Source organism: Ruegeria sp. BE10, from assembly GCF_056538905.1.
Window position 1 is genome coordinate 109,002 of record NZ_JBQFTX010000006.1, and the last position, 55,753, is coordinate 164,754.

Here is a 55,753-nt window from a genome sequence, read left to right on the forward strand (position 1 = left end):
ACGACCATCTTCTTGGGAATCTTGCCAAGTGACAGCGCACCAGTCGAGGTCACGACAACCTTTTCGTCAACGTCTACACCAGGCAGCGAGGACGGTTCAGACCCGGAGGCGATGATAATGTTCTTGGCCGAGTGAACCTCATCCCCCACCTTGACCTGACCAGCAGCAGGGATCGAGCCCCAACCTTTCAGCCAGTCGATCTTGTTCTTTTTGAACAGGAACTCGATGCCTTTGGTGTTGCCCTCGATGGTTTCTTCCTTGTAGGCCTGCATCTGTTTCCAGTCGACCGAGGGGCTTTTGCCCTTGAGGCCCATTTTGGCAAAGTTATGCTCGGCCTCATGCAATTGATGTGAAGCGTGCAGCAGCGCCTTGGACGGGATACAACCCACGTTCAGACAGGTGCCTCCCAGGGTTTCACGCCCTTCGACAACGGCGGTTTTCAGGCCCAGCTGGGCGCAGCGGATGGCGCAGACATAGCCGCCTGGGCCGGCGCCGATTACGATGACGTCATAGTTTGCCATTATACTCTCCTAAGTCGACCGGATGGGCCGGTGGCTGCATGATCCAGCGTAGCCGGATCCTGCTGTGCTTTCTTCAAACCGGTTCCAGCAGCTTGATCGTGATATGTGCAATGCCGCCCCGCTCGTGGTGCATCGCCAATTCCTCAGATCCGAAAAAGGCGCGGGCCTTGTCCAGGTTCGTAACCTCGAACATGGCAATGGCATGGTCGGCCTGATCCGGGTCACGCCAGACGTGCAGGTCGCGGATACCCGCAGCCTTGCGCATTGGCGTATCCTCACGAAACACTTTCAGCCAGGCATCGAAATCGGCCACATCGGCCTGCCACAATACATGCGTTGCCATAATTACAGATCCATCAGCAGGCGGCGCGGGTCTTCCAGCGCCTCTTTTACACGAACAAGGAAGGTCACGGCGCCTTTGCCGTCAACGATCCGGTGGTCATAGGACAGAGCAAGGTACATCATCGGACGGATCACAACCTGACCGTTGATCGCCATCGGACGGTCCTGAATCTTGTGCATGCCCAGGATACCCGATTGCGGCGGGTTCAGGATTGGCGAGGACATCAGCGAGCCATAGACACCGCCATTCGAGATGGTGAAGGTGCCGCCCTGCATCTCCTCCATTGACAGCTTGCCATCACGGGCGCGCTTGCCTTTTTCGGCGATGGCTTTTTCGATCTGGGCAAAGGACATCGAATCCGCGTCGCGGATAACCGGAACCACAAGACCGGTCGGTGTTCCGGCGGCAACGCCCATATGGACAAAGTTCTTGTAAACGATGTCGGTGCCGTCGATTTCCGCATTCACCTCGGGCACTTCTTTCAGCGCGTGGCAGCAGGCCTTGGTGAAGAAAGACATAAAGCCCAGACGCACGCCGTGCTTCTTTTCGAACTGGTCTTTGTACTGGTTACGCAGGGCCATCACCTCGGTCATGTCCACCTCGTTATAAGTGGTCAGCATGGCGGCGGTGTTCTGACTGTCTTTCAGACGCTTGGCGATGGTCTGGCGCAGGCGGGTCATCTTGACCCGTTCCTCGCGCGCGGCATCACCTGCTGCGACCGGTGCGCGCGGTGCAGGTGCAGGCGCAGGCGCTGGGGCCGGAGCAGGGGCTGCGGGGGCAGCTGCGGCGCGGGCCACGTCCTCTTTCATGATGCGGCCATCGCGGCCAGTGCCAGTGACCCGATCGGCAGACAGACCAGCCTCGGCCATTGCTTTCTCAGCCGAGGGTGCATTGGCCACGTCTTTACCAGCGGTGGCTGCTGCAGGCGCTGTTGCGGCGGAAGGAACTGCAGCCGGGGCGGCACCAGCTCCAGCGCCCGAGATCACGGCCAGCTTGGCCGAGGCGTCCACGGTGGTGCCTTCGGGCGCTACGATTTCCGCCAGAACACCAGCAGCCGGTGCCGGAACCTCAACCGAGACCTTATCGGTTTCCAATTCGCACAGCATTTCGTCTTGCGCCACGGCATCGCCAACCTGTTTGAACCAGGTCGAAACGGTAGCCTCGGTCACGGACTCACCCAAAGTGGGCACCATCACATCGACGCTGCCACCACCAGCGGCCGCTGCAGGCGCGGCAGCAGGGGCCGGGGCAGCGGCGGGTGCCGGCGCAGCACCTTCGCCTGCGGTGATGGTGGCCAGCAATGCGTCAACGCCTACGGTTTCACCTTCGGCAGCGACGATTTCGCCCATCACACCGGCAGCGGGGGCTGGAACCTCGACCGTTACCTTGTCGGTTTCAAGCTCACAGAGCATCTCATCCACGGCCACAGCGTCACCAGGTTTCTTGAACCAGGTGGCAACCGTAGCTTCGGTGACGGATTCGCCTAGCGTAGGTACACGAACTTCAATGGTCATCGTTTACTTTCCTTCGAGGCTCAGCGCTTCGTTCACAAGCGCCTCTTGTTGAGCTTTGTGTTGGCTGGCCAGACCCGTCGCGGGCGAAGCCGAGGTTGCGCGGCCGACATAAATCGGCCTTGTGTGTTTGGCGCCGATGCGGGTCAACACCCATTCGATATTGGGTTCGATAAAGGTCCAGGCGCCCTGGTTCTTGGGTTCTTCCTGACACCAGACCATCTCGGCCCCTTTGAAACGCTCAAGCTCATTGATCAGCGAGTGGGCGGGGAAGGGGTAGAACTGCTCGATCCGCATCAGATAGACGTCGTCGATCCCGCGGGCGTCGCGTTCTTCCAGCAGGTCATAGTAGACCTTGCCGGAACACATCACGACCCGCTTGATCTTGTCATCCTTGACCAGCTTGGTGTCCGAATTGCCGTGTTGTGCATCATCCCACAGCACCCGGTGGAAGCTTGAGCCTGTGGTGAATTCGTCGGCAGTGCTGACCGCCAGCTTGTGGCGCAGCAGCGATTTAGGCGTCACCAGGATCAGCGGTTTGCGGAAGGTGCGGTGCAGCTGACGGCGCAGGATGTGGAAGTAGTTCGCAGGCGTCGTACAATTCGCCACGATCCAGTTATCCTGGCCGCACATCTGCAGGAACCGCTCAAGCCGTGCGGATGAGTGTTCGGGCCCTTGCCCTTCAAACCCGTGCGGCAGCAGGCAGACCAGACCGGACATGCGCAGCCATTTGCTTTCGCCCGAGCTGATGAACTGATCGAACATGATCTGCGCACCGTTGGCAAAGTCTCCGAACTGCGCTTCCCACAGGGTTAGTGCGTTCGGTTCGGCCAATGAAAACCCGTATTCGAAACCCAGTACAGCGTATTCGCTGAGCATCGAGTCGATCACTTCGTATTTCGACTGGCCTGCACGGATGTTGTTCAGCGGGTAATACCGCTCTTCGCTTTCCTGATGCACAAAGCCCGAGTGACGTTGACTAAAGGTGCCGCGTGTCGCGTCCTGACCGGACAGGCGCACCGGGAACCCTTCGGTCAGCAACGAGCCAAAGGCCAGCGCCTCGCCCGTGGCCCAGTCAAAGCCCTTGCCGCTGTCGAACATGTTCTTCTTGTGATCCAGCAACCGCCCGACGGTCTTGTGCAGGGCAACGTCGGCGGGTGCATGCGTCAGGGCCTTGCCGATCTCGACCAGAGTGTCCGGCGTGATCGCGGTTTCGCCGCGGACATATTCTTCTTTGTTCTTGTCCAGATGCGACCAGCGCCCGTCCAGCCAGTCTGCCTTGTTCGGTTTATAGTCTTTGCCCGCGTCGAACTCATCGTTCAGATGGGCCTGAAAGGCGGCTTTCATATCCTCGATCTCACCCTCGGGGATCAGGCCGTCCTTGACCAAGCGCTCGGTATACAGAGACAGCGTGGTCTTATGGGTCTTGATCTTCTTGTACATGATCGGATTAGTGAACATGGGCTCGTCGCCCTCGTTGTGACCAAACCGGCGATAGCAGAAGATGTCGATCACGACGTCTTTGTGGAACTTCTGGCGGAACTCGGTTGCGACCTTGGCGGCGTGCACGACGGCCTCGGGGTCGTCACCGTTCACGTGGAAGATTGGTGCTTCGACCATCAGCGCGATATCCGTGGGATATGGGCTGGAGCGTGAGAAGTGCGGAGCGGTGGTGAAACCGATTTGGTTATTGACCACGATGTGCATGGTGCCGCCGGTCTTGTGCCCGCGCAGACCCGACAAGCCAAAGCCTTCGGCCACAACACCCTGACCGGCAAATGCCGCGTCGCCATGCAGCAGGATGCCCATCACTGTCGTGCGGTCATCGTCTTTCAACTGGTCTTGCTTGGCGCGGACCTTGCCCAGCACCACCGGGTTCACCGCCTCAAGGTGCGATGGGTTCGCGGTCAGTGACAGGTGGACCGAGTTGCCATCAAACTCACGGTCGCTGGAGGCGCCGAGGTGATATTTCACGTCGCCCGAACCATCCACGTCTTCGGGCTTGAAGCTGCCCCCCTGGAATTCGTTGAAGATCGCGCGATAGGGCTTGCGCATCACGTTGGCCAGAATGTTCAGGCGGCCCCGGTGCGGCATGCCGATCACGATGTCCCGAACGCCCAGGGCGCCACCGCGTTTGATGATCTGCTCCATCGCCGGGATCAGGGCCTCGCCGCCGTCCAGACCGAAGCGCTTGGTGCCCATGTATTTGACGTGCAAGAATTTCTCGAAACCTTCGGCCTCGACCATCTTGTTCAGGATCGCCTTGCGACCCTCCTTGGTGAAGGCGATTTCCTTGCCATAGCCTTCGATCCGTTCCTTCAGCCAAGCGGCCTGTTCGGGATCAGAGATATGCATGTATTGCAGCGCGAAGGTGCCGCAATAGGTGCGTTTCACGATCTCAACGATCTGGCGCATGCTTGCCATCTGCAGGCCAAGCACGTTGTCGATAAAGATCGGACGGTCCATGTCGGCCTCGGTGAAGCCATAGGTTTTGGGGTCCAGCTCGGGGTGTGTACTGGCCGTGCGCATGCCCAGCGGGTCCAGATTGGCGGCCAGATGGCCCCGGATACGGTAGGCCCGGATCAGCATCAGCGCCCGCAGGCTGTCGAGCACCGCGCGCTTGATCTGATCGTCGCTGACGGCAACGCCCTTGTCCGCAGCCTTTTCCTTGATCTTTTGGCCAGCTGCCTTGGCGTCGATCTCGGCCCATTCGCCGGTTAGCGCGCCGGTTAGGTCATCGGCTGGCATCGGCGGCCAGTCGGTGCGCGCCCATGACGGCCCCTCGGCCTCACGCTGCACGTCCGGCGTGGCGTCACCCATGGCCTTGAAGAACTCGGCCCAGGCGGCATCCACCGCGCCGGGATTCTTGGTGTACTGGGCATAAAGCTGTTCCAGATACTCGGCATTGTGCCCCTGCATAAAGCTTGAGGCGTGAAACGCGGAATTGGGCGTATGTTCGGTCATTGGGCTACCTCATATGGGTTGGGACCGTATTGGTTGGTGCCTGGTTGAGACGGGCGGGTCAGCCACCACAAAACCAGGAGGGGCGACACAAACAGAACGAAAAGTGTCGGAAGGACGACCAGCAAAGTGGCGCGAGTGAACAGGATGTCCAGATTTCCGCCATGCGGGAAATGAGAAGCGAGGCCGATGCCAAAGATCAGGACTCCGAAGGCCCCGAGGATCAGCAGGATTGGCAGTAGAGCATAAAGCCCGTTGCGCCCTGTATCATGCATCCGCCGCCAAGCGACCGCCAGATGGGGGATGAACACGATCAGGCTAACGATGCTTTGCACCGGTGCCGAAGACGTGGCGGTGACGGATTTGGATGTTTCAGTTTCAGTCACAGCAACCTGAGTGAAGAACTGTGCATCAATGATCCCGGCGATGATACTCCAGATCACGATGAACAGGAAAAAGAACCAATATTCAGACCGCGAGGCACGACCTGAAAAGGTTAAGAACTTGGTAAAGCAAGTGCGTATGGCGTCGGAGAAGGTCATATAAACTATTCCGAGGTCCTCAAATCTAACCGGTGCATCGCACAACCAGATGGCGCGCTCCCGGCAACTCTTCTGGATGGTGCAAGTCCGCGTCTTCTATCTCGTAGACCTTGGCACCTCTATCTGCGTATAGCCTCGCGGGGGCCGCATCCAATTGTTTTCGATCAATCTTATCTGGATAGTAAAACACACCAATTTGCGAACCAATTCCAATAACGGCGGCCAGGGCCTTTTTATCAATGCCTGAAATAGGCTCGATGCCCGCAGGCTGCTCGTTCCCGATTACGGCAGATTGATCTACCGTTGAACCGTGTTCAGACACACAACCTTGCAGCAACAATGTTGCTGCAAGGGACAGTATGAATGGTGTTAACCTCACCCAATCGCTTCCAGCACTGCCTCACCCAGTTGCGCCGGGCTTTCGGCCACGACGATACCGGCCGAGCGCATGGCTTCGATCTTGTCCTCAGCTCCACCTTTGCCGCCGGCGACGATTGCGCCCGCGTGGCCCATGCGGCGGCCCGGAGGGGCCGTACGGCCTGCGATGAAACCTGCGGTTGGCTTTTTGCGGCCCTTCTTGGCCTCATCCGCCAGGAACTGCGCGGCTTCTTCCTCGGCTGAGCCACCGATCTCACCGATCATAATGATCGACTCGGTTTCGTCATCGGCCAGGAACCATTCCAGCACGTCGATATGCTCGGTGCCTTTGATCGGGTCGCCGCCGATGCCCACGCAGGTGGACTGGCCCAGACCTACATCGGTGGTCTGCTTGACGGCCTCATAGGTCAGGGTGCCCGAACGGGACACAACGCCGACCGAACCGCGCTTGTGGATGTGACCGGGCATGATGCCGATCTTGCAGGCATCCGGCGTAATCACACCGGGGCAGTTCGGGCCGATCAGGCGCGAGCTTGAGCCTTCCAGCGCGCGCTTCACCTTCATCATGTCCAGAACCGGGATGCCTTCGGTGATGCAGACGATCACTTCCATCTCGGCATCAATCGCTTCGAGGATCGAGTCCGCCGCGAAGGGCGGCGGTACATAGATCACGCTGGCATTGGCTTCGGTCACATGCTTGGCCTCGTGGACCGAGTTGAAAACGGGCAGGTCAAGATGGGTCATCCCGCCTTTGCCGGGGGTCACGCCGCCGACCATCTTGGTGCCATAGGCGATGGCCTGTTCGCTGTGAAATGTGCCCTGCGAGCCGGTAAAGCCCTGACAGATCACTTTGGTATTTTCATCGATGAGGACTGCCATTTCGTGGCCTCCATAGTGATTAATGTTAGCGCGCTAGATGTTTTGATCACCAGCGCTGCGAGTCTCGTTTTGGTCGGGATCAGAACCGCGTCGTGCCACGGCGTCGATGACCTGGTCTCGGGACCAAATCCCCAAAGACCGTTGTTTCTGACCTTCTCGCGTCAGCATAAACTCGGGGTCCAAGTTGATTTCGCCCGTTTCACTGACGGTCTCGATCGGTTCTGAAAAGTTAAAGGGTACAACGCACGGGTTGAACCGTTTGAAACCTCCGTTTCTTGGCAGTCTGGGGTTTTGGGGGATGTAATGCCGCGTCGTCAGCAAATACGGGATTCCGCTGGCGACGAAGTTTTCAAAAAAGGCCCACCGCAACCACCATTTTAGATGAAAAAGACAGTCGCGGCACATCATCATATCCGCCTTTGGCAGAGTGTCTGATGTGATGTCGAGGTGCATGAACTCGCGTCCCGGAGCAGCATGCTGCTGTTTGACCTCTTCCAGAACCTCCAGCGAAATGTCCCCGCCGACATATTGAATGCCGGTCAGGTCCACATGTTGCATCCAGGTCCAATCACCACATGGCGCGTCAAGAAACGTTTTGACATTGTACTCGTCAAAAATACGTGGAAGCGCATCACGCAGCGGTCGGGTCGCCGCAAGGGTCGACCCATGCCCCGAGCGCGGTCCGTTGCGGCGTCCGGACCAGCTCAGCGTTTCAAAAGTGTCTCTCAAACCACTGCGCATAGCGGTTCTCCGTTTGGTTTAAGGTTCGATGAGCTGTGGCGATTACCCCTTAACCGCCTTCACGATCTTCTCGGCTCCGTCTTTCAGGTTGTCCGCCGCGATCACGTCCAGACCAGAGGTGTTGATGATCTCTTTGCCTTTCTCGACATTCGTGCCTTCCAGACGCACAACCAGCGGAACCTGCAGGCCGACCTCTTTCACCGCAGCGACAACGCCCTCGGCAATGACGTCGCAGCGCATGATGCCGCCGAAGATGTTGACTAGAATGCCTTTGACCTGTGGGTCTGAGGTGATGATCTTGAACGCTTCGGTTACTTTCTCTTTGGTCGCACCGCCGCCCACGTCGAGGAAGTTGGCAGGCTCGGCCCCGTACAGCTTGATGATGTCCATCGTCGCCATCGCCAAACCGGCGCCGTTGACCATGCAGCCAATCTCACCGTCCAACGCGATGTAGTTCAGGTCGTATTTCGAGGCTTCCAATTCCTTGGGGTCTTCCTCGGTCGTGTCGCGCAGTTCGGCGATGTCGGGGTGGCGGTAGACCGCGTTGCCGTCAAATCCGACCTTGGCGTCCAGCACCTTGAGGTCGCCGCTGTCGGACACGATCAGCGGGTTGATTTCCAGCATCTCCATATCCTTCTCGACGAAGGCGTTATAGAGCTGACCCATCAGCTTGACGCATTGCTTGACCTGCGCACCTTCCAAACCCAGCGAGAACGCGATCCGGCGGCCGTGATAGGGCTGATAGCCGGTTGCAGGGTCAACCGAGAAGGACAGGATTTTCTCGGGCGTGGCTGCGGCTACTTCTTCGATGTCCATGCCGCCTTCGGTCGAACAGACGAAGGAAATGCGGCTGGTCTGGCGATCCACCAGCAGGGCCAGGTACAGTTCACGCTCGATGCCGGAACCGGCTTCGATATAAATGCGGTTAACCTGTTTGCCCGCCGGGCCGGTCTGATGCGTAACCAGCGTGCGACCCAGCATCTTCTTGGCTTCTTCGGCGGCTTCTTCCACCGATTTGGTCAGACGCACGCCGCCTTTTTCACCGGCATCGGCCTCTTTAAAGCTACCTTTGCCGCGTCCACCTGCGTGGATTTGCGCTTTGACAACCCAAAGCGGGCCGTCCAGTTCACCGGCTGCGGTTTTGGCTTCCTCGGCGCGCAGAACCGCGCGACCTTCGGAGACCGGAGCGCCATAGCTGCGAAGAAGAGCTTTGGCCTGATATTCGTGAATGTTCATCAACACTGTCCCGTCTGACTACGATTACCCCGTTATAGAGGGCTGTAGAGCGCAAATATAAAGGCTTTTTTGACGGCGAAGAGCTTTTTAGCGTAGATTTTTGTTATTTGTGATCACAGTTTTTTGGGGTGTGATCACAATTCATTCTCGGGCAGTTACTTGATTCGAATCTGAAACCAAACCTGCCAAAAACACATTCAAAAACAAAATTAAAAACGTTTGCGCCAACATTTTCGGTAGCTCCATTCGGACTTGGGCAAACGGGCAATAGAAAAGCCGGACCTGAAAAGGACCGGCTTTCAGAATTCTCACAGAAGGGATCAGGCCAGCGAGCTGTCGATGCCTTTGCACGCCTCGATCAGGCCCTTCACCGCGTTGACCGAATTGTCGAAACCAGCCTGCTCTTCTTCGTTCAAGTTGATGTCGACGATCCTTTCAATACCGCCCGCGCCGATCACGGTGGGTACGCCCACGTACAGGCCGCTGACGCCCAGCTCACCATCGCAATAGGCGGCGCAGGGCAGGACGCGCTTTTGGTCTTTCAGATAGGCTTCGGCCATTTCGATTGCCGACGTGGCCGGTGCGTAAAAGGCCGAACCGGTTTTCAGCAGGCCAACAATTTCGGCACCGCCGTCACGGGTGCGCTGTACGATAGCGTCCAGCTTGTCTTGCGTGGTCCAGCCCATTTCGACCAGATCGGGCAGCGGGATACCAGCGACGGTCGAGTAACGGACCGACGGCACCATAGTGTCGCCATGGCCGCCCAGAACAAACGCGGTGACGTCTTTCATCGACACGTTGAACTCTTCCGACAGGAAGTGGGCGAAACGGCCCGAGTCCAGAACGCCTGCCATGCCGCAGACCTTGTTGTGGGGCAGGCCCGAGAATTCGCGCAGAGCCCAGACCATCGCGTCCAGCGGGTTGGTGATGCAGATGACGAACGCGTCGGGTGCGTTGGCCGCAATGCCTTCGCCGACAGATTTCATGACTTTCAGGTTGATGCCCAACAGGTCGTCGCGGCTCATGCCCGGCTTGCGAGGGACGCCAGCGGTCACGATGCAGACGTCGGCGCCAGCGATATCTTCGTAGGACTGAGTGCCTTTCAGCTTGGCGTCAAAGCCTTCGGACGGGCCGGATTCAGCTATGTCCAGCGCCTTGCCTTCGGGGGTGCCTTCGGCGATGTCGAACAGGACGACGTCACCCAGTTCTTTCATTGCTGCGAGGTGGGCGAGCGTGCCGCCGATCTGACCTGCGCCGATCAGCGCGATCTTGGGTCTGGCCATTTGGATTATCTCCGGTCGGTTTTGAAATCGCGGTTTTGCTAGTCGTTAAATGGGTTTCGCGCAAGTACCCTTGGGCGCGGCATGCAACCGCATACCATTTGCACCCGGCCGTGTGATTGCGCTAAACGGCCTTTTAGACAGGCCAATTTGCAGGACGCCACATGTTCGAATTGAACTTGATGTTTTTTGCCGTGGCGATCCCTGCGGTGGTCTTTGCCGGAATCTCGAAGGGCGGGTTCGGGTCGGGGGTGGCGTTTGCGTCCTCGTCGATTCTGGCCCTGATACTTGAACCCGGGCAGGCGCTTGCGCTGATGTTGCCGATCCTGATGGTGATCGATGTGGCCACCCTTGGCCCATACTGGAAACGGTGGAGCTGGCCGGATTCACGCCTGTTAATACTGGGCGCTGTGCCGGGGGTTGCGCTGGGGGCGTGGTTGTATCGCGCCACCAATGATGACCTGCTGCGATTGTTGATCGGCGGAATTTCTGTCGGATTTGTGATTTGGCATTTTTCGCAGACCAAAGGCTGGGTGCGCGGTTTTGCCAACCGCCTGCCACCGCCTGCCGGGCTGTTCGCGGGTCTGATCGCCGGGTTCACCAGTTTCGTCAGCCACGCCGGAGGGCCCCCGGCCGCGGTCTACCTGCTGTCGCAGCGCTTGACGAAGACTCAGTTTCAGGCGTCGACCGTGCTGGTTTTCTGGGTCATCAATATCGCGAAGTTTGTGCCTTATGCCTATCTGGGTCTGTTCACCTGGCACACCGCATGGGTTGACCTGCTGCTGACGCCCTTTGCTATTCTGGGTGCTTGGCTGGGCGTCCGGGCGCATTTCATGCTGTCCGAGCGCCTGTTCTTTGGCATCGCCTATGTGCTGCTGACATTGACCGGCAGCAAGCTGATCTGGGACGCTTTGACCTAGACGTTGGGCGGCAGCGCCTCGGCCATATCATCATAGGCCTGGCCCGAGGCGACCAGGCAAGTTATCCCGTCCGGCAATGTCACCGTGATCGTCCAGCTGCCGCTTTGATCCGAAGCGTAAACCTCCATCACGGTCCCTTGCCGCGCGACGCCGATACTGCGGCGTGTTTCGCCGTAGGTCTCGGTCAGGCGCCTCACTATGTCCTCGCGCGGGGCACAGGTGCGGGCCTGTACCTGTTGTGCGGCCAGAACCATGATCCCAAGGCCCATCGTCATCTTGAACAACGTCGTTTTCATCAGTCACCCCTTTCGATTCCAACGTAATCAGGGTGCGTCCGGCGGGCAGAAATCCGGTTAAAGCTCCGCACGTTGCGTCGTAAATGCTGCAGCGCGGCGATTTTGCCCTTGAACTTTCCGACAAAAAATGCCCCATTCCGCGCAACATTCTTTCAAAGGGAGAGGCCAATGGACCCCCGTCAGCGCCCCTATCGTTCCGTTCTCTATATCCCCGGCTCGCGCGATCGGGCGCTGGATAAGGCCCGCACCCTGCCAGTGGATGCGATCATCTTTGATCTTGAAGATGCCGTTGCCGCCGACGAAAAGGTCAATGCGCGCGAAACGCTCAGGGCGGCACTGGCTGCTGGCGGGTATGGTGACCGGGTCAGGATCGTGCGCATCAACGGGCTGGATACCGAATGGGGCCGTGCTGACGCCGAGGCCGTGCGCGAGATGGACGCGGATGCCGTGTTGTTGCCCAAGGTGGGTTCGGCCGCTGACGTGGACGCGCTGGCCGCGATCACCGGCGACATGCCGATCTGGGCGATGATGGAAACTCCGCAAGGGATGTTGAACGCGGCCGAGATTGCAGCGCATCCGTTGATGGCAGGCTTTGTCATGGGCACCAACGATCTGGCCAAAGATCTGCAAACCCGGTTCCGTCCGGACCGTCTGCCGTTGATGACATCGCTGGGCCTGTGCGTGTTGGCCGCCAAGGCCCATGGGCTGATCATCGTGGATGGTGTCTACAACGCATTCAAGGATGAGGCTGGTCTGGCCGCAGAATGCGAACAAGGCCGTGACATGGGTTTTGACGGCAAGACGTTGATCCACCCGGCGCAGGTCAACATCACCAACGCGGCTTATGCGCCGTCAGAGGCCGAGATCGACTTGGCCCGCCGTCAGATTGCAGCGTTTGAAGAGACCGAGGCACAAGGGCAGGGCGTTGCCGTCGTGGATGGGAAGATCGTTGAAAACCTGCATGTTGTAACAGCCCGCGAAATTCTGGCAAAAGCAGAGGCGATTTCAGTTTTGCAAGCGGGGTAAGCCAGCAATGGGCTTTGTTCTTCTGATCCTTGGGGTGGCGCTGTGGTGGGCCGCTCATCTGTTCCAACGCGTCATGCCGGCGCAGCGCGCGGCGATGGGCAGCGCGGGCAAAGGCGCGGTTGCGCTGGCGCTAGTCGTGGCAATCCTGCTGATGATCTTCGGCTATCGCATGACCGATACCGTTTTCGTCTGGGCACCACCATCTTTCATGATCCACATAAACAACCTGTTGGTGTTGATCGCGATCTATATGATGAGCCCCGCAGGCACCAAGGGTCGCCTGTTGAACAAGCTTCGCCACCCGATGCTGGGCGGGTTCAAGCTGTGGGCTTTTGCGCATTTGCTGGTTAACGGCGATTTGGCCTCGATCATTCTGTTCGGCGGCCTGTTGGCCTGGGCTGTTGTCGAGGTCATTGTGATCAACAAGTCCGAGCCCGATTGGACACCCGGTGAACCCGGTACCTATGGCAAGGACGCGATGTTCTTTGTCGCCTCGATCGTGTTGTTGGGTGTGATCGGCTATATTCACGGGCTGGTTGGTCCTTCTCCGTTCCCATCTTAAGGAAATGACATCGTGGCAAAACTCTATCGCCTGCTGACCGAGGAAGACACATCCGCCTTCTGCCACAAAGTGTCAGACGCCTTAGCAAAAGGGTGGGAGCTGTATGGCGGCCCGTCTTACGCCTATGACGAAAACAGCCGCATGATGCGGTGTGCGCAGGCTGTGACCAAAGAGGTCGAGGCCGACTATTCCTCCGATATGAAACTGGGACAGCAATAATGGCAAAGACAAATCCGGGCCGCTTTTTCGAGGACTACTCTGTTGGTCAGGTGCTGCATCACGCCGTGCCGCGTACTGTAACTGACGGAGAGCGGGCGCTGTACCATGCGCTCTACCCGGCGCGACTCGCGCTTTATTCGTCGGATGAATTTGCTCGGAATTGCGGCTTGCAGCAAAGCCCGATTGACGATCTGGCTGCTTTCCACGTGGTGTTTGGCAAGACCGTGCCAGACATCTCGCTGAACGCGGTTGCCAATCTGGGATATGCCGAGGGGCGCTGGCTGTTGCCGGTCTATCCCGGTGATACGCTGCGCTCTGAATCCGAGGTAATCGGGGTCAAGCAGAATTCGAACGGCAAGACCGGCGTGGTCTGGGTACGCACGCGTGGCCTGAATCAGCGCGATGAGGTCGTGATCGAATATGTCCGCTGGGTGATGGTGCGCAAATCGAACCTTGACGCCCCCGCGCCCGAGGCGGTTGTACCGGACCTGAAAAAGGTACTTGAGCCAAAAGACCTGGTGGTGCCCGCGGGGTTGGAATTCTCGAATTACGATTTTGCCCAATCGGGCGAGGCGCATCGTTGGGGTGATTACGAGATTGGCGAAACCATTGATCATGTCGACGGCGTGACGGTGGAAGAGGCCGAGCATATGCTTGCCACCCGGCTGTGGCAGAACACAGCCAAGGTGCATTTCGACCTGACCTTCCGGCCCGATGGTCGTTTGATTTATGGTGGCCACGTGATTTCGATGGCGCGGACATTGTCATTTAATGGCCTGGCCAATGCGCAGATGATTGTCGGCCTGAACGGCGGCGCCCATGCCAACCCCTGCTTCGCAGGCGACACAATCAAGGCTTGGTCCGAGGTTCTGGACAAGGCCGAAACCGGTGTGCCGGGCGTGGGGGCCATCCGTCTGCGGCTGGTCGCGACAAAGGGTGGAGAGCCGTTTGCGCTGAAAAACGAAGATGGCCGGTATCAGCCGAACGTCCTGTTGGACCTTGATTATTGGGCGCTGATGCCAATCTGAGCACGCCCCACATTCAATTGATCGCAGCCTGCGTCAATCATGCTAGGCTGCGATCATGGTCCTACTTCGATCACTTGCTGCCTGCCTGTTTCTGACGCCGCCCGCCGTCGCGTGCGATCTGGCGTTGGCTTTGGCAGTGGACGTATCCGGTTCGGTCGATACGACGGAATACCGGATACAGATGGATGGGCTGGCCGCCGGGCTGCGCGACCCCTTGGTGTCCGAGGCGCTGGTGCGGGGGCAGGCACAGTTGATGCTGGTGCAGTGGACCGGGTCCTCGCGTCAAAAGGTGACGATCCCGTGGACCCGGATCGATAGCTTTGACACGCTTGAACGGTTTGCCGATCAAGTTGCCGACGACCCCAGGGTTTGGCGCAACTTTTCAACCGCAATCGGTGAGGCGCTTGAGATGACCATGTCCAGCTTCGATGCGGTGGCGGATTGCAAACGGCATCTGATAGACATTTCGGGCGATGGGGTGTCGAACGAGGGTGTCGAACCAACCGAGACGCACAGGGCGTTGCGCACACGCGGGGTGACGGTAAACGCAATTGCGATCGAGGAAAGCGAACCGGACCTGACCGCCTATTTCTTTGAAAATGTCATTGTCGGCGAGGGCGCATTTGTGGTGTCGGCAGCGGGGTTTGCCGACTACCCCGAGAGGATTCGAAAGAAGCTGTTGCGCGAAGTTACACAGCAATCAGCGGCTTTGGAGCAGCAGTAGCAGATTCGTGATCACAATGCTTGTTCCCTGAAAACGCTAACATTCAAGGCTTGGAAGGGTTTTCGTGATCACAGTATTATTTTGCGTGATCACAAACTAATGAAATCTGCTATTTTGAACCCTTTTTACCCATTTTTGCGCATGCAGCACGTGACAGAAGGGCAAAAAACAGTAAAACGACCGGTAGCCAACGAAAGAGGAGCCGACATGGCCGATGTCAATCGGGGCAACCGCCCGCTCTCGCCACACATTATGATCTATCGCCCCCAGATGACTTCGTTGTCGTCGATCATGGTTCGCCTCTCGGGATTGGGCGTCTTTGCCGTTGCAATCCTGATCGTCTGGTGGCTGTTGGCCGCTTCGACATCGGAAAGCGCGTTTCTGGCCATCGACGGATTTTTGCGCAGCTGGTTCGGCGACATCCTCCTGACCTTGGCCACCTGGGCGCTGTGGTATCACACGCTGGGTCGTCTGCGTCACGTCTTTTGGGATTTCGGCTACTGCCTTGATGTTGAGGTCTCTGAGAAACTGGGTCTAGGCATGTTCGTCGGTGCGACCATCCTGACCATTATCACTGTGATTGCGGTTTAAGGGGACGGCACATGCGATATCTGACTGACCGTAAACGCGCGCAGGGTCTGGGCGCAGGGAAATCCGGCACACAAACACATTGGCGCACCATGGTCCGGGCGATGATCCTGACCGTGCTGGTTCCGATCTTCATCTTCACCTTCGGGGCCGGTATCGGCGGCTCATACGAAGAAGTCGTCGCCTATTTCAGCCGCCCATTCCCGGCAATTGTGACCGCTCTGACTTTGGTCGTGGGCATGCAACAACTGATGTATGAGGCGCAGGAAACCATCGAAGATTATGTCCATGGTGTTCTCGAGAAAGTCTCGCTCGTTGCAATGTGGGCCCTGGGCTACACGCTGATCGCGGCCGGGCTGTTCGCTCTGGTCAAGCTCGCCCTGTGATGCGCGGTAAGGAACAAGAACAATGACAGCAGCATATGAATATGAAACCCACGAATACGACGTCGTTGTCGTAGGCGCAGGTGGTGCAGGTCTGCGGGCGACGCTGGGCATGGCCGAACAGGGCCTACGCACTGCATGCGTCACCAAAGTGTTCCCGACACGCTCGCACACGGTTGCGGCGCAGGGCGGCATCGCGGCATCTCTGTCTAACATGGGACCGGACCACTGGCAGTGGCACATGTACGATACCGTCAAGGGCTCGGACTGGTTGGGTGACACCGACGCGATGGAATATCTGGCCCGTGAAGCACCCAAAGCGGTGTATGAGCTGGAGCACTACGGCGTGCCCTTCAGCCGGACCGAAGAAGGCAAGATTTATCAGCGTCCCTTCGGTGGCCACACAACCGAATTCGGCGAAGGTCCTGCCGTGCAGCGCACCTGTGCTGCAGCCGACCGGACAGGCCACGCGATCCTGCACACGCTGTATGGTCAGTCGCTGAAGAACAACGCCGAGTTCTACATCGAATACTTCGCCATCGATCTGATCATGTCCGAAGACGGGCAGTGTCAGGGTGTCGTCTGCTGGAAACTTGACGACGGAACGATGCACGTCTTCAACGCCAAGATGGTAGTACTGGCGACCGGCGGCTACGGCCGTGCCTATTTCAGCGCCACGTCGGCCCATACCTGCACCGGTGACGGTGGTGGCATGGTGGCTCGTGCGGGTTTGGCGCTGCAGGATATGGAGTTCGTTCAGTTCCACCCGACCGGCATCTACGGTTCGGGCTGCCTGATCACCGAAGGCGCACGGGGCGAGGGTGGCTACCTGACCAATTCGGAAGGTGAACGGTTCATGGAGCGTTACGCGCCCCAATACAAGGACCTCGCGCCACGTGACTACGTCTCGCGCTCGATGACCATGGAGATCCGTGAAGGCCGTGGCCATGGTGACAATGGCGACCACATCCACCTGAATCTCAGCCACCTACCGGCCGAAGCGCTGGCGGAACGTCTGCCGGGCATCTCGGAATCGGCGCGTGTGTTTGCAGGTGTGGACGTGACCAAGGAACCGATCCCGGTTCTGCCGACCGTGCACTATAACATGGGTGGCATTCCGACTAACTATTGGGGCGAGGTTCTGAACCCCACAGCCGATAACCCAACGGCTGTTGTGCCGGGCCTGATGGCCGTGGGTGAAGCGGGTTGTGCTTCGGTTCACGGGGCGAACCGTTTGGGCTCGAACTCGCTGATCGACCTTGTGGTGTTTGGCCGTGCGGCAGCGATCCGGGCCGGTGAGGTTGTCGATGCCAAAGCGTCGAACCCGGTTCTGAACCAAGCGTCGGTCGACAAGGCGTTTGACCGGTTTGACGCTGTGCGGAATGCCAGCGGCGCAATCCCTACCGCTGATCTGCGGCTTGAAATGCAGCGGACCATGCAGGAAGACGCAGCCGTATTCAGGACCGCCAAAACCATGGCCGAAGGCGTCGAAAAGATGACGGTGATCGCGGCCAAGATGGACGACCTGAAGGTCTCCGACCGTTCGCTGGTGTGGAACAGTGATCTGATGGAATCTCTGGAACTGACCAACCTGATGCCAAGCGCGCTGGCTACCATCGTTGGTGCCGAGGCACGCAAGGAATCCCGCGGTGCTCATGCGCACGAAGACTTCACCGAGCGTGACGACGAAAACTGGCGTGTCCATACCGTTTCGCGGGTTGAGGGCAACAAGGTTGAGCTCAGCTATCGCCCGGTCATAGCCGATCCGCTGACCACCGAAGAAGAAGGTGGCATCAGCCTCAAGAAAATCGCGCCGAAGGCGCGGACGTTCTAAGGAGAGGAACTTATGGTACAACTGACCCTCCCAAAGAATTCGCGCATCACGACGGGCAAAACTTGGCCCAAACCCGAAGGCGCGATCAATGTGCGTAAGTTCCAGATTTATCGCTGGAACCCGGATGACGGCAAAAACCCCCAGCTCGACACCTATTTCGTCGATATGGACAACTGTGGGCCGATGATTCTGGATGCGCTGATCAAGATCAAGAACGAGATCGATCCGACCCTGACCTTCCGCCGCTCGTGCCGCGAAGGCATCTGCGGTTCCTGCGCAATGAATATCGACGGGATCAACACGCTGGCCTGTATCTACGGTATGGATGAGATCAAGGGCGACGTGAAAATCTATCCGCTGCCGCATATGCCGGTGGTAAAGGACCTGATCCCCGATCTGACGCATTTCTATGCCCAGCACGCTTCGATCATGCCGTGGTTGGAAACCAAGACCAACCGCCCCGCGAAAGAGTGGAAGCAGTCGATCGAAGACCGCAAAAAACTGGATGGTTTGTATGAATGTGTGATGTGCGCCAGCTGCTCGACCTCGTGCCCGAGTTACTGGTGGAACGGCGATCGCTACCTTGGGCCCGCCGCTTTGCTGCATGCCTATCGTTGGATCATCGACAGCCGCGATGAAGCTACGGGTGAGCGTCTGGACGAGCTGGAAGATCCCTTCAAGCTGTACCGCTGCCATACGATCATGAACTGTGCCAAGACCTGTCCCAAGGGTCTAAACCCGGCCAAGGCAATTGCCGAGATCAAGAAGATGATGGTCGACCGGTCCGTTTGATCACAGTCACAAAATAAAATTAAACCCGGGATGGAATCATTCCGGGTTTTTCGTGTTATGCGGGCATTGAAATATCGGAGTACATCAATGACCCAAACTCTACTAAAAGCACTGTCTATTTCTGCGATCACCGTTCTTTCAGCGTGTGGCGGATCAGGTGGCAACCGGGCGGAACTTGTTTTTAAGCAGGTAGACTGCGCGAAGCAGGCGGGAATTGGCGGCTCATTTACCACTCAATATGTCCTCCAGGATGGTAAGCAGACTGAAGTGTTCGTGCCCGGCAACGGCGTCAGCGAAGAACAAGCCGCTAAAGCGAATGCTTGTATGACCGCGTAATTGGCGAAAAACGAGAAAGGCTGGCAGATGCAAGTGCCAGCCTTTTATGCAGTTTTGTCATGCCGAGATTGCAAAAAGATGTGATGAAGTCAGTTGTTGGACTGCTTAACCTTTCAACAGGGGAGGAGTGATGGAACCGAAACGGGATCGCTCCGATGCAAGACCAAAACTCTAAAACGAACGCTGCTGAAGCTCTGGAACTGCTAGAACAAGCTTGGGCTTATTACACGCCGGAACCTGCGTCGGTGACTGAGGTTCACGAGCCTGAATTGTTCGAATACGCAAACGCCGCCTAACGCTTGAATTTATCCTTGGATTGGGCAATGCATAAGCATGCCCATTCTGTTGTTAGTACTGGCGGCCGGAGTGTTCGCCTATTTTATCTGGCGATCACGGACGTCGTCGTTGACGCGCGATTGCCGATGGCGGCAGCACCGCAAGGAAGGCGTCTGGGTTTGTGCCTATTGCGGGGCACAGCACGAAGGCGCGAATACACCGACCAGTTGCCTGAAAGGGAAATAGGACAGCAGGGCGATCATTCGCCCAGACTGTGGCTATGCCGCGTCGGGAAATGCTGCTTGCAGCGCGATTTCCACCATATCCCCAAAGCTGCTTTCGCGTTCGGACGACGGCAGTGCCTCACCTGTAAGCAGGTGATCGGACACGGTCAGAACGGCCAGCGCGCGGCAACTGTGACGCGCGGCGAGGATATACAATTCGGCGGCCTCCATTTCGACCCCCAGAATGCCGTGTCGCACCATCTGTTCGTTCAAATCAGGTCGTTCGTCATAAAACACGTCCGACGAATAAATCCCGCCGATATGCGTGGGTGTCCCTTTCGCAGCCGCCGCCTGAGCCGCCGCCTGTAGCAAACCCCAGTCGGCGCAGGGGGCAAAGTTCAGTTCTTTCAGAATGCCGCGTGATGGCGTGCTTAGCGTGGTCGAGGTCATCGCCAATATCACATCGCGGATATTGATACTGTCCTGCATCCCGCCGCACGATCCGATGCGGATCAGGGTTTTAGCACCAAAATCGCGGATCAGTTCATTGGCGTAAATCGACAAGGACGGCATCCCCATGCCGCTGCCCTGAATTGAAACCGGGTGTCCTTTCCAGGTTCCGGTGAAACCCAGCATGCCCCGCACATTATTGACCAGCCTGGCATTCTGCAAAAAGGTCTCTGCCGCCCATTTCGCCCGATAGGGATCACCGGGCATTAAAACGGTTTCAGCAATTTCACCTTTTTCTGCGCCAATATGAATTGTCATTTTTCACTCAATTCCTGTCAGATTTCCAAGTCCGAAATATCTGCCCCGGCTTTTAACGCGTCATGAACCCATTGCGGTTTGCGGCCTCGGCCCGACCAGGTTTGTTCGGGGTTGGAGGGATTTTTGTACTTTGCGTTGGCCTTTAAACTCTTAGGTAATTTTGAGCCATTGCCAGACAGATCTGAAAGTGAAAACCCAAACTCGGCGGCGGCCTTTTCTGCTGCTTTTAAAGCCTCTTTGCGATCACGCTTTTCCGCATTTTTAAGCGCGATTTCCACCTTGTCGCGCAATTCAAGCAGTTCTTTTCGAGACATTTTATCTAGGCTGATCGCCATTTTTTTCTCCATTCCGCACTTCGTCATACGTGGACGCAATAGCCCACCGTAATTCCTAATCCGAAATTTATCTATCCCCTCGTGAAGGGGAATAGAAACAGAGATTTCCCAAAAAGGGTTGAATTATTCAGCCGCGATATTTTGCGGATCGACCAGAGTTACGATATCGCCCATGATCACATTCAACTCAAAGTTCTTGGGCGTATAGATTTTGGCAACGCCCATTGCCTTGAGTTTCGCTGCATCATCATCGGGAATGATCCCCCCGACCACGACGGGGACATCGTTCAGCCCGGCTTCGCGCAGGCGGGTCATGACGTCTTGCACCAATGGGATGTGGCTGCCGGACAGAATCGACAGACCGATGACATGGGCCTTGTCTTCAATGGCAGCCGTGACGATTTCCTCGGGTGTCAGGCGAATGCCTTCATAGCTGATGTCGATGCCGCAATCGCGGGCGCGGAAGGCGATTTGCTCGGCTCCGTTTGAATGGCCGTCCAATCCCGGCTTACCCACCAGGAATTTCAGGCGGCGCCCCAGTTTGTCACTGACCGCATCAACAGCAGCGCGCAGATTCTCCAACCCTTCGGTCTTGTTCGATACCGAACCAGAGACGCCGGTTGGGCCGCGGTAGGTGCCGTAGACCTTGCGCATTTCTTCAGCCCACTCGCCGGTGGTGACACCTGCCTTAGCGGCGGCGATGGACGGTTCCATCACGTTGGTGCCGGATCGCGCCGCCTCACGTAGTGCGGCCAAAGCCGCCTTGACGGCTGCGTCGTCACGATCTGCGCGCCATTCATTCAGGCGGTTGATCTGCTCTTGCTCAACGGCAGGGTCGACAACCATGATACCGCCATCTTCGGTCTCTAGCGGTGAGGGTTCGCCCTGTGTCCATTTGTTCACACCGACCACAACGGTTTCGTTGCGTTCGATCCGGTTTAGGCGTTCGGCGTTGGAATCGACCAGACGGGATTTCATGTATTCGATCGACGCCACCGCGCCGCCCATCGATTCGAGGTTGCCCAATTCAGCCCGCGCGCCTGCTTTCAGCTCTTCAACCTTAGCGTCCACGACGGGGTTGCCGTCAAACAGGTCACCATATTCCAGCAAGTCGGTTTCATAGGCCAGGATTTGCTGCATCCGCATCGACCATTGCTGATCCCACGGACGTGGCAAACCCAACGCTTCATTCCATGCGGGCAATTGCACAGCACGGGCGCGGGCCTTTTTCGACAAGGTCACGGCAAGCATTTCGATCAGGATGCGATAGACGTTGTTTTCGGGCTGCTGCTCGGTCAGGCCCAGCGAGTTGACCTGAACACCATAGCGGAACCGACGGTATTTTGAATCCTCGACGCCATAGCGTTGTTGCAGAATCTCGTCCCAAAGATCCACGAAAGCCCGCATCTTGCACATTTCGGTGACAAAGCGGATGCCCGCGTTTACAAAGAACGAAATGCGACCGCAAAGCGCCGGGAAATCCTCGGCTGGGACGCGGGGGCGCAGCTCATCCAATACGGCGATGGCCGTGGCCAGTGCATAGGCCAGCTCTTGTTCGGGTGTCGCGCCGGCTTCTTGCAAGTGATAGGAACACACATTCATCGGGTTCCATTTCGGCACGTTGGTATAGCAATACTCGGCCACGTCCGCGATCATCTTCAGCGACGGTTTTGGCGGGCAGACATAGGTGCCGCGGCTCAGGTATTCCTTGATCAGGTCGTTCTGCACGGTGCCTTGCAGCTTGGACACGTCTGCGCCCTGTTCCTCGGCCACAGCGATATAAAGCGCCAGCAACCAAGGGGCGGTGGCGTTGATCGTCATCGAGGTGTTCATCTGTTCCAACGGAATCTGATCGAACAATACCCGCATGTCGCCCAGATGGCTGATCGGAACGCCAACCTTGCCGACCTCGCCGCGCGCCAATGTGTGATCGCTGTCGTAACCGGTCTGCGTCGGCAGGTCGAATGCCACGGAAAGACCGGTCTGACCCTTCGCCAAATTCCCGCGATACAGCGCGTTTGAGGCCTTGGCGGTGGAATGACCGGCATAGGTTCGGATGAGCCAAGGGCGATCTTTCTGCGTCTGCGTCATAGCTGGGCCTCGTGTTGCGGGTGGGCAAGAAAATTACGTCACTGGCCTCTAAAGCGCAATTTTCGGGATATGTCAATTCGCTGCGTCGCGGCATTTCAGGTTCTTCAGATTGTAGGTGGCCCGGTTTGGTGGCAGGGTGCGTGCATGACTCAGACCGTGGAACTTCCGCTTTGGCTGTTTTTGCTGATCGTGGTGTTTGCCGCGGTCACTCTGGCCTCGCATTTTCTGTTTCCTTCGGTGCGCTGGTTTTTTCGCCGCCGGCTTGAGCGGGCAGTCAAACGCCTGAACAAACGCCTGCAGCGACCTATCCAGCCGTTCAAGCTGGCGCATCGACATGACATGATTCAGCGGCTGATTTATGACCCGCAGGTCGGGCAGGCGGTTCAGAACTTTGCACGCGAGGAACGTGTTCCCGAGGCCGTGGCCTTTGAAACAGCCCGTCGTTATGCGCGCGAAATCGTTCCGTCCTTTTCAGCGGTAGCCTATTTCAGCATCGCCATCCGCCTTACTCGTATGCTGAGCAACGCGTTTTATAACGTGCGTCTTAGCTATATGGACGAAAAAGCCTTGCGCAACATTGACCCAGAGGCGACGGTTGTTTTCGTCATGAACCATCGCAGCAATATGGACTATGTGTTGGTGACCTATCTGGCGGCGCAACAATCTGCGCTGTCTTATGCGGTTGGGGAATGGGCGCGCGTCTGGCCTCTCAGCCGTTTGATCCGGGCAATGGGTGCTTACTTTATCCGCCGCAAATCGGGCAGTGAGCTTTATCGGCAGGTGCTGGCTTGCTATGTGCGGCACGCGACCGAAGCGGGCGTGACACAAGCCATGTTCCCCGAGGGCGGTCTTAGCTTGACCGGCGCACTGGGTCGGCCAAAGCTGGGGCTGCTCAAATACATCATTGATGCCACCACCCCCGACGGTAGGGACGTTGTTTTTGTACCCGTCGCGCTGAATTATGACCGCGTGCTAGAGGATACAATCCTGACCAAAGCGGCGCTGGGAAATGAACGCAGGTTTCGGGCCAGGATCGGGGTCATCGCCTGGTGGATTATCAAACAGGTCGGCCGACGGTTGGTAGGTCGTTATCAGCGATTCGGCGTGGCTTCGGTGCGGTACGGCCAGCCTGTTTCGCTGCGGGCGTTCCGGGCGGACCACAATACCAACCTGATGACCGATCTGGCGCGGGACTTGATGGTGGGCATTGGTAAAGCGATTCCGCTGGTTCCGGGGCCTGCTACGTGTTGGTTGGTGCGTGAAAAGGGCGAAATTGCCGAAACAGACGCGGTGGCGCTGATAGACCAACTGCTGCGACGCAACGGAAGTTCTGCACCATTGGAGCATAGTGCAATCGAGGCTAGTATTCAGCAATTGGTGGATCGCCGCATTCTGAAACGCGAGGGCGGGAAATTATCGTCGTCAGGTCAAAGAGTTGACCTGTTAAACTATTATGCAGCCTCGGCGCCGCTGGATGCGGAACAGGTGATTTCTGCGCCTGCGAAAGAAATTTCTGCACCTGCTGGGTCATAAAATTACAAAATGAACTCAAAATGGGTTGCAATATTGCTCGATGGAAAATACTCATCGGGTAAAGCCGCCGATTCTGCGTTGCGGCAAGGATTTTAGAAAAGGAGGCCAACATGGCTCTGGACACCGATAGCGGCATCGCGTCGTACGAGGCACCGGAAAAAGACCTCTATGAGATGGGTGAAATCCCTCCGATGGGGTTTGTCCCGAAACAAATGTATGCATGGGCGATCCGCAAGGAACGCCATGGCGAGCCGGACACGGCCATGCAGCTGGAAGTGGTAGATGTCCCCAAGCTGGACAGCCACGAGGTGCTGGTTCTGGTGATGGCCGCTGGCGTCAACTACAACGGCGTCTGGGCGTCGTTGGGTAAACCGATCAGCCCGTTTGATGGTCACGGACAGCCGTTCCACATCGCCGGTTCGGATGCATCGGGCATCGTTTGGGCCGTAGGCGACAAGGTCAAGCGCTGGAAAGTGGGCGATGAAGTCGTAATCCACTGCAACCAGGATGACGGTGACGACGAAGCCTGTAACGGCGGCGATCCGATGTATTCGGACAGCCAGCGGATCTGGGGCTATGAGACGCCGGATGGGTCGTTCGCTCAGTTCACTAATGTTCAGGCACAGCAGCTGATGCCGCGCCCCAAGCACCTGACCTGGGAAGAAAGCGCCTGCTACACGCTGACGCTGGCCACCGCATACCGGATGCTGTTCGGTCACGAGCCACACGATCTGAAGCCGGGCCAGAACGTTCTGGTTTGGGGTGCGTCGGGTGGTCTGGGCTCATATGCAATCCAGTTGATCAACACTGCGGGTGCAAACGCAATCGGCGTGATCTCGGACGAAAGCAAACGTGACTTTGTAATGGGTCTGGGCGCCAAGGGTGTTCTGAACCGCAAAGACTTTAACTGCTGGGGCCAATTGCCCACAGTGAACACACCGGAATATGCCGATTGGTTCAAAGAAGCACGCAAGTTCGGTAAGGCCATCTGGGACATTACCGGCAAGGGCAACAATGTCGACATGGTGTTTGAACACCCCGGCGAAAGCACCTTCCCGGTGTCGACCTTCGTGGTGAAAAAGGGCGGCATGGTTGTGATCTGCGCCGGCACCACCGGCTATAACCTGACCTTCGACGTGCGCTATATGTGGATGCACCAGAAGCGTCTGCAGGGTTCGCACTTTGCGCATCTGAAACAAGCGGCTGCTGCGAACCAGCTGATGGTCGAGCGTCGCCTGGACCCATGCATGTCCGAGGTGTTCTCGTGGAATGAGCTACCCGATGCGCACATGAAGATGATGCGTAACGAGCATAAGCCGGGCAACATGTCGGTCTTGGTTCAAGCTCCGCAAACCGGAATGCGCACTCTGGAAGAGGTTTTGGACGCCCGCGGTTGAACCGCACCAAAATCAGGTAATGGTGCCCGCGAATCGTGTTAACGGTTCGCGGGCGTCACTTTTTCAAGGGTAAGTCTATTCATTTTAAGGGGTTATAGATACTAACCCCACTGTTTTGGGGGAGTAGAAAGCAGCGAATAGGCAAAAAAATACTGCACATGTTATGGTTGTGTTAACCCTTCGTTAACCGTTTCGGAGAGACCCTGATGGCGCAGAATGAGTGGATACTGGACGTGTTGTCGGACCTCAACGCCTTCGCTGTTGAGAATGGTATGATCGCGCTGGCCGAACAGCTGGACGACACCAAGCTGATCGCCGCAGCCGAGATCGCGTCCATGAAGGCTGAGGTACGGACGCCGGCGGATGGGAAAAATACTCGATATGAGCCAAGTCCTGGAGGACTTGGAAAACACCAGCACGCTTGATGAATTAAGTGGCGTCGCAATCCGGTTGCGTGACCGGCTGAAAGTCGAGCACCTTATATACCACTGGGTCGATGGTGCCGGGGATCAGTACGGCTATACGACCTATCCCGATGCTTGGGCAGAGCGATATCTGGAAAAGAGTTATCACCGCATTGATCCGGTCATCCTGGGGTGCTTTCAGCGGTTCCACCCGGTCGATTGGAAAACGCTGGATTGGTCCAGCAAAGTGGCCAAGGCATTTCTGCAAGACGCACAAAGCCACGGTGTCGGCAATCAAGGCTATTCCATCCCGATCCGGGGGCCGAACGGGCAATTCGCCTTGTTTACGGTCAACCATACCTGTGATGATGAAACCTGGCAGCGTTTCATCGAGCGTCATGGTCGTGAGCTGATCCTGATCGCGCATTATTTCAACCGCAAAGCGCTGGAATTCGAAGTTGATCGACAGCCCGACTCTGCCCGCAGTCTGTCGCCACGCGAAGTCGACGCGATGACCTTGCTGGCGCTGGGGTACAGCCGGGCCCAGGTGGCCCATTCGCTGTCTATCTCTGAACATACACTACGGGTCTATATCGAAGGCGCCCGGGCGAAGCTTGGGGCGCAGAACACCACTCACGCCATCGCCACAGCGCTCAGCCGAGGATTAATAGTGGTTTAAGAGGCGCGCGCCCTCAGAACGGGAAATTAACTATGACTTTGTACCCCCTTCGTTCCTGCACAGGACGACAAGGGGAAAAAAGTCATGTTGCGCTATTTGTATGCGGATGAGCTGCACAAGTTTCCGGATCTGGCCGAAGGGATGTTCCGGGATCGCGCGGATCAGTTCAAAACCCGGTTGGGTTGGGACGTACACGTTAACGAAAAAGGGGAAGAGCGGGATCGGTATGACGATCTGAACCCGCTTTATGTCATCTGGGAAGAAGAAGACGGCAGTCATGGAGGCTCAATGCGCGTGTTGCCGACCACCGGCCCGGTCATGGTGAACGAGGTGTTCGGCCATCTGACCGGTGGCAAACCAGTCTGCAGCCCGCTGATTTGGGAGGTCACAAGGTTCTGCCTGTCGCGCACGGCCACCCCGCACACCGCAGGCGCCATCATGCTAAGCGGCGGTGAGATGATGGAAGGGTTCGGCCTGACCCATATCGCCGGGGTCTTTGATGCACGCATGATTCGGATTTACCGCCTGATCGGATCGTCCCCGGTGGTTCTGGGGACCGAAGGGCATGGGCGTGATCAGATTTCGGTCGGGCTGTGGCCCTATTCTGCCGATGATTGCAACCGCGTGGCCGAACGCGCGGGGATCCCGCGAGAGCTGTCGCGGCTGTGGTTTAAGACGGCATTCGGGATCGGACGGCAGCATCGCTTTTCTCTGTCGGCCTGATCAGGCGAAAAGCCCAATCCCTCTCTGGTGATAGCTGGCGCGGCCCTGTAGGGTCGCGCCATGTCTTTGCCCCCCGTGACCTTCTCTGACGACCAAGCCGCCGCCTATGACAGCATCTCTGAAATGCTGCGATCAGCCGGTGTTGATCTGGATGATGATGCCCTGCTGAAATTGCCGGGCAACGGCAAATCCGGTGTGATGGCGGTGATCGGCAAAGCTGGCTCGGGCAAGACCCTGTTGCTTGCCGAGCTGTACAAGGCCTTGGCCGAAACCGGTGTTCAGATTGTGTCTGGTGATTTCGAAAGCCGCAAAGCCAAGGAAAAGCGTAGCCTTGCGATCCTGGCCCCCACCAACAAGGCCGCCAGCGTGTTGCGCCTGCGCGGGGTCCCTGCAACGACCATTCACCGCATTCTCTATACCCCGGTTTATGACCCGGAATATGAACGCATCGCCGAATGGCTGGCGGGCAATGACGAACGCCCCGAGATCGAAGGTCTGACGGACGAGGCGTTGGACCGTGCAGCGGCGTTTTATGCGAATAATAAATCGATCCCTGGTGCCTTGGCCGCCGCCGGATTGCGCGGGTCCGATTTCATCACCGGCTGGAAACGTCGGGACGAGCCTTTGGATATCGGGTTCGTCGATGAGGCCTCGATGCTGGACGACCGGCAATTCGAGGACCTGCAAGAGATTTTTCCGACCTTGTTGTTATTTGGTGACCCTGCGCAGCTGGCCCCCGTCAATCAATCGGGTAGCATGGTGTTTGACGCTTTGCCCGAGCCGCGCAAACAGATCCTGCACCGGGTCCACCGGCAAGAGGCGGACAATCCTATCCTGGATCTGGCCCACGCGCTGGCAGACCCTAAGATGGGGTTCGAGGATTTCGAACGTCTTATAGAACAAACCGCCCGTCAGGATGACCGCGTGGTCTGGGGTCAGCGGGTCGAGGTTGATCTGATGGCCCGCAGCCCGGTTCTGGTCTGGCGCAACGCCACACGTATTCGGTTGATTCAGGCGTTTCGGCAAGTTCACGGCGCGCCGGAGACCGAGTTGCTGGAAGGTGAACCACTGATCTGTGATGGCATCGAACTTCCGTTGAAACACCGCAAGAAACGTTTGGACCTTGAGGCGCGCGGGCTGATCAAAGGTGCGCAAGTCATCTATTTGGGACCGGGGCGCAAGCCGGGCTTTTCACGCCTGCACGTGATGGGCGCCGAGGACCCACAGGTCAGTGCGGCCTCGATCGTCAAGATCGAAAAACCGGATGAAGAAGAACCCTTTATCCCCTTCGCCGCCCGCATGGGTGCCACCTTTCTGCATGGCGCGGCGGTAACCATTCACAAGGCGCAGGGCTCGCAATGGGACACGGTACAGGTCTTTGCACCGGATATTTACGCCGCCGCCCGCATGGGCCGGACCGAGGCCGGGCAGCCGCTTTGGAAGCGGCTGGCCTATGTCGCCATCACCCGCGCGCAAGAGCGGTTGATCTGGGTTGTGCGCAACCGTCTGGCCAAGCCCACCCATCCGCTGCGTGTGGATGATCTGCGCGCGGTTCCAGCGGCGTCCTTGACATTGGAGGCTGAAGATACATGACATCCATCATAGTAACCGGCGCAAGCTCGGGCATTGGTCGGGCCACGGCGGAATTGTTCTTGAACGAAGGCTGGACAGTGGGCCTGTTGGCGCGCAGTGCCGATACGTTACACGAGATGGCCAAGGATCGCACAAACGCGATCCCATTGGTTGCGGATGTAACGGACGCGGATGCGGTCCATGCGGCCTTTTGCGCGTATCAGGAAAAGGCTGGCCGGTTGGACGCGTTGTTCAACAATGCGGGCATCTTTGCGCCCGGCGGAACCATCGACGAGATTGCGCTGGAGGATTGGTATCAAACCGTCAACGTCAATCTGAACGGCATGTTCCTATGCGCGCGCGAGGCATTTCGGATCATGCGCCATCAGTCGCCGCAGGGCGGGCGCATCATCAACAACGGCTCGATTGCCGCATATGTGCCGCGCCCGAACTCGGTGCACTACACGACCACGAAACATGCCATCACCGGTCTGACCCGCAGTCTGTCGTTGGACGGGCGGGACCTCGGAATTGCTTGCGGTCAGATCGACATCGGCAACGCGCGCACGCAGATGGTACAGGGACTGGTGGATGCCGCGGTTGAGGCCGGTCAGACGCCCGACTCGACCATGGCGGTTGAAGATGCAGCACGCTCGGTGCTGCATATGGCGACCCTGCCGCCCGAGGCGAATGTGCAGTTCATGACCGTGATGGCAACAACGATGCCCTATATCGGGCGCGGTTAGGGGTTAGTTTTCACGCAGCAATCGGAACGCAGTCGACGCCCCCCAGCCCGCTGCAATCGCAATGACTAGTGACATCAGCCCGTACCACACAGGTTGCTGTCGGGACATGTTGTACAAAAACCGCTCCAGCCCCACTTTGCGCACGTCGATGGTTGTCTCGAATTCCGAGATCACCTCTTTGCCGCGGGTCAGGAAGATGCGCGCAGCATAGTCGCCTTCGGTCAGGTCGGCAGGCATTGCAATTGAGGTGCGGAACAGGGTTTGCTCATCCACGGCCACTGTGTTTTCGCGAATGGAATACAGCCCCTCATCCTCGCGAATGCGCACCACGGCATCTGCAAAATCCTGCGCGCCTCGGATATGCATGGCCGCCCCGACCGATCGGATGGCGCGTTCGATTGAAATCCGGTATCTCAGGTCCTCGGTGTCCAAAAGGATATTATCCAGCGGCCCGCTTGTGGCGACGGCGTAGAAACTTGGCGCAAGGTCGACCAGAACGCTGTCAGTGTTGACCCAGATGCCCAGTTTGCGTTCCTTGCGCCGGACTGTCACTGGGCTGGACGGCCCGGCCACAGTCACGATCACCTCAAGCGGTGGGCCGGCGGGGATCGGTGCTTCTCGTTTGACGGCACCGAAGATCAGGATTTCAGAACCATCGAATGTCGCGGTAATGGCTACCCGGTCCTGGCTGAGACCCAGCACCACCTGCTCTTCTTGCGCAAGAGCTGGTGAGCAGCAGAAAACCAGCAGGGCAATCAAGCGTTTCAGCATAATCAGTGCCCTCCTTCGCTGCCAATGGAATACAGCTCGGATGGTTCGATCAATAAGTCCAGTGCCAGCTTGCCGCAGACCACCAGAACCAGGGCTGCCAGCAGCACGCGCAACTGCTCGGCGGGCATCTTCGCGCCAATCACCGTTCCAATCTGCGCGCCCACGACACCGCCGACCAGCAGCAGAACGGCCAGAACAACATCAACCGTATAGTTCGTGGTTGCGTGCAGCATGGTGGTAAAGCCGGTCACGAAGATGATCTGAAACAAGGATGTTCCAACCACCACCTTGGTGGGCATGCCCAGTAGATAGATCATTGCAGGCACCATAATAAAGCCGCCGCCGACGCCCATGATGGCCGCCAGTACACCGACGCAAAGCCCGACCAGAATTGGGGGAATGACCGAGATATACAGGCCCGAAGTGCGAAAGCGCATTTTGAACGGCATCGCATGAACCCAGCCACGCTGGCGCCGTTTTGCTGGTGCGCCGCCGCCCTTTTTGGCCTTGCGCAGTGCCCGCAAGCTTTCGATGAACATCAGGCCACCAACGACGCCAAGGAAGACGACGTAGCATAGCGTGACAAGCAGATCGACCTGGCCCAGGCTTTTGAGATAGTTGAACACCACCACCCCAAGGGCCGCACCCATTAAGCCCCCGATCAATAAGACCGTGCCCATTTTCAGATCTACGGTCTTTCGTCGAAAATGCGCTAATACACCGGAAAAGGACGAGGCGACGATCTGGTTGGCTTCGGTTGCGACGGCGACAGCGGGGGGGATGCCGATGAAGAACAGCAGCGGCGTCATCAGAAACCCGCCGCCTACACCGAACATGCCCGACAGGATGCCAACCATCCCACCCAGCCCCAACAGCAAAAAGGCGTTGACGGAGACTTCGGCGATTGGAAGGTAGATCTGCATGTGTATTTACCGGATGAGATCAGACGCGTCACACAAAGTGATCCGGCCTGTCCCATACCACAGGGATGAGGCTTTAATACCGCGCGCGCAATGCGGCCGTACGGCGAATACCAACCTGCCGATCGCGCAGACCGCGTGACCGACAAGCCGATCTGGCTGAATTGAAAAACGGACCCCGGAACCGGGACGTTTTTGTGTGCTTGCCACCCTGACAGGAACGAATCCGATCTCGGCTATCACAGGAAACAAACACATACCCCCTTAGAGCGCTTGCGGCATGCAAAATCAACTCTGCATGCCGCTCTGCAGCGAACAGGACTGAAATGAGTTTTAAACTGGACTTATCAGCGCTCTTTCACATAGGGCTCGCCACCGGCACGCGGCGGGACAGCTTTGCCGACGAACCCAGCCAAAATGACGACCGTCAGGATATAGGGCAGGGCATCCATAGCCTGCACCGGGATGACCACGCCGCCCAGGTCGATATTCTGGAACCGCAGCGCAATCGCCTGCAACAGACCAAACAGCAGACAGGCCCACATCGCATGCCAAGGTCGCCATTTCGCAAAGATCAGCGCGGCCAAAGCGATGAACCCGCGACCGGCGGTCATTTCCTTGACGAACCCGGCCTGCAGGGCAGTGGCCAAATAGGCCCCGGCGATCCCACACAGCACGCCGCAGATGGCAACGGCCGCAAATCTCAGGCCGACAACCGAGACACCGGCGGTATCCACCGCAGCCGGATTTTCACCCACCGCGCGCAGGCGCAAGCCGAACCGGGTGCGATACAGAATCCACCATGTCAATGGCACCATCAGAAACGCCACATAGACCAATATCGAATGACCCGAGAGTAGTTCGGAATACACCATGTGAAACGAATTGGTGTCAGACATCAGTTCAGAAACCGGTTTCCCCGACAGTTCAGCATCTTCGGGGCCGATTGCATAAGGAAACTCTGCAGATTCGAACCGTCCACCGCCAAAGAGAGAAGGCGTGCGCCCGCCCTGTTTGAACCAGCTCTGCGCAATCAGAACGGTCAGGCCCGAGGCCAGAAAGTTGATGGCAACGCCCGAGATCAGCTGATTGCCTCTGAAGGTTATCGAAGCGAGCCCGTGCAAGCCGGACAAAATCAGCGAGGATCCGATTCCCGCCAGCAGGCCCAACCAGACAGACCCGGTCACTGCCGCAATCGCCGCCGAGAAAAACGCCGCCATCAACATCTTGCCTTCCAGCCCGATGTCGAAAATACCCGCGCGTTCCGAATACAACCCGGCCAGACACGCCAGTAATAGCGGTGTTGCCAGGCGGATCGTTGAATCAAAAACCTGAATGAGTGTTACGAAAATCTCCATCACTCGGCCCCCTTCCGCAGACCGAGGAACAGTTTCTCAAGCGGCATGCGCACCATGTTGTCCAGTGCCCCGGTAAACAGGATCACCAGCGCTTGAATAACCACGATCAGCTCACGCGGGATCGAGGTCCACAGCGCCAATTCGGCACCGCCCTGGTACAGGAACCCGAATAAAAGGGCCGCCACAAACACGCCGAACGGGTGCGACCGGCCCATCAGCGCCACGGCAATCCCGATGAAACCCGCACCTTCGGTCGAGTTGAGTACCAGCCGTTCAGCCTCTCCCATCACGTTGTTGGTCGCCATCAACCCGGCCAACGCACCCGAGATCAGCATGGCGACGATAGTAATGCGTACGGGCGAGATACCGGCATAAACAGCGCCGGTTTCGGAATGACCATAGGCGCGAATCTCATACCCCAGCCGCGTCCGCCAGATCAGCGCCCAGACCACGAAACAGGCCAGGATCGCGACAAAGAACGAGATATTGGCCGGCGCACCCTTGAACACCGCGTTTTCAGCGGTCGAGAACATCGACTGGAAGGTCGGCAGATGCACGGCCTCGGGGAAGCGTGCAGTTGCAGGATCTTGCGAGCCCTGCGGGCGCATCACATTGACCAGCATATAGTTCAGGAAGGCCGCCGCGATAAAATTGAACATGATCGTGGTGATGACGATATGACTGCCACGTTTGGCTTGCAGATAGGCCGGGATTGCGGCCCATGCCGCCCCAAACAGCATCGACGCCGCACAGGCGGCCAGCAGGGCAATGCTCCAATGCGGCCAGTCGATGTACAGACACACTATGGCAACGCCAAGCCCGCCCAGCATGGCCTGGCCTTCGCCGCCGATGTTGAACAGCCGGGCGTGGAACGCCACAGCCACCGCCAGCCCGGTGAACATGAAATTGGTCGCGTAATAGAGCGTATAGCCCCAGCCATAAGTCGACCCCAGCGCGCCGGTAACCATCAGATTCACCGCTTCAACCGGGTTCTCACCAATGGCCAGAATAACCAGCGCCGAAAGGATAGCGGCCAGTATCAGACTGATCAGCGGGATCAGAACGACATCGGCCCATTTGGGCATTTTATCCATGCTTCACGCGGCCTCTTCCGCAACACCGGCCATCAGCAGGCCCAGTTCTTTTTCATCTGTCTCATGGGGCAGGCGTTCGCCCATAATATGTCCGTCGAACATCACCGCGATCCGATCGGACAGCGAGAAGATCTCCTCCAACTCGACCGAGACCAGCAGGATTGCCTTCCCCTGATCGCGCAGGGCGACGATTTGCTTGTGAATGAATTCGATCGCGCCGATATCCACACCGCGTGTCGGCTGGCCGACCAGCAACAGGTCGGGGTTCCGCTCGATCTCGCGCGCGACGACGATTTTCTGCTGGTTGCCGCCTGAAAAGCTTTTGGCGGTCAGCCAGCCATTGGGCGGGCGCACATCGAACTTTTCAATCTTGCGCTCGGTATCCGCGCGCAGGGCGGCATTGTCCATGAACAGACCGCGTTTATAGGCAGGGTCGCGGTGATAGCCGAACGCCACGTTTTCCCACGCGTGGAAATCCATGATCAGGCCCTCGCGCTGACGATCCTCGGGGACGTGAGCGATGTGCTGCGCACGCCGCGCCTGACCGTCAGACCCATGCCCAATAAGCGCCAGCGGTTCACCATTCAGCTTGATCGACCCTTTTCCAGGCCGCATCCCGCCCAAAACCTCAAGCAGTTCCGACTGGCCATTACCCGCAACACCGGCGATGCCGACGATCTCACCCGCGCGGACCGTCAAGTCGATACCCTTGACCCGCTCAACGCCCGCTGAATCGAAGACGCGCAGGTTTTCGACCTCAAGAATGGGTTTGCCGGGTTTTGCAGGAACCTTGTCGACTTGCAGCAGAACCTTGCGGCCTACCATCAGCTCGGCCAGCTCCTCGGGGCTGGTTTCGGCGGTTTTTACTGTCGCCGTCATCTGCCCGCGCCGCATCACCGAGACTGTATCGGTGTTTTCCATGATCTCGCGCAGCTTGTGGGTGATCACGATGATCGTCTTCCCTTCGGCCCGCAGACGGTCGAGAATGCGGAACAGCTGGTCGGCCTCGGCCGGGGTCAGAACGCCTGTCGGTTCGTCCAAAATCAAAATCTCGGCCTTGCGATACAAGGCTTTGAGGATTTCGACCCGTTGCTGCATCCCCACGCCGATTTCGTCAATGCGTTTGTCGGGGTCAACGAACAGCTCGTATTCTTCTTCCAGCTCTTTCAGTTCCTTGCGGGCCTTGGACAATGACGGAGCCAGCAGCCCGCCATCTTCAGCGCCCAGAACGATGTTTTCCAGAACCGTGAAATTCTCAACCAGCTTGAAATGCTGGAACACCATCCCGATGCCCGCCGCAATCGCCGCCTGACTGTCGGGGATGACGGTCTTGGTCCCGTTGATCCAAATCTCTCCTTTGTCGGCTTTGTAGAAACCGTAGAGAATACTCATCAGCGTGGATTTGCCCGCACCGTTTTCACCGATGATCCCGTGGATCGTGCCGGGGGCGACGCTGATGGAAATGTCTTTGTTGGCCTGAACCGGCCCAAAGGCTTTGGAAATCCCTTTGAGCTCAATGGCGGGGACTGTCATGTCGTGTCCTCAATTGCCGAAGGGGCCGCACAGGGCGCGGCCAAGTGGAGACGAGGCGGAGGTCAAACCCCCGCCCCGCGTGGTATCAGAACTGCAGTGCCGGGCAGCTGTCGTTCTCGTAATAGCTGACGACGGTGACGTTTCCGTTGATGATGTCACTGCGTGCGTCTGCAACGGCCGAGCTCATCTCTTCCGTAACTAGTTCAGCGTTGTATTCATCCATGGCGACGCCCACACCCTCTTCGGCCAGACCCATGGCGAAAACGCCGGTTTGCAAATCCTCGCCAGCCTTCATGGCGTCATAAACGGCCACGTCCACGCGCTTCAGCATCGAGGTCAGAACCTTGCCCGGATGCAGGTGGTTCTGGTTGCTGTCCACACCGATCGAAAGGATGCCTTCATCGGCGGCGGTCTGCAGAACGCCCACACCGGTGCCGCCCGCAGCAGCATAGATGACGTCAGCACCCTGGCTGATCTGTGCCTTGGTCAGTTCGGAGCCCTTGACCGGGTCGTTCCATGCCGATGGGGTGGTACCAGTCATGTTGGCAACGATATTGATGTCGGGGTTCACGGCTTTGGCGCCTTGCGCGTAACCGCAGCCAAAGTGACGGATCAGCGGAATATCCATGCCACCGATGAAGCCAACCGTTCCGGTCTTAGATGCCATCGCAGCCATCATTCCAACCAGATAGGAACCCTCATGCTCGGCAAAGCCGATCTGACGCACGTTCGGAGCATCTAGCCAATTCACATCAACTGCAACGAATTTGGTGTCGGGATAGTCGCCCGCGACAGCCGCCAGCGGATCAGCCATTGCGAAACCCATGGTGATGATTGGGTTCAGGCCAGCTTCGGCAAAACGACGCAGGGCTTGTTCACGCTGGGCTTCAGACTGCAGTTCGATTTCGCGATAAGTCTTACCGGTCTGTTCCGCCCAACGTGATGCCCCATTATGGGCTGCTTCGTTGAACGATTTGTCAAACTTGCCACCCAGGTCGAAGATCAGGGCTGGTTCAGCCAGGGCCGCACCGGCGGTCAACGCGACGGCGGCAGCAGCGCCCATCAAGGATTTCATCAGGGTCATTTCATACTCCCGTTTGTTATTGTTGATCAGAGCCAAGATAGCCCCGATTACCCACTGTGAGCGAGCATAACTGTTGTGATGGCGGGAATTAAGGGCGTTTGCAACCGGTGCGGTCAACTGATTCTTGACCAAATGGTCGAAAAAATTAGGAGGCGTCGGTCAGGTCAGGGCGCAGACCATGACAACGGCGTCGATTTTCTCAGCTTTTTCGCGCAGATAGTAACCCTTGCGCAGGCCGCAGGTTGTGTATCCACAACGCTGGTACAACGCGATAGCCGGGTGATTGTCTGCCGCAACGTCCAGAAAGGCGCGGGTTGCGCCCAAAGCTTTGGCTTTTGCGTGCCAGTCCTGCATGAGGCGCAGGGCAAGACCTTGGCGCTGACGATTGGGGTGGGTGGCGATTGTCAGCAGTTCAGCTTCACCTGCAGTGACTTGAAACAGGGCAAAACAGTCAGCGTTACCAATGACATGCGTGAACCGATTGGTCAGAAGATCAGAAAATTCTGATTCCGTCCAAGGGCGCGACTGCGTGAAGGCTGCCGTATGGGTATGAGCCAATTCTTGCGGGGTCATCCGTCCAGCAGAACCGGTGGTGAGTCCTTTGACGGGGCCGCATCAGCCGGGCGCACATAGAACGGGGCAGGGGGCTGGGTCGTGGTGGACCATCTTTGCGCTGTCAGCCGGGCAAGGGCGTTGACCAGCAAATCGGCGTCATCATTCAGAATCAGATTTCCAAGTGATTCTGCGTATTCCTGCGCCATCAGTGCGGGGTCCTGACCGGGCAGCGCGACATAGACTTGCTCGCGGGGTGCGCGGATCGCGGGAATCCCATCCCCGATTTCGGCCAAGGCATCAAAACCGGTCACTCCAACAGCCGGGATACCAAGTCCCAACGCCAATCCCCGCGCCGCCGAAACCGAGATACGGATGCCGGTAAAATTCCCCGGCCCGATCCCGACTCCAATGGCAGTCAGATCGCGCCACGTGCAATCCGCCTCGGCCAGAATCTCTTCTAACAGCGGCATCAACCGTTCTGCCTGTCCGCGTGACATGGGCTCAACGCGCGAAGCGACAATCGTGTCGCCATGTAGCAAAGCGGCCGCGCAATGCGCGGCCGATGTGTCAAATGCCAAAATGATCGGGTCAGACGGCAACGGGGCGAACCTCGGTCACTTCCGGGATGTAGTGGCGCAGCAGGTTCTCAATTCCCATTTTCAGCGTCAGGGTCGAGGACGGGCAGCCCGCGCAAGCGCCTTGCATGTGCAGGTAAACAACGCCCCGGTCAAACCCGTGGAACGTGATGTCACCCCCATCCTGCGCCACCGCCGGGCGCACGCGCGTATCCAGCAGGTCCTTGATCTGATTGACCACTTCGGCATTCTCGCCGAAATGTTCTGCGTGACCTGACCCATCAACAGCATCTTCACCCAATACCGGCTGACCGGACTGAAAATGCTCCATCACAGCGCCCAGAATGGCCGGTTTGATGTGATCCCACTGAACGTCATCCGATTTGGTCACGGTGACGAAATCATTGCCAAAGAACACGCCGGTGACACCAGGCACTGCAAAAATCCGTTTCGCCAAGGGCGATTTTTCCCCGGCTTCCGCCGAAGGAAAGTCTGCAGTGCCCGCTTCCAGCACCGGCTGACCGGGCAGGAATTTCAGCGTTGCAGGGTTCGGCGTGGATTCGGTCTGGATGAACATGTCACGGCTCCGTTTCAGTTGTACCTGATATGCGGGTCCGGGCCGGGGAAGTCAAGATTTGGAACCATTCTAAATTTCTGCCGCCAATTGCATCGCCGCATCCAGCCGGTCATCGCCCCAGAACAGTTCATCCCCCACTAGAAAGCTTGGCGCCCCGAAAATCCCCTTTGCCTGCGCGGTCTGAGTCTGTTGGATCAAAGCCGCTTTGATATCCGGGTCTTGACAGCCGGCCAGCGTTTCTGGGGGCAGGCTGGCTTGGGACAGGCAGTCGATCAGCACCTTGTCGTCCGAGATATTGAGGCCATCAACGAATTCGGCGGCATAGACGGCCCGAACAAAGGCAGCCCTTTGAGGGTGGGTTTCAATCGTCATCACTAGCCGCGCAGCCTTCAGACCATTTTGGGGAAAGGGGTCAGGTCGGACAAATCGCAACCCCCGACGGGCCGACAACCTCTCCATATCGCGCCACATATAGCGCCCTTTGGCGGGATAGATATTGAACGGGGAATTGTCCCAGCCCTGCGCGGCGAAAATCGGACCAAGCAAAAAGGGATGCCATTCAACTGACACCCCGTTCTGCGCAGCCAGATCCTCGATTCGCATCGCACTTAGGTAAGAGTATGTGGATGCGAATTCGAACCAGAACTGGATGCTGCGCTGCATGGGTGCCCTTTTAGGTGATTTCTTCCAGCTTTTCCTTGCTCAGATCACCAGGAACGATGGTGATCGGAATTGGCAGGTTGCCCGAATTCTTGGTCAGTTGCGTCACCAGCGGCCCGGGGCCTTTCTTTTCAACGCCTGCGCCTAGCACCAGCACCCCGATCTCGGGGTCTGATTGCACATGTTCGATGATCTCGGCGACCGGCTCACCTTCGCGGATGGCCAGTTCGGGGTCGATGTTTTGCTTGTCGCGCATCCACTTGGCGAACACCTCGTAATGGGCGTGAATACGCTCGCGTGCTTCCTCGCGCATAACCTCGGCCACGCCGATCCAATGGTTGAACTCATCCGGCGGAATGACCGATAGGATTGTAACGCCACCGCCGGTGTGGGCTGCGCGCATAGCGGCAAAACGCATCGCGTTCAGGCATTCGCGACTGTCATCCAGAACGACCAAGAATTTGCGCATGAAGTGTCCTCGTATATTTCAGGCGATCATGCCCGACCATTTGCGTGCTGGCAATAAGCGGCTGGTTAGCGGGTGCTTAGTGCCCAGTCCCAATACAGCTCGCGCGCACGGCGGGCTATGGGGCCGATTTGATATTGCGTATCCTCCAGCGCGGTGACCGGGGTGATCTTGTTCATGTTGCCGGTCATAAAGACCTCATCCGCCTTGTGGAAATCGTCAAAGCCAAGGATGGCTTCGTGAACGACCGTCCCGTCGGCGCGCAGGTTTTCAATGTGACGCGCGCGGGTGATGCCAGCCAGAAAGGTGCCGTTGGGGGTTGGGGTAAACACCTCTCCGTCGCGGACCATGAAGATGTTGGCGGTTGCAGTTTCGGCCACGTGGCCCAGAGCGTCTGCGACCAGCGCATTCGAGAACCCCTTGGCACGAACCTCTTGCAGCATGCGGGCATTGTTGGGGTACAGGCACCCGGCCTTGGCATTCACCACCGACGATTCCAGAACCGGACGGCGGAATTTTGTGGTACCCAGCGTGACCGAGGCGGTCTCGGGCGCCATCGGGATCTCTTCTAGGCAGATGGCAAAACCAGTGCTGTTTTCCTGTGGGACAATCGCGGTCGCGTCGCCGTCGATGCCCCAATACATCGGGCGGATATAGACGGCTGAGTCCGGTCCGTAAGAAGCCAACCCTTCGCGGATGATCTCGACCATCTGCTGGGTTGAGACGAACGGGGTCAGCATCAGTGCCTCGGCTGAGCGATTCACGCGGGCACAATGTGCCTCAAGATCCGGGGCCATGCCGTCGAAATAGCGCGCACCGTCGAAGACTGACGATCCAAGCCAAGCACCGTGATCGGCCGCGCGCATGATCGGGGCATCCCCGTCATGCCATTGACTTTCGAAATAGGTGCGGATGTTCTTGCCGACTGCCATGAAGCCCTCCCATGCTTTGCGCAAACCTAGGAAGGCGCTGCGGTAACGTCCAGCGCAATCAGCCTTGTTTTGAGCTGACCATGCCCACAATTTCGTAAGTCTGCTGCAGGATCGGCGCGGCAATCGCGCGGGCCTTTTCCGCACCTTTGCCCAGAATCCGGTCAATCTCGGCTTCTTCGCCCATCAGGCGGGCCATTTCGGACGAAATCGGTGCCAGTTTTTCCACCGCCAGTTCTGCAAGCATCGGTTTGAATTCACCGAACTGTTTACCGCCAACATCGGCCAGCACCTGATCGACCGTCTGATCGCTGAGCGCGGCATAGATGTTCACCAGATTGCGCGCCTCGGGGCGGTCTTCCAGACCATCGATCTCGGATGGCAGCGCATCCGGGTCGGTCTTGGCTTTGCGAATCTTCTTGGCGATCGTGTCGGCGTCGTCCGTCATGTTGATGCGGCTCATGTCCGAGGGGTCGGACTTGGACATCTTTTTGGACCCGTCGCGCAGGCTCATGACACGGGTCGCGGCCCCTTCGATCACAGGTTCGGTGATCGGAAAGAAATCGACGCCGTAATCATGGTTGAACTTGATCGCGATATCGCGCGTCAGCTCAAGATGCTGTTTCTGGTCGTCGCCAACCGGCACATGCGTTGCGTGATAGGTCAGGATGTCGGCGGCCATCAGCGACGGATAAGCGAACAGACCCAACGAAGCGTTTTGCTGGTTCTTTCCGGCCTTGTCCTTCCACTGGGTCATCCGTTGCATCCAGCCCATGCGGGCGACGCAGTTGAAGATCCATGCCAATTGCGCATGCTCAGGCACCTGGCTTTGGTTGAACAGGATCGACTTATCCGGGTCGAGACCGGCAGCGATGAAACCAGCGCACAGTTCGCGCGTCGAATGGGCCAGTTCCTTGGGGTCCTGCCAGACGGTGATCGCGTGCAGATCGACCATGCAATAGATGGTCTCCATGTCCGGCTGCTGCATATCCACAAACCGCTTGAGCGCACCCAGATAGTTGCCAAGATGCAGGTTTCCCGACGGCTGGATGCCGGAAAACACGCGCGGTGTGAACTGGGTCTCGGTCATCGAAGGGAACTCCCGTCTGGAAAAATCAGCCCCCGTCGCTTACCCATGAGGCTAAGGGACGTCAACCGCCGCGAAAGGCCAGCCCAATGAGCAGTGAGAATTATACACCCGCCGTGAACCCTTTGCCGCCCGTTGTGGTGGCCTTGGTGCTGTTCATTATGGGGGTGGAACTGGCCTTTACCCTGGGAACACGCGGGCTGATCGGCGGCCCGTCGGCGGTGGGATGGCGGCTGGATGCGCTGCAGAGCTATTCGTTTTCGCCTGATATCTTTGATTGGATGGTCGAGAACGGGCGCTGGCCGTTCGAACATGTCATGCGTTTCGTGACCTACCCCTTCGTGTCGGGCTCTTTCACGCAGGCCGTTTTTGTCTGCGTCTTCCTGCTGGCCATGGGCAAGATGGTGGCCGAGGTCTTTGGCGGGTTTCAGATGTTGGTGATCTTCGTGCTGTCTGGCGTGGGCGGGGCACTGGCCTATGCACTGTTGCTGGACCCCCAATACCCGCTGGTCGGAGGGTTCCCGCCTGTCTATGGCCTGATCGGCGCATTCACGTGGTTGCTGTGGCGCAAACTGTCATTGGTTGGCGAAAACCAGCACCGCGCCTTTGGTTTGATCGCGGCCCTGATGGGGATTCAACTGGTGTTCGGCCTGCTGTTCGGCGGTACGTCCGACTGGGTGGCCGATCTGGGCGGGTTTGCCACAGGCTTTGGCCTTTCGTTCCTGCTTGCCCCGGGTGGCTGGGCGCGGATCGTGCGGCGCATTCGCCGCGACTGATCACGACCGACGCAAGGCTTTGCGGAACTCTGACACCTCGAAAGCGCCAAACAGGTGGCCCAGAAAGAAATAGGTGGCCGCGGCAATCTTGATCAGGATGATCAGCGCCAGATAACGCCAGCCGGACAGTTCGAATGCCCAGCCGAATAGATGAATGGCGGCGTATAGAACGACACCCATCCCCAGCGACGCGGCCACGATGCGCCATGCCCGGTGTTTGAAGCGGTCGTCGAACCGCGCCTCTTCACCCATGCGTCGCGCGCCGAGGATCAGCAGACCGACCATAGCCCACCCGGCAGCCGACGCCGCAATGGCCGGTGCGATCCAACCCACCAGCGGATAGAGACCAAAGGCCAGCCCGGCATTCACGACCATTGCAACCACGGCATAGCGGAACGGGGACCGCGTATCCTCACGTGCGAAATACAGCGGTTGCAGCAGCTTTTGCAGCATAAAGGCAGGAAGGCCGATTCCGTAAATTGCCACTGCCAGCGCTGTGGCCGCGGTGTCCTCGGCGCTGAATTGGCCACGTTCGAACAGGACCGAGACCATCGGGTTTGGCAGGATCACAAACGCCACGGTCGACGGTATGGTCAGCAACAGCGTGAACTCACCTGCGCGGGAAAACGCGTTGCGGGCGCCGTCCCCGTCCCCGGCGCGCAAGCGGCGGGACAGATCGGGCAGTAGCACGATGCCGACGGCAATGCCCACCACGCCCAGCGGCAGTTGATACAACCGGTCAGCCGCGAACAGCCAACTGATCGCCTTTTCGGTTTTCGAGGCTACCAATTGCCCCACCACCAGATTGATCTGAGTGACGCCCATTGCCAGTGCCGCCGGAACGGCGATGCGCACCATGCGGCGCATCTCGGGGCTGAGTTTCGGCAGGCCGGGCCGGATGCGAATGCCTGCACGCTCGGTCGCCACCCAGACCAGCGCCAGCTGTGCGACCCCGGCCACGGGAATGACGGCGATCAGCCAACGGATCACCTCGCCTCCAGCGGCTGCCCCGGCGATCAGGGCCGTGCAGGCAAAGATGTTCAGCAATACGGGTGCGGCGGCGGCGGCGGCAAAGCGACCCGTGGCGTTCAAAACACCCGAGAACAGCGCTGCCAGCGACATGAACAGGATGTAAGGGAACACCACATATCCATAGTCCACGGCCAGATCGAACCGTTCATCACCGTGAAACCCTTCGGCCGTGATCCAGACCAGCGCGGGCATGAACACCATTGCCAGCCCGACCAGCGCCAGCACCGCCACGGCCAACAGATTGAAGGCGTCCTGCGCAAAGCCTTGGGCGTTTTCCTCGCCTTCCAGCCGCTTGGAAAACATCGGCACAAAGGCCGCGTTGAACGCGCCTTCGGCAAAGAAACGGCGGAACATGTTTGGCAGACGGAAGGCTGCTACAAAAGCATCCATCACTGGACCCGGACCGATATAAGCCGTCAGCAGGATTTCCCGCAAAAAGCCCAGAATCCGGCTGGCCAGCGTCCAGAACCCGACCGTGAACAGGCCTGAAAACAACCGGATCTGCTTCATGAGGCCGCGCGCTCGGCGCCTTCGGTGATGGCTTTGCGCAGTTTGGTTTCAAGCGTGCGCTGTTTGCCTTCCGCATGGTATTTTAGACCAAACATATCCTTGACGTAAAAGGTGTCGACCACCTGTTCGCCATAGGTCGCGATCACTGCGTTGGCGATATAGACATTGGCCGCGGCCAACGTTCGGGTCAGGTCATAGAGCAGACCCGGACGGTCGCGGGTATCGACCTCGATGATAGTGTAAATCTCGGACCCATCATTATCAAAGGTGATGTGGGTCGGCACGTTGAAGGCGCGTTCGCGTTTCTTGATCTTGTCGCGCGATTTCAGCGCATCGCGGGCAACAACCTCACCCTTGAGCGTCTTTCGGATCATCTGGGCCAGGCGTGGCAGGCGGCTGGCCTCGAACGGGTGGCCTTCGGTGTCCTGAATCCAGAAGGCATCGGTTACATAACCGTCTTTGGTGGTGTAGCTGCGCGCATCCACCACGTTGGCCCCGACCAGCGCCAGAGCACCCGCAATTCGCGCAAAGATACCGGGGTGATCGCCCATTGCGAAACAGGCCCGTGTGGCGTCCCGGTCTTCGTCCGGTTGCATGCGGATTTCTACCTCACCCGGATCACCGCTGTGTTCCAGCGCCCGCAGCATCTCGGCAAACTCGACTTGGGTGTGCAGGTTCAGGCCCTGCCAATAAGGCGGGTAATGCCGACCAGTTTCGGTCTTGAGGTCCGCCTTGGACCAATCCGACAACGCGTTGCGCAGGGCTTTTTTGGCCTCGGTCCCGCGATTGGCGCGGTTGAGGTCCTCCATCCCGGTTTCAAGCGCACGCTTGGTTTCGGCGTGCAGGGCGCGCAAAAGTGTGGCTTTCCAGTTGTTCCACGTGTTCGGCCCGACCCCGCGAATATCGCAGACTGTCAGAACCGTCAGCAGGTCCAGCCGTTTAACCGTTTTCACGGCTTTGGCAAAATCGCGCACAGTGCGCGGGTCTGAGATGTCGCGCTTTTGCGCCATGTCCGACATCAACAAGTGATACCGCACCAGCCATTCCACGGTTTCCGAGTCCGCCTTGTTCAGCCCAAGCCGGGGCGCAACCTTACGGGCGATTTGCGCGCCGAGGATCGAGTGATCTTCGGGTCGTCCCTTGGCGATGTCATGCAACAACAACGCAACATACAGCACCTTGCGGTTCACACCGCCTTTCAGAATGGACGACACCAGCGGCAGCGGTTCAATCAGTTCTCCGCGTTCGATCTGGGCGAGGTTGACGATACATTGGATGGTGTGCTCGTCCACCGTATAGCTGTGATACATGTTGAATTGCATCATCGCCACGATGGGCTCGAACTCGGGCAGAAATGCGGACAGCACCCCCAGTTCGTTCATCCGCCGCAGGGCACGTTCGGGGTTGCCGTGTTTCAGCATCAAATCAAGGAAGATGCGCCGCGCCTCGCGGTTTTCGCGCATATCTTCGTCGATCAGGTCCAGGTTCGCGGTCACCAACCGCATCGCGTCTGGGTGGATCAGCATGCCGGTGCGCAAACCTTCTTCGAACAGACGCAGCAGGTTCACTTTGTCGGCAAGGAATTTCTCGGGATCGGCCACGTCCAGACGACCATGCACCACCCTATAGCCCGCCTTGACCCGCGGTCGGCGACGGAAGATGCGTTCAAGCAGGGCCTCACCTTTCATATGCGAGGCTTCCAGCTTGGTCAGGAAAATACGCGTCAATTCCCCGACATAAGTGGCCTCGCGGAAATAGCGCTGCATGAACACTTCGACCGCGCGGCGCCCGGCCCGATCTTCATAACCCATCCGGTCGGCCACCTCGACTTGCAGGTCAAAGGTCAGTTGTTCGGTCGGGCGTCTGGTGATCAGATGCAGATGCGAACGGACGGCCCACAGGAAATCCTCGGCCTTTACGAATGTTTTAAACTCTTCGGGCGTAAACAGGCCCAGAGGCACCAGTTCAGCCACATCCTGAACGCCATAGATGTATTTCGCGATCCAGTAGAGCGATTGCAGATCGCGCAGCCCGCCTTTGCCTTCTTTGACATTGGGCTCGACCATATAGCGCTCACCCTGTTTTTGGTGACGCTCATCGCGTTCCTGCAATTTGGCTTCGATGAACTCTCGCTCGCTGCCTTTGAATAGGTCAGCCTTCAGGCGGTTGTCCAGCTCGGCGGCCAGTTTGCTGTCCCCCGCCAGATAGCGCTGTTCCAGCATCGAGGTTCGGATGGTGAAATCCTCGGCCCCAAGCCGCAGGCAATCCTTGATCGTGCGGGACGAATGGCCAACCTTCAGCCGCAAATCCCACAGGATATACAGCATGGATTCAATCACGCTCTCGGCCCAGGCGGTGATTTTGTAGGGCGTCAGGAACAGCAGGTCGACATCAGAGGACGGTGCCATTTCCCCGCGCCCATAGCCGCCCACCGCCAGCACTGCGATCCTTTCCCCCTGTGTCGGGGTGGCCAGAGGGTGCAGATCCTCGCTGGATACCTTCATGGCGGTACAGACCAGCCCATCGGTCAGATAGGTGTAGGAATGGGTCAGCGGCCGTGCATCAAACGGGCGTTCGGCAAAGGCATCGGCAATGGCCTGACGCCCGCCTTTCTGGGCATCACGCAAGATGCGAACGGTCTCACTGCGCCGCGCTGCGTTGTCCGAGGTCTTGTCAAAGGCCTCTGACAGCTGTGCCATGACGGCAGCGCTGTCGAAAATTTCATCTGCCGGGCAGATCAGCTCACCCCTGGGGGTGAGCTTCAAACCCGTTTGCTCAGAAACCGGCGCCTGTGAAGCTTTGTGGGGCAGGGTCAATCACTACTACCTGTTTATTTTGGATCGTGGCGACAGCCAGACCGCGTTCATTCGTACCGTTCGGCCGCAGGCGGAAGATACCGCCAACGCCCTGGAAACCGGCGTTTTGCGTCAGCGCCGAAGCGGTCAGAGCGTTGGATTTACCCTGGCTGACAAGTGCGGCGATTGCGGCGATGCCGTCATAGGCCAATCCACTGATCGGGTGCGGGGCCTCGCCATAGGTATTGTTATACCGTTGTCGGTATGCCTGCGCCTTCGATGGGTCCGGCAGCGCAAACCAGCCACCTTGTACGCCTGGCAGGTCCAGTGTTTGCGGCGGGATGTCCCAGCGCGTCAGTCCGATAAACTGCGTGCTTGTTGTGGAAACGCCCGCCTCAGGCAGTAGCTGAGTGAAAAGCGGCAGCGCGCCGGCTGTGGTTGCCGTCAAGAACAGCGAATCCGCGCCAGATGCATCTACGGTTGCTTTGACCGAGGGAACCGAGTTGATGACGCCCTGCTGCGAACGGTCATACCCCACCGATCCTGCATTGTTCACGCGGCTGCCGGCAAGCGCGTTGGCAATGGCGGTTTGACCCAACTGGCCCGCAGCATCGTTGCTGTGAACGATGACCATGTTTGATTTGCCTTGCGACCCAGCAAAACTGACAAGGCGGTTGGCTGTATTGTCGAAAGTTGGTCCAAGCACGAACACATTGCCGCCTGCAATGCTGGTGTTGTTCGAGAAGGACAACACGTTGACGTTGCTGCTCAGCGCCGCAATGCCTGCAGAGTTTGCAGCCTGCGCATAGACCGGACCGAGTATGATTTTCGCCCCGTCCGCCACCGCCTGCTGCGCAACCGCAGCGGCCGTATTTGAACTGCCCCGCGTGTCATAAACGCGCAGATCAATCTGAACATTCTGCAGATCTGACATGGCCAGTCGGGCGGCGTTTTCCAGGCTACGTGCCAGCGCCGCATCACCGGCCTGCCCCGATCCCGCGGGAACCAGCAGGGCAACAGGCACGGGGTCTGACGTGTCGATCGACGGACCTCCGCCGATGGTGCTGACGTCACAGGCGGCCAGAAATGCGGCGGTTGCCAGTACGGCGGCGGTGCGCGCCAGTTTGCGAACGGGCTTGCAAACGGTAAACATCTGAATGAAAACTCCCTGTCCCGGCGGCTTGAGATGCCGCCAATCTATTGGGTCGCGATAATAAACGTCACGCTGTGAGGGTCCAGCTTTGAATTTCCAAAAAGTCAGATTGGGCACCGGCCTGTATTTTGTTGCCACTCCGATTGGAACAGCGCGCGATATCACGCTCAGGGCGCTGGACGTGCTGGCCTCGGCCGATGTGATTGCCGCCGAAGACACTCGCAGCCTGCGGCGGTTGATGGAGATTCATGGCGTCCCGCTCGAAGGGCGGCGCATTCTGGCTTATCACGACCACAGCGGCGCGGGGGCACGCGGCAGAATTCTGGATGCTCTGGCCGAAGGGAAATCGGTTGCTTATGCGTCCGAGGCCGGAATGCCGCTGATTGCCGATCCGGGTTATGATCTGGGGCGGCAGGCGGCCGAGGCCGGGCATATGGTGACCTGTGCGCCGGGGCCGTCGGCGGCATTGATGGCCCTGACGCTGGCGGGGTTGCCGACGGACGCGTTCTTTTTCGCGGGTTTCTTGCCCAACGCAACCGGCGCGCGCCGGACGCGGATCGAGGGGTTGCGCGACATTCCCGGCACGCTGGTGTTTTACGAATCGCCCAAGCGCGTGGCGGCATGCTTGTCGGATTTGGCCGAGGTGTTGGGTGAAGACCGCCAGGCCGCGATGTGCCGTGAGTTGACGAAAAAGTTCGAAGAAATCCGGCGCGGCTCGTTGGGTGAACTGGCCACTGCCCTGCAAGGACAGACGGTCAAAGGTGAAATTGTTCTTCTGGTTGACCGGGGTCATTCGGAATCTGTTAACGAATCCGACATAGAAGAGGCTTTGACGCGCGCCTTGGAAACCCATTCGGTGCGTGATGCGGCGGATCTGGTGTCGCAGATGTACAAACTACCGCGCCGTCCGATTTATCAAAAGGCGTTGAAATTGGGAAAGGGATGACATGACCTCGCGATCTGTCCGAAGTTCGGTTTCCTACCATGCCGGACAGGCGGCAGAGTTGCAGGTCGCAGCCGACTATGAACGTAGGGGTTTCAAAATCGCGCATCATCGCTGGCGCGGCGCAGGCGGTGAGATCGATCTGATAGCCCGGGGCAGTGACGGGCTTGTGTTCATCGAAGTCAAGAAAAGCACCAGTTTCGACATGGCCGCAGCGCGGATTAGCCAGCGGCAGATTGACCGGATTTTCACCTCGGCAGCGCAATTTCTGGAAACGGAACCGGGCGGGCAGCTGACAAATGTTCGGTTTGACGCGGCGTTGGTGGATGCCACGGGGGCTGTTCAAATCATCGAAAACGCGTTTGGTCAGGCCTGACACCCATTGAACCCTCGGCCCCTCTGGGCCATGTATCTGGCGTGAAACTGAGGGACACGCCATGAAAATCGCCTTTCAGATGGACCCGATCGGGGCCGTGGATATCAACGCAGACAGCTCATTCCGTCTTGCCGAAGAAGCACAGGCGCGCGGGCATATGCTGTTTTTCTACAGCCCGGACCAGTTGGCCTATCAAGAGGGGCGGATCACCGCGCGCGGTCAGGACATGAAAGTGCAGCGTGTGGCAGGCAACCCGGCTGAGCTGGGCCCGGAACGCGAGGTGGACTTGGCCGAGTTCGACGTGATCTGGCTGCGTCAGGACCCTCCGTTCGATATGCATTATATCACCTCGACTCATCTGCTGGATCGTCTCAAAGGGCAGGTGTTGGTGGTCAATGATCCGTTTTGGGTGCGGAATTACCCCGAAAAGCTGCTGGTTCTGGATTTCCCTGACCTGACCCCGCCAACCACGATCGCGCGTGATCTGCAAACCATCAAAGCGTTTAAGGAAAAGCACGGCGATGTCATTCTGAAGCCGCTCTATGGCAACGGTGGCGCGGGCGTGTTCCGGCTGGATGCGAATGACCGCAACCTGACCTCTCTGCACGAGCTGTTTACAGGCTTCTCGCGCGAGCCGTTGATCGTGCAGAAATTCCTGCCCGATGTCAGCAACGGCGACAAGCGCGTGATCCTTGTGGATGGCGAGGCCGTGGGCGCGATCAATCGTGTTCCGGCGAAGGGTGAGACACGGTCAAACATGCATGTTGGGGGGCGGCCCGAAAAGATCGGCCTGTCCGAGCGTGATCAGGAGATTTGCGCGGCGATCGGCCCGTTGCTGAAAGAAAAAGGCCAGATTTTCGTCGGGATCGACGTGATCGGAGACTATCTGACCGAGATCAACGTGACCTCGCCCACCGGCATTCAGGAGCTTGAGCGGTTCGACGGTGTGAACATCGCCGAAAAGATCTGGCAGGCCATTGAAGCCAAGCTTTAAGAGGCAACCTTGGCGCTGATGCGAAAGCTCAGCGCCTCGGCCACGTGCGGGCGCCGGACATCTGGTGCGCCATCGAGATCGGCAATCGTGCGCGCGACCCTTAAAATACGGTGAAAGGCGCGCGCCGACAGGCCGAACCGTTCAGCGGCCTTCAACAGCAACTCTTTGCCCTCGGCATCCGGCGCGGCAATCTCTTCCAGTATCGAACCTTCAACATCGGCATTCTGCCGCGTAGCGGGCGTGTCCTGGAACCGTTCGGCCTGAATGGCGCGGGCCTGGTCGACGCGCGCTGCAACTGTCGCCGAACTGTCGCCGGAAGGTGGCAGGTCCAGATCGGTGAACCCGACTGGGGGCACCTCGATCCGCAGATCAAACCGATCCATCAGCGGGCCTGATATGCGGCCCAGATAGTCCTCTCCGCAGACAGGCGCGCGAGAACAGGCGCGGGCGGGATCGGTCAGATATCCACATTTGCAGGGGTTGGCCGCAGCCACCAACATGAACCGGCAGGGGTATTTCACATGGGCATTTGCGCGCGCGACCATAACCTCGCCAGTCTCGATAGGTTGGCGCAAGGTTTCCAGCACGGTGCGCGGGAATTCGGGAAATTCGTCCATGAACAGTACGCCATTATGAGCCAAAGAAATCTCGCCCGGCTTGGCGCCCTTGCCACCCCCAACGATAGCCGCCATCGAAGCGGTATGGTGGGGTTCGCGAAAGGGACGGCTGCGGCTGATGCCGCCTTCGTCCAGCAACCCGCACAGGGATTGGATCATCGAAGTTTCCAACGCCTCGGTTGGGGTCAGAGGCGGCAGAATACCGGGCAGGCGCGCAGCCAGCATGGATTTTCCCGATCCGGGTGTGCCGATCATGATCAGGTGGTGGCGGCCTGCGGCGGCGATCTCCAGCGCGCGCTTGGCCCGTTCCTGCCCTTTTACATCGCGTAGATCGCGGGCGCTGGGAGCCAAGTTCACTTCGCCGGGTTGGGCCGCAGGCAAGGGCGACTGGCCCGAAAAATGGCGCACGACATCGCCGAGTGATCCAGCGCCGATCACCTGTGTGGCATCCACCCAAGCCGCCTCGGCGCTGGAGGCACGGGGACACAGCAACGCGCGATCCTCGGCGGCGGCGGTCATGGCGGCAGGCAGTGCACCGACGACCGGAACCAGCGAGCCATCCAAAGACAGCTCGCCCAGCGAAACCGCGCCTTCGGCGGCGTCGGGCGGGATGATTTCCAACGCCGAAAGCAGCGCGACGGCGATGGGCAGGTCGAAATGGCTGCCTTCTTTGGGCAGGTCAGCGGGGGACAGGTTGATGGTGATCCGTTTCGACGGCAGCGCGATGGCCATCGAACTCAGCGCGCTGCGGACGCGGTCGCGGGCCTCGGACACGGCCTTGTCGGGCAGGCCTACGATGGAAAAAGCGGGCAGGCCCGGGGAGACGGCGCATTGCACCTCGACCGGGCGGGCATCAACCCCTTGAAAAGCGACGGTATGAGAACGGGCGACCATGAACGACCTGTTTGGTTAACAGGTCGTTGCTGCCATGGATGCGGTTTACGAATGGTTAACGGTGTCAGTCATTGCTAAGAATTTTGGCCAGGCACCGGGGTCCGCAACCGTTTTGTCGCGGCAGAATTGGTTACAGAATCCCCAGCGCTGACCGTCCAGTTCCAGAAAATGGGTGACCGCTTTGCCGGAATAAGGACAGATATCGTTGATCGATGGTCCGTTATCTACAGATTGGGCATCGGTTTGCGCGCCGATGGGCCATGCCTGTGACGGCAGGTCGAATGCGTAGGGGAACGGATCATAGGTCGCGGTCAATCCCATTGCGCGCCATTGTCGGACCGAAGGGTCGGATAGCAAATCCAGGCAATATTCCCGATTAGCCACGGACACAGGCAAACCATAGCCAATGATCCGCGCGGCCACGGGGGTGTAAAATACATCCACTAGAGAATACCTGCCGAAAAGCGGCCCGGAGGCTGCACCGGATGTAGTGCGGGCATGTGCCCAGAGGGTTTCGATCCGGTTCAGATCAACCAGCGTTTCAGGCGATGGTTCAAATCCCTGCCAGCAGTGCAACAGCTGCATCGAACATTCCGCGCGCAACGCGGCGAACCCGGCAGTCATCTCGGCGCATAGCCACCGGGCCGTTGCGCGGGCGGCCACGTCTTCGGGCCACATCCCGGCCTCTGGATGCCGTTCGGCCAAGGTCTCGGCCATGGCAAGGCTTTCGCCCACTATGGTCCCATCCGGCAGGCGCAGAGCAGGGACAAGGCGCGCCGGGGCCAGCGGCTTCATATCCTCGGCCATGGTGCCGGAATAGAGGCCAATCATGTGGTTTCGGTAGGGCAGGCCGAACTTTTCCAGCATCAGCCAACCGCGCAAGGACCAGCTGGAAAACAGGCGGTCTCCAATAAATAAATCATAGGTCATACGACTACGATGGCGCGCCGCGATCGTTCAGTAAATCAGTGATTTGTGCGGGGTGTGATCACGGACAGTGATTGATCTGCCCAACCGACCAGCGATCGCCGTGATGGGTGATGTCGGTGACCGAGAGGTTGTCGATGCGATGGCTGAACGCCTCTTGTACGTCAACGCCAAGGGCGCGCTGCACCTGGGTCAGGATCACGCCGAAATGGGCCACGATGATCAGGTCGTGGCCCGTGTGATCGACAATCAACTGGTCGATCACGGCATCGACGCGGGCGCAAACCTCGTTCCAGCTTTCACCTTTGGGCGGGCGCACGTCGCCGGGATTGTCCCAATACGCAAAGGCCAGATCGGGGTTTTCGGCCTCAATCTCTTTGAAATTGCGCAATTCCCATGTGCCGAAGTGAATCTCGCGCAGGTCGCTATGATGCGGCAGGCGCTGGCGTTTACCCTGAATGGCCGATGCCGTATCGGTGGCCCGCAGCAAGTCAGATGATACCACCAGCGCCTTGTCTGGCAGATGGTCGTGCAATCGCGCGATAGCGGCGTGATCGCTGAGGTCGGCAGGCAGATCGGACCACCCGACCATGGTTTTCGCATGGGTCGGCCCGTGACGAACAAGATGCAGACGGGTCACGGCAATTGTCCTTTCAGCACCAGCGGAAGCCCTGCTGTGACCTGCACGGCCAGATCGGCCTGTGCGGCCAGCGCGATGTTCAACCGTCCCTGTGCTTCGCGGAAGCGGCGGGACAGAGCGTTGTCCGGGACGATGCCATGGCCGACTTCGTTCGAGACGATGATAACCGGCGCCCGGCACGATTGAAGGGCCTGCAACAGCACAGATTGGGCTTGTTCCAGATCGTTTTCAGCCAACAGATGATTGGTCAGCCACATGGTGGCGCAGTCGATCAGACAGATATGATCGGGGGTCAAATCGGACAGGGCCGGGTCAAGATCAAATGGGGCTTCGATCGTCGCCCATCCTGCACCTCGTTGGGCGATATGGCGCTGAACCTTGTCGCGCATCTCATCATCAAACACTTGTGATGTGGCGAGATAAACGCGATTTTTCCCTGATGAAACAACAAGTTGCTCGGCAAAAACGGATTTACCAGAGGCCGCGCCACCCAACACAAAGGTTAAATCCGGATACACTATTATTACCTTTCTGGTGATCCACCCGGTTTTGTTCTGCGTATCGACCCTAGGTCGGTAAGGCAAGCCCGGCCCGCGCCTGTGAAAAGGGGAGATTTCCATGGCACTGGATAATGGAACCGATTTTTCGATGTCCCGGCAGGCAATGAAAGCCGAATTGCTGGACGCAGAAACTGAATTAAAGTTGGCTTATGCGTGGCGTGACGACCGTGACGAACAAGCGTTGCATCGGTTGATCACAGCCTATATGCGGCTGGCGATTTCGATGGCGGCCAAGTTCAAACGATACGGCGCGCCGATGAATGATCTGATTCAAGAGGCTGGATTGGGCCTTATGAAAGCGGCAGACAAATTTGATCCCGACCGAGGCGTGCGCTTTTCAACCTATGCGGTCTGGTGGATCAAGGCGAGCATTCAGGACTACGTGATGCGCAACTGGTCGATGGTGCGCACTGGGTCGACCTCATCGCAGAAATCCCTGTTTTTCAACATGCGGCGGGTTCAGGCGCGTTTGGAACGCGAGGCCGCAACCGAAGGGATGGATCTGGACCGTCATCAGTTGCACCAGATGATTGCAGCTGAAATCGGCGTGCCCTTGCGTGATGTTGAGATGATGGAAGGGCGCCTTTCGGGCTCGGATTTCTCTCTGAACGCGGTGCAATCGACGGATGAAGACGGTCGGGAGTGGATCGATGCGCTAGAGGATGAACGCGAGCAAGCTGCCGAGACGGTTGAAAACAGCCACGATACCGAACAGCTGCGCGAATGGTTGGTGACGGCGATGCAGGCGTTGAACGACCGAGAACGCTTTATTGTGCGCGAACGCAAGCTGCGCGATCCTGCCCGCACGCTGGAAAGTCTGGGGCAAGAGCTTGGCCTGTCCAAGGAACGCGTGCGTCAGCTTGAGGCTGCGGCTTTTGTGAAAATGCGTAAGAACCTTGAAGCACAGTCGCGCGAGGTGCAACACTTCATCGCATGAGACAGCTTGCGATTCTTGTTTGTACACTGATGGTTATGGCCGCGCCCGGCCAGGCCGAAGATTTGATCCCCAATGATATTTTGGCCGCGATGACCTCGGCGGATGTAGTCATTTTGGGCGAGATACACGACAACCCGCAACACCATGTCATTCAGGCCGAAGCATTGAAGGCCATCACCCCCTCGGCTGTTGTGTGGGAGATGGTAACCGAAGAAGGTGCGCAGCGACTGGCGGATAAGGCTGTATCCAACCCCGAAGAGCTTGCGCGCATTCTGGAATGGCTTGAATCGGGCTGGCCGCCGCTCAGCATGTATTACCCGGTGTTTCAGGCATCAGACGCGCCCGTCTACGGGGCCATGGTTCCACGTGCCGCAGCCCGTGCGGCGATGGAGCGAGGGGCAGCCACCGCTTTGGGCGCGGATGCGGCACGTTATGGACTGACCGTGCCTTTGCCAGCCGACGAACAGGCCGCGCGCGAGGCCGATCAACTGGCCGCCCATTGCGATGCGATCCCAGAAAGTGCCTTGCCGCAACTGGTGGCCATTCAGCGCTTGCGCGACGCTGTGCTGACGCGCGCCATCTTGCGCGCCACCGATGAAACCGGCGGCCCGGTTGCGGTGATCACCGGGAATGGCCATGCCCGTAAAGATCGGGGCATTCCCACCTTTTTGAACCGATTGCGCCCGGGGCTGAAGGTCTTTGTGCTGGGTCAATCCGAAGATGGCGTGGTTAATGGCACCTTCGACGCGGTAATCGACAGCCCCAGCGTTGAACGCGAAGACCCATGTCTGGCGTTTCAAAAGCAGAATTAACCGCTGGAACTGTCAGGCCCCCTTGCCTAATGTCGGGGCCGACCGGGACAGGAAGGGCTGAACATGCTGGCATCGAAACGCATTCTGCTGATTATCGGCGGTGGGATCGCGGCCTATAAGTCGCTGGACCTGATCCGGCGCCTACAAGAACGCGGCGCGGCCGTGACGCCCGTGTTGACGCGCGCGGCTGAGGAATTCGTGACACCCCTGTCCGTGGCGGCTCTGGCTGGTGAAAAAGCCTATCGCGATCTGTTCGATCTAACAGATGAGGCCGAGATGGGGCATATCCAATTGTCGCGCTCGGCGGATTTGATCGTTGTGGCCCCCGCG

General features: G+C 58.4%; 59 protein-coding genes and 1 pseudogene (2 of these 60 only partly in view). 26 read left to right on the forward strand and 34 right to left on the reverse strand.

Going from position 1 to position 55,753, the window contains the following annotated elements; translation table 11 throughout:
- From lpdA to mdh, 10 genes are all read right to left on the reverse strand, one after another.
- On the reverse strand, positions 1-521 hold the beginning of the coding sequence (gene lpdA, locus ACR0M2_RS14520; RefSeq protein WP_170551644.1) for a dihydrolipoyl dehydrogenase. The gene continues 868 nt to the left of window position 1, outside the view; only the first 521 of its 1,389 coding nucleotides appear in the window; its start codon is at positions 519-521; its stop codon lies beyond the left edge, outside the window.
- A 73-nt stretch (positions 522-594) separates the two neighbouring features.
- Positions 595-864 carry a hypothetical protein gene (locus ACR0M2_RS14525; protein WP_170361376.1) on the reverse strand — a complete coding sequence of 90 codons (270 nt, stop codon included), beginning with the start codon at positions 862-864 and terminating at the stop codon, positions 595-597.
- Between the two features lie 2 nt (positions 865-866).
- Positions 867-2,378 carry a 2-oxoglutarate dehydrogenase complex dihydrolipoyllysine-residue succinyltransferase gene (odhB, locus tag ACR0M2_RS14530; protein WP_480705694.1) on the reverse strand — a complete coding sequence of 504 codons (1,512 nt, stop codon included), beginning with the start codon at positions 2,376-2,378 and terminating at the stop codon, positions 867-869.
- A 3-nt stretch (positions 2,379-2,381) separates the two neighbouring features.
- On the reverse strand, positions 2,382-5,339 hold the full coding sequence (locus ACR0M2_RS14535) for a 2-oxoglutarate dehydrogenase E1 component (RefSeq protein ID WP_170350633.1): 2,958 nt from the start codon (positions 5,337-5,339) through the stop codon (positions 2,382-2,384).
- Positions 5,336-5,878: a DUF805 domain-containing protein gene (locus tag ACR0M2_RS14540; protein WP_170551639.1), complete on the reverse strand. Its 543-nt coding sequence runs from the start codon at positions 5,876-5,878 to the stop codon at positions 5,336-5,338. Before ACR0M2_RS14540 ends, ACR0M2_RS14535 begins: the two co-directional genes overlap by 4 nt.
- 25 nt (positions 5,879-5,903) lie before the next feature.
- Positions 5,904-6,257 (reverse strand): hypothetical protein, encoded by a 354-nt coding sequence (locus ACR0M2_RS14545; RefSeq protein ID WP_480705696.1) that lies wholly within the window; start codon positions 6,255-6,257, stop codon positions 5,904-5,906.
- Positions 6,254-7,135: a succinate--CoA ligase subunit alpha gene (gene sucD, locus ACR0M2_RS14550; protein WP_170350627.1), complete on the reverse strand. Its 882-nt coding sequence runs from the start codon at positions 7,133-7,135 to the stop codon at positions 6,254-6,256. The genes ACR0M2_RS14545 and sucD overlap by 4 nt, the downstream gene beginning before the upstream one ends.
- Before the next feature lie 33 nt (positions 7,136-7,168).
- On the reverse strand, positions 7,169-7,876 hold the full coding sequence (locus ACR0M2_RS14555; RefSeq protein WP_480705698.1) for a class I SAM-dependent methyltransferase: 708 nt from the start codon (positions 7,874-7,876) through the stop codon (positions 7,169-7,171).
- A gap of 42 nt (positions 7,877-7,918) precedes the next feature.
- Positions 7,919-9,112 (reverse strand): ADP-forming succinate--CoA ligase subunit beta, encoded by a 1,194-nt coding sequence (sucC, locus tag ACR0M2_RS14560; protein ID WP_170350625.1) that lies wholly within the window; start codon positions 9,110-9,112, stop codon positions 7,919-7,921.
- Positions 9,113-9,432: 320 nt separating this feature from the next.
- Positions 9,433-10,395, reverse strand: coding sequence for a malate dehydrogenase (gene mdh / locus ACR0M2_RS14565; protein WP_480705700.1), 963 nt, complete (start codon positions 10,393-10,395; stop codon positions 9,433-9,435).
- Positions 10,396-10,556: 161 nt separating this feature from the next.
- On the opposite strand from mdh, the gene ACR0M2_RS14570 reads away from it, so the two are divergent.
- Positions 10,557-11,312, forward strand: coding sequence for a sulfite exporter TauE/SafE family protein (locus tag ACR0M2_RS14570; RefSeq protein WP_170377757.1), 756 nt, complete (start codon positions 10,557-10,559; stop codon positions 11,310-11,312).
- Here ACR0M2_RS14570 and ACR0M2_RS14575 read toward each other — a convergent pair.
- Complete coding sequence (locus ACR0M2_RS14575) at positions 11,309-11,608, reverse strand: hypothetical protein (protein WP_170551624.1); 300 nt, start codon at positions 11,606-11,608, stop codon at positions 11,309-11,311. The genes ACR0M2_RS14570 and ACR0M2_RS14575 overlap by 4 nt on opposite strands.
- Positions 11,609-11,776: 168 nt before the next feature.
- Between ACR0M2_RS14575 and ACR0M2_RS14580 the strand changes: the two genes are divergently transcribed.
- From ACR0M2_RS14580 to ACR0M2_RS14630, 11 genes are all read left to right on the forward strand, one after another.
- Positions 11,777-12,634: an HpcH/HpaI aldolase/citrate lyase family protein gene (locus ACR0M2_RS14580; protein WP_480705702.1), complete on the forward strand. Its 858-nt coding sequence runs from the start codon at positions 11,777-11,779 to the stop codon at positions 12,632-12,634.
- Positions 12,635-12,641: 7 nt separating this feature from the next.
- Positions 12,642-13,196: an NnrU family protein gene (locus tag ACR0M2_RS14585; RefSeq protein ID WP_170397171.1), complete on the forward strand. Its 555-nt coding sequence runs from the start codon at positions 12,642-12,644 to the stop codon at positions 13,194-13,196.
- A 12-nt stretch (positions 13,197-13,208) separates the two neighbouring features.
- Entirely contained in the window at positions 13,209-13,415 is a 207-nt protein-coding gene (locus tag ACR0M2_RS14590; protein WP_170361397.1) for a DUF1737 domain-containing protein, read from the forward strand.
- A complete protein-coding gene (locus tag ACR0M2_RS14595; protein WP_480705704.1) occupies positions 13,415-14,443 on the forward strand; it encodes a MaoC family dehydratase in 1,029 nt (342 codons plus the stop codon). The genes ACR0M2_RS14590 and ACR0M2_RS14595 overlap by 1 nt, the downstream gene beginning before the upstream one ends.
- 55 nt (positions 14,444-14,498) lie before the next feature.
- The gene (locus ACR0M2_RS14600) at positions 14,499-15,167 is read left to right on the forward strand and encodes a DUF1194 domain-containing protein (RefSeq protein ID WP_170377747.1); all 669 of its coding nucleotides are present in this window, start codon (positions 14,499-14,501) and stop codon (positions 15,165-15,167) included.
- A gap of 207 nt (positions 15,168-15,374) precedes the next feature.
- The gene (sdhC, locus tag ACR0M2_RS14605; protein ID WP_170397177.1) at positions 15,375-15,758 is read left to right on the forward strand and encodes a succinate dehydrogenase, cytochrome b556 subunit; all 384 of its coding nucleotides are present in this window, start codon (positions 15,375-15,377) and stop codon (positions 15,756-15,758) included.
- Between the two features lie 11 nt (positions 15,759-15,769).
- A complete protein-coding gene (locus tag ACR0M2_RS14610; protein WP_480705706.1) occupies positions 15,770-16,141 on the forward strand; it encodes a succinate dehydrogenase, hydrophobic membrane anchor protein in 372 nt (123 codons plus the stop codon).
- Between the two features lie 22 nt (positions 16,142-16,163).
- Positions 16,164-17,972 (forward strand): succinate dehydrogenase flavoprotein subunit, encoded by a 1,809-nt coding sequence (gene sdhA / locus ACR0M2_RS14615; RefSeq protein ID WP_170377745.1) that lies wholly within the window; start codon positions 16,164-16,166, stop codon positions 17,970-17,972.
- A gap of 12 nt (positions 17,973-17,984) precedes the next feature.
- On the forward strand, positions 17,985-18,764 hold the full coding sequence (locus tag ACR0M2_RS14620; protein WP_480705707.1) for a succinate dehydrogenase iron-sulfur subunit: 780 nt from the start codon (positions 17,985-17,987) through the stop codon (positions 18,762-18,764).
- 87 nt (positions 18,765-18,851) lie between these two features.
- Positions 18,852-19,100, forward strand: coding sequence for a hypothetical protein (locus ACR0M2_RS14625; RefSeq protein ID WP_480705709.1), 249 nt, complete (start codon positions 18,852-18,854; stop codon positions 19,098-19,100).
- A gap of 155 nt (positions 19,101-19,255) precedes the next feature.
- On the forward strand, positions 19,256-19,396 hold the full coding sequence (locus ACR0M2_RS14630; RefSeq protein WP_170551604.1) for a hypothetical protein: 141 nt from the start codon (positions 19,256-19,258) through the stop codon (positions 19,394-19,396).
- A 258-nt stretch (positions 19,397-19,654) separates the two neighbouring features.
- On the opposite strand, the gene deoD is transcribed toward ACR0M2_RS14630, so the two are convergent.
- The 3 genes and pseudogenes from deoD to ACR0M2_RS14645 all read right to left on the reverse strand — a co-directional run.
- Entirely contained in the window at positions 19,655-20,368 is a 714-nt protein-coding gene (gene deoD / locus ACR0M2_RS14635) for a purine-nucleoside phosphorylase (RefSeq protein ID WP_480705711.1), read from the reverse strand.
- A 17-nt stretch (positions 20,369-20,385) separates the two neighbouring features.
- Entirely contained in the window at positions 20,386-20,703 is a 318-nt protein-coding gene (locus ACR0M2_RS14640; RefSeq protein ID WP_480705713.1) for an H-NS histone family protein, read from the reverse strand.
- A gap of 123 nt (positions 20,704-20,826) precedes the next feature.
- A pseudogene (locus ACR0M2_RS14645) lies at positions 20,827-22,803 on the reverse strand (methylmalonyl-CoA mutase family protein); the annotation flags it as partial.
- 135 nt (positions 22,804-22,938) lie between these two features.
- Here ACR0M2_RS14645 and ACR0M2_RS14650 point away from each other — a divergent pair.
- The 7 genes from ACR0M2_RS14650 (at position 22,939) to ACR0M2_RS14680 (ending at position 29,848) form a co-directional block, all read left to right on the forward strand.
- Positions 22,939-24,327, forward strand: a complete 1,389-nt coding sequence (locus ACR0M2_RS14650; RefSeq protein ID WP_480705714.1) for a 1-acyl-sn-glycerol-3-phosphate acyltransferase — start codon at positions 22,939-22,941, stop codon at positions 24,325-24,327.
- Between the two features lie 110 nt (positions 24,328-24,437).
- Complete coding sequence (ccrA, locus tag ACR0M2_RS14655; RefSeq protein WP_170377733.1) at positions 24,438-25,724, forward strand: crotonyl-CoA carboxylase/reductase; 1,287 nt, start codon at positions 24,438-24,440, stop codon at positions 25,722-25,724.
- Positions 25,725-25,930: 206 nt separating this feature from the next.
- The gene (locus ACR0M2_RS14660; RefSeq protein ID WP_170350439.1) at positions 25,931-26,149 is read left to right on the forward strand and encodes a hypothetical protein; all 219 of its coding nucleotides are present in this window, start codon (positions 25,931-25,933) and stop codon (positions 26,147-26,149) included.
- Positions 26,088-26,807: a helix-turn-helix transcriptional regulator gene (locus ACR0M2_RS14665; protein ID WP_170361413.1), complete on the forward strand. Its 720-nt coding sequence runs from the start codon at positions 26,088-26,090 to the stop codon at positions 26,805-26,807. Before ACR0M2_RS14660 ends, ACR0M2_RS14665 begins: the two co-directional genes overlap by 62 nt.
- 84 nt (positions 26,808-26,891) lie before the next feature.
- On the forward strand, positions 26,892-27,530 hold the full coding sequence (locus tag ACR0M2_RS14670) for an acyl-homoserine-lactone synthase (RefSeq protein WP_480705716.1): 639 nt from the start codon (positions 26,892-26,894) through the stop codon (positions 27,528-27,530).
- Between the two features lie 60 nt (positions 27,531-27,590).
- Positions 27,591-29,123, forward strand: coding sequence for an ATP-dependent DNA helicase (locus ACR0M2_RS14675; protein WP_170361417.1), 1,533 nt, complete (start codon positions 27,591-27,593; stop codon positions 29,121-29,123).
- Complete coding sequence (locus tag ACR0M2_RS14680) at positions 29,120-29,848, forward strand: SDR family oxidoreductase (RefSeq protein ID WP_480705718.1); 729 nt, start codon at positions 29,120-29,122, stop codon at positions 29,846-29,848. Before ACR0M2_RS14675 ends, ACR0M2_RS14680 begins: the two co-directional genes overlap by 4 nt.
- Positions 29,849-29,851: 3 nt before the next feature.
- Here ACR0M2_RS14680 and ACR0M2_RS14685 read toward each other — a convergent pair whose 3' ends face one another.
- The 13 genes from ACR0M2_RS14685 to trpS form a co-directional block, all read right to left on the reverse strand.
- On the reverse strand, positions 29,852-30,619 hold the full coding sequence (locus ACR0M2_RS14685) for a TIGR02186 family protein (RefSeq protein ID WP_170350596.1): 768 nt from the start codon (positions 30,617-30,619) through the stop codon (positions 29,852-29,854).
- A gap of 2 nt (positions 30,620-30,621) precedes the next feature.
- Entirely contained in the window at positions 30,622-31,542 is a 921-nt protein-coding gene (locus ACR0M2_RS14690; RefSeq protein WP_170350595.1) for a sulfite exporter TauE/SafE family protein, read from the reverse strand.
- A gap of 344 nt (positions 31,543-31,886) precedes the next feature.
- Positions 31,887-32,897: an ABC transporter permease gene (locus ACR0M2_RS14695; protein ID WP_170350594.1), complete on the reverse strand. Its 1,011-nt coding sequence runs from the start codon at positions 32,895-32,897 to the stop codon at positions 31,887-31,889.
- On the reverse strand, positions 32,897-33,991 hold the full coding sequence (locus ACR0M2_RS14700) for an ABC transporter permease (protein ID WP_170350593.1): 1,095 nt from the start codon (positions 33,989-33,991) through the stop codon (positions 32,897-32,899). Before ACR0M2_RS14700 ends, ACR0M2_RS14695 begins: the two co-directional genes overlap by 1 nt.
- A 3-nt stretch (positions 33,992-33,994) precedes the next feature.
- Positions 33,995-35,524 carry an ABC transporter ATP-binding protein gene (locus tag ACR0M2_RS14705; RefSeq protein ID WP_480705719.1) on the reverse strand — a complete coding sequence of 510 codons (1,530 nt, stop codon included), beginning with the start codon at positions 35,522-35,524 and terminating at the stop codon, positions 33,995-33,997.
- 85 nt (positions 35,525-35,609) lie between these two features.
- Positions 35,610-36,608: a BMP family lipoprotein gene (locus ACR0M2_RS14710; protein ID WP_058281934.1), complete on the reverse strand. Its 999-nt coding sequence runs from the start codon at positions 36,606-36,608 to the stop codon at positions 35,610-35,612.
- Positions 36,609-36,767: 159 nt separating this feature from the next.
- Complete coding sequence (locus tag ACR0M2_RS14715; protein ID WP_425081665.1) at positions 36,768-37,181, reverse strand: GNAT family N-acetyltransferase; 414 nt, start codon at positions 37,179-37,181, stop codon at positions 36,768-36,770.
- Entirely contained in the window at positions 37,178-37,762 is a 585-nt protein-coding gene (gene tsaB / locus ACR0M2_RS14720; protein WP_480705721.1) for a tRNA (adenosine(37)-N6)-threonylcarbamoyltransferase complex dimerization subunit type 1 TsaB, read from the reverse strand. Before tsaB ends, ACR0M2_RS14715 begins: the two co-directional genes overlap by 4 nt.
- The gene (locus ACR0M2_RS14725; RefSeq protein WP_480705723.1) at positions 37,752-38,315 is read right to left on the reverse strand and encodes a NifU family protein; all 564 of its coding nucleotides are present in this window, start codon (positions 38,313-38,315) and stop codon (positions 37,752-37,754) included. Before ACR0M2_RS14725 ends, tsaB begins: the two co-directional genes overlap by 11 nt.
- Before the next feature lie 69 nt (positions 38,316-38,384).
- Entirely contained in the window at positions 38,385-38,978 is a 594-nt protein-coding gene (locus ACR0M2_RS14730; protein ID WP_480705725.1) for a DsbA family protein, read from the reverse strand.
- Between the two features lie 10 nt (positions 38,979-38,988).
- The gene (locus ACR0M2_RS14735; RefSeq protein ID WP_170350587.1) at positions 38,989-39,444 is read right to left on the reverse strand and encodes a universal stress protein; all 456 of its coding nucleotides are present in this window, start codon (positions 39,442-39,444) and stop codon (positions 38,989-38,991) included.
- A gap of 65 nt (positions 39,445-39,509) precedes the next feature.
- On the reverse strand, positions 39,510-40,373 hold the full coding sequence (locus tag ACR0M2_RS14740; RefSeq protein ID WP_170377714.1) for a branched-chain amino acid aminotransferase: 864 nt from the start codon (positions 40,371-40,373) through the stop codon (positions 39,510-39,512).
- Positions 40,374-40,431: 58 nt separating this feature from the next.
- A complete protein-coding gene (gene trpS, locus ACR0M2_RS14745; RefSeq protein WP_170361433.1) occupies positions 40,432-41,460 on the reverse strand; it encodes a tryptophan--tRNA ligase in 1,029 nt (342 codons plus the stop codon).
- An 86-nt stretch (positions 41,461-41,546) separates the two neighbouring features.
- On the opposite strand from trpS, the gene ACR0M2_RS14750 reads away from it, so the two are divergent.
- Positions 41,547-42,233 carry a rhomboid family intramembrane serine protease gene (locus tag ACR0M2_RS14750; protein WP_170350584.1) on the forward strand — a complete coding sequence of 229 codons (687 nt, stop codon included), beginning with the start codon at positions 41,547-41,549 and terminating at the stop codon, positions 42,231-42,233.
- On the opposite strand, the gene murJ is transcribed toward ACR0M2_RS14750, so the two are convergent.
- The 3 genes from murJ to ACR0M2_RS14765 are packed head-to-tail and all read right to left on the reverse strand — an operon-like array spanning position 42,234 to position 47,723.
- Entirely contained in the window at positions 42,234-43,775 is a 1,542-nt protein-coding gene (murJ, locus tag ACR0M2_RS14755; RefSeq protein WP_170350583.1) for a murein biosynthesis integral membrane protein MurJ, read from the reverse strand. It lies immediately after the preceding gene.
- Positions 43,772-46,591 carry a [protein-PII] uridylyltransferase gene (locus tag ACR0M2_RS14760; protein WP_480705727.1) on the reverse strand — a complete coding sequence of 940 codons (2,820 nt, stop codon included), beginning with the start codon at positions 46,589-46,591 and terminating at the stop codon, positions 43,772-43,774. The genes murJ and ACR0M2_RS14760 overlap by 4 nt, the downstream gene beginning before the upstream one ends.
- Entirely contained in the window at positions 46,551-47,723 is a 1,173-nt protein-coding gene (locus ACR0M2_RS14765; RefSeq protein ID WP_170350581.1) for a penicillin-binding protein activator, read from the reverse strand. Before ACR0M2_RS14765 ends, ACR0M2_RS14760 begins: the two co-directional genes overlap by 41 nt.
- An 88-nt stretch (positions 47,724-47,811) precedes the next feature.
- Here ACR0M2_RS14765 and rsmI point away from each other — a divergent pair, with 88 nt between their 5' ends.
- From rsmI to gshB, 3 genes are all read left to right on the forward strand, one after another.
- Positions 47,812-48,669, forward strand: coding sequence for a 16S rRNA (cytidine(1402)-2'-O)-methyltransferase (gene rsmI, locus ACR0M2_RS14770; protein ID WP_480705729.1), 858 nt, complete (start codon positions 47,812-47,814; stop codon positions 48,667-48,669).
- Between the two features lies 1 nt (position 48,670).
- Entirely contained in the window at positions 48,671-49,042 is a 372-nt protein-coding gene (locus ACR0M2_RS14775) for a YraN family protein (RefSeq protein ID WP_170397216.1), read from the forward strand.
- 61 nt (positions 49,043-49,103) lie between these two features.
- A complete protein-coding gene (gene gshB, locus ACR0M2_RS14780) occupies positions 49,104-50,036 on the forward strand; it encodes a glutathione synthase (protein WP_480705731.1) in 933 nt (310 codons plus the stop codon).
- On the opposite strand, the gene ACR0M2_RS14785 is transcribed toward gshB, so the two are convergent.
- The 4 genes from ACR0M2_RS14785 to cobU are packed head-to-tail and all read right to left on the reverse strand — an operon-like array spanning position 50,033 to position 53,632.
- Positions 50,033-51,547, reverse strand: a complete 1,515-nt coding sequence (locus tag ACR0M2_RS14785) for a YifB family Mg chelatase-like AAA ATPase (protein WP_480705733.1) — start codon at positions 51,545-51,547, stop codon at positions 50,033-50,035. The genes gshB and ACR0M2_RS14785 overlap by 4 nt on opposite strands.
- A 45-nt stretch (positions 51,548-51,592) precedes the next feature.
- Positions 51,593-52,477, reverse strand: a complete 885-nt coding sequence (locus ACR0M2_RS14790) for a glutathione S-transferase N-terminal domain-containing protein (RefSeq protein ID WP_480705735.1) — start codon at positions 52,475-52,477, stop codon at positions 51,593-51,595.
- Positions 52,478-52,535: 58 nt separating this feature from the next.
- Entirely contained in the window at positions 52,536-53,114 is a 579-nt protein-coding gene (locus tag ACR0M2_RS14795) for a histidine phosphatase family protein (RefSeq protein WP_480705737.1), read from the reverse strand.
- Entirely contained in the window at positions 53,111-53,632 is a 522-nt protein-coding gene (gene cobU, locus ACR0M2_RS14800) for a bifunctional adenosylcobinamide kinase/adenosylcobinamide-phosphate guanylyltransferase (RefSeq protein ID WP_170350574.1), read from the reverse strand. Before cobU ends, ACR0M2_RS14795 begins: the two co-directional genes overlap by 4 nt.
- 100 nt (positions 53,633-53,732) lie before the next feature.
- Between cobU and ACR0M2_RS14805 the strand changes: the two genes are divergently transcribed.
- The 3 genes from ACR0M2_RS14805 to coaBC all read left to right on the forward strand — a co-directional run.
- Positions 53,733-54,611 (forward strand): RNA polymerase factor sigma-32, encoded by an 879-nt coding sequence (locus tag ACR0M2_RS14805; protein WP_170377693.1) that lies wholly within the window; start codon positions 53,733-53,735, stop codon positions 54,609-54,611.
- Complete coding sequence (locus ACR0M2_RS14810; RefSeq protein WP_170377692.1) at positions 54,608-55,423, forward strand: ChaN family lipoprotein; 816 nt, start codon at positions 54,608-54,610, stop codon at positions 55,421-55,423. The genes ACR0M2_RS14805 and ACR0M2_RS14810 overlap by 4 nt, the downstream gene beginning before the upstream one ends.
- A 63-nt stretch (positions 55,424-55,486) precedes the next feature.
- On the forward strand, positions 55,487-55,753 hold the beginning of the coding sequence (coaBC, locus tag ACR0M2_RS14815) for a bifunctional phosphopantothenoylcysteine decarboxylase/phosphopantothenate--cysteine ligase CoaBC (RefSeq protein ID WP_170377690.1). It continues 930 nt past the right edge of the window; only the first 267 of its 1,197 coding nucleotides appear in the window; the start codon lies at positions 55,487-55,489; the stop codon falls past the right edge of the window.

What these genes read in the sequence shown, in the direction of transcription:
- ACR0M2_RS14735 (WP_170350587.1), bottom strand. Translation starts at nt 39,444, where the DNA reads ATGCGCAAATTCTTGGTCGTTCTGGATGACAGTCGCGAATGCCTGAAC.
- odhB (WP_480705694.1), bottom strand. Translation starts at nt 2,378, where the DNA reads ATGACCATTGAAGTTCGTGTACCTACGCTAGGCGAATCCGTCACCGAA.
- ACR0M2_RS14595 (WP_480705704.1), top strand. Translation starts at nt 13,415, where the DNA reads ATGGCAAAGACAAATCCGGGCCGCTTTTTCGAGGACTACTCTGTTGGT.
- ACR0M2_RS14625 (WP_480705709.1), top strand. Translation starts at nt 18,852, where the DNA reads ATGACCCAAACTCTACTAAAAGCACTGTCTATTTCTGCGATCACCGTT.
- ACR0M2_RS14790 (WP_480705735.1), bottom strand. Translation starts at nt 52,477, where the DNA reads ATGACCTATGATTTATTTATTGGAGACCGCCTGTTTTCCAGCTGGTCC.
- murJ (WP_170350583.1), bottom strand. Translation starts at nt 43,775, where the DNA reads ATGAAGCAGATCCGGTTGTTTTCAGGCCTGTTCACGGTCGGGTTCTGG.
- ACR0M2_RS14695 (WP_170350594.1), bottom strand. Translation starts at nt 32,897, where the DNA reads ATGGAGATTTTCGTAACACTCATTCAGGTTTTTGATTCAACGATCCGC.
- ccrA (WP_170377733.1), top strand. Translation starts at nt 24,438, where the DNA reads ATGGCTCTGGACACCGATAGCGGCATCGCGTCGTACGAGGCACCGGAA.
- ACR0M2_RS14610 (WP_480705706.1), top strand. Translation starts at nt 15,770, where the DNA reads ATGCGATATCTGACTGACCGTAAACGCGCGCAGGGTCTGGGCGCAGGG.
- ACR0M2_RS14670 (WP_480705716.1), top strand. Translation starts at nt 26,892, where the DNA reads ATGTTGCGCTATTTGTATGCGGATGAGCTGCACAAGTTTCCGGATCTG.
- ACR0M2_RS14680 (WP_480705718.1), top strand. Translation starts at nt 29,120, where the DNA reads ATGACATCCATCATAGTAACCGGCGCAAGCTCGGGCATTGGTCGGGCC.
- ACR0M2_RS14660 (WP_170350439.1), top strand. Translation starts at nt 25,931, where the DNA reads ATGGCGCAGAATGAGTGGATACTGGACGTGTTGTCGGACCTCAACGCC.
- ACR0M2_RS14640 (WP_480705713.1), bottom strand. Translation starts at nt 20,703, where the DNA reads ATGGCGATCAGCCTAGATAAAATGTCTCGAAAAGAACTGCTTGAATTG.
- ACR0M2_RS14785 (WP_480705733.1), bottom strand. Translation starts at nt 51,547, where the DNA reads ATGGTCGCCCGTTCTCATACCGTCGCTTTTCAAGGGGTTGATGCCCGC.
- sucD (WP_170350627.1), bottom strand. Translation starts at nt 7,135, where the DNA reads ATGGCAGTCCTCATCGATGAAAATACCAAAGTGATCTGTCAGGGCTTT.
- ACR0M2_RS14690 (WP_170350595.1), bottom strand. Translation starts at nt 31,542, where the DNA reads ATGCAGATCTACCTTCCAATCGCCGAAGTCTCCGTCAACGCCTTTTTG.
- ACR0M2_RS14575 (WP_170551624.1), bottom strand. Translation starts at nt 11,608, where the DNA reads ATGAAAACGACGTTGTTCAAGATGACGATGGGCCTTGGGATCATGGTT.
- sdhC (WP_170397177.1), top strand. Translation starts at nt 15,375, where the DNA reads ATGGCCGATGTCAATCGGGGCAACCGCCCGCTCTCGCCACACATTATG.
- ACR0M2_RS14765 (WP_170350581.1), bottom strand. Translation starts at nt 47,723, where the DNA reads ATGTTTACCGTTTGCAAGCCCGTTCGCAAACTGGCGCGCACCGCCGCC.
- ACR0M2_RS14740 (WP_170377714.1), bottom strand. Translation starts at nt 40,373, where the DNA reads ATGGCAGTCGGCAAGAACATCCGCACCTATTTCGAAAGTCAATGGCAT.
- ACR0M2_RS14775 (WP_170397216.1), top strand. Translation starts at nt 48,671, where the DNA reads ATGACCTCGCGATCTGTCCGAAGTTCGGTTTCCTACCATGCCGGACAG.
- deoD (WP_480705711.1), bottom strand. Translation starts at nt 20,368, where the DNA reads ATGACAATTCATATTGGCGCAGAAAAAGGTGAAATTGCTGAAACCGTT.
- trpS (WP_170361433.1), bottom strand. Translation starts at nt 41,460, where the DNA reads ATGACCGAGACCCAGTTCACACCGCGCGTGTTTTCCGGCATCCAGCCG.
- ACR0M2_RS14580 (WP_480705702.1), top strand. Translation starts at nt 11,777, where the DNA reads ATGGACCCCCGTCAGCGCCCCTATCGTTCCGTTCTCTATATCCCCGGC.
- ACR0M2_RS14540 (WP_170551639.1), bottom strand. Translation starts at nt 5,878, where the DNA reads ATGACCTTCTCCGACGCCATACGCACTTGCTTTACCAAGTTCTTAACC.
- ACR0M2_RS14535 (WP_170350633.1), bottom strand. Translation starts at nt 5,339, where the DNA reads ATGACCGAACATACGCCCAATTCCGCGTTTCACGCCTCAAGCTTTATG.
- ACR0M2_RS14675 (WP_170361417.1), top strand. Translation starts at nt 27,591, where the DNA reads ATGTCTTTGCCCCCCGTGACCTTCTCTGACGACCAAGCCGCCGCCTAT.
- ACR0M2_RS14665 (WP_170361413.1), top strand. Translation starts at nt 26,088, where the DNA reads ATGGGAAAAATACTCGATATGAGCCAAGTCCTGGAGGACTTGGAAAAC.
- ACR0M2_RS14685 (WP_170350596.1), bottom strand. Translation starts at nt 30,619, where the DNA reads ATGCTGAAACGCTTGATTGCCCTGCTGGTTTTCTGCTGCTCACCAGCT.
- ACR0M2_RS14555 (WP_480705698.1), bottom strand. Translation starts at nt 7,876, where the DNA reads ATGCGCAGTGGTTTGAGAGACACTTTTGAAACGCTGAGCTGGTCCGGA.
- ACR0M2_RS14750 (WP_170350584.1), top strand. Translation starts at nt 41,547, where the DNA reads ATGAGCAGTGAGAATTATACACCCGCCGTGAACCCTTTGCCGCCCGTT.
- ACR0M2_RS14710 (WP_058281934.1), bottom strand. Translation starts at nt 36,608, where the DNA reads ATGACCCTGATGAAATCCTTGATGGGCGCTGCTGCCGCCGTCGCGTTG.
- sdhA (WP_170377745.1), top strand. Translation starts at nt 16,164, where the DNA reads ATGACAGCAGCATATGAATATGAAACCCACGAATACGACGTCGTTGTC.
- ACR0M2_RS14600 (WP_170377747.1), top strand. Translation starts at nt 14,499, where the DNA reads ATGGTCCTACTTCGATCACTTGCTGCCTGCCTGTTTCTGACGCCGCCC.
- ACR0M2_RS14630 (WP_170551604.1), top strand. Translation starts at nt 19,256, where the DNA reads ATGCAAGACCAAAACTCTAAAACGAACGCTGCTGAAGCTCTGGAACTG.
- ACR0M2_RS14730 (WP_480705725.1), bottom strand. Translation starts at nt 38,978, where the DNA reads ATGCAGCGCAGCATCCAGTTCTGGTTCGAATTCGCATCCACATACTCT.
- ACR0M2_RS14620 (WP_480705707.1), top strand. Translation starts at nt 17,985, where the DNA reads ATGGTACAACTGACCCTCCCAAAGAATTCGCGCATCACGACGGGCAAA.
- sucC (WP_170350625.1), bottom strand. Translation starts at nt 9,112, where the DNA reads ATGAACATTCACGAATATCAGGCCAAAGCTCTTCTTCGCAGCTATGGC.
- gshB (WP_480705731.1), top strand. Translation starts at nt 49,104, where the DNA reads ATGAAAATCGCCTTTCAGATGGACCCGATCGGGGCCGTGGATATCAAC.
- ACR0M2_RS14585 (WP_170397171.1), top strand. Translation starts at nt 12,642, where the DNA reads ATGGGCTTTGTTCTTCTGATCCTTGGGGTGGCGCTGTGGTGGGCCGCT.
- ACR0M2_RS14525 (WP_170361376.1), bottom strand. Translation starts at nt 864, where the DNA reads ATGGCAACGCATGTATTGTGGCAGGCCGATGTGGCCGATTTCGATGCC.
- ACR0M2_RS14725 (WP_480705723.1), bottom strand. Translation starts at nt 38,315, where the DNA reads ATGTTCATCCAGACCGAATCCACGCCGAACCCTGCAACGCTGAAATTC.
- ACR0M2_RS14805 (WP_170377693.1), top strand. Translation starts at nt 53,733, where the DNA reads ATGGCACTGGATAATGGAACCGATTTTTCGATGTCCCGGCAGGCAATG.
- ACR0M2_RS14715 (WP_425081665.1), bottom strand. Translation starts at nt 37,181, where the DNA reads ATGACCCCGCAAGAATTGGCTCATACCCATACGGCAGCCTTCACGCAG.
- mdh (WP_480705700.1), bottom strand. Translation starts at nt 10,395, where the DNA reads ATGGCCAGACCCAAGATCGCGCTGATCGGCGCAGGTCAGATCGGCGGC.
- ACR0M2_RS14570 (WP_170377757.1), top strand. Translation starts at nt 10,557, where the DNA reads ATGTTCGAATTGAACTTGATGTTTTTTGCCGTGGCGATCCCTGCGGTG.
- ACR0M2_RS14700 (WP_170350593.1), bottom strand. Translation starts at nt 33,991, where the DNA reads ATGGATAAAATGCCCAAATGGGCCGATGTCGTTCTGATCCCGCTGATC.
- ACR0M2_RS14810 (WP_170377692.1), top strand. Translation starts at nt 54,608, where the DNA reads ATGAGACAGCTTGCGATTCTTGTTTGTACACTGATGGTTATGGCCGCG.
- ACR0M2_RS14705 (WP_480705719.1), bottom strand. Translation starts at nt 35,524, where the DNA reads ATGACAGTCCCCGCCATTGAGCTCAAAGGGATTTCCAAAGCCTTTGGG.
- ACR0M2_RS14650 (WP_480705714.1), top strand. Translation starts at nt 22,939, where the DNA reads ATGACTCAGACCGTGGAACTTCCGCTTTGGCTGTTTTTGCTGATCGTG.